The 57,671-nt window shown below is 46.2% G+C and carries 51 protein-coding genes and 1 pseudogene (2 of these 52 running past the window's edge); 29 read left to right on the top strand and 23 right to left on the bottom strand.

The genetic code is table 11. The features are described 5' to 3' along the window. The 3 genes in view from OO778_RS20340 to OO778_RS20350 are tightly spaced (each overlapping or abutting the next) and all read left to right on the top strand, a layout consistent with a single transcriptional unit that may run on beyond the window. A protein-coding gene (locus OO778_RS20340; RefSeq protein WP_258683864.1) for an MFS transporter crosses the window boundary here: on the top strand, positions 1 to 474 show its 3' portion. Its footprint begins 732 nt before the window's first position; the window shows 474 of its 1,206 coding nt (coding positions 733–1,206); the start codon falls outside the window, past its left edge; it ends in the stop codon at positions 472 to 474. Beyond that, positions 446 to 2,275, top strand: coding sequence for an IucA/IucC family protein (locus OO778_RS20345; RefSeq protein ID WP_264912732.1), 1,830 nt, complete (start codon positions 446 to 448; stop codon positions 2,273 to 2,275). The genes OO778_RS20340 and OO778_RS20345 overlap by 29 nt, the downstream gene beginning before the upstream one ends. After that, a complete protein-coding gene (locus OO778_RS20350) occupies positions 2,268 to 3,470 on the top strand; it encodes a type III PLP-dependent enzyme (RefSeq protein ID WP_264912734.1) in 1,203 nt (400 codons plus the stop codon). The genes OO778_RS20345 and OO778_RS20350 overlap by 8 nt, the downstream gene beginning before the upstream one ends. A 73-nt stretch (positions 3,471 to 3,543) precedes the next feature. On the opposite strand, the gene OO778_RS20355 is transcribed toward OO778_RS20350, so the two are convergent. Genes OO778_RS20355 through OO778_RS20365 form a run of 3 tightly spaced genes read right to left on the bottom strand, consistent with a single transcriptional unit; the run spans position 3,544 to position 6,918 of the window. Continuing rightward, positions 3,544 to 4,788 (bottom strand): ABC transporter substrate-binding protein, encoded by a 1,245-nt coding sequence (locus OO778_RS20355; RefSeq protein WP_264912735.1) that lies wholly within the window; start codon positions 4,786 to 4,788, stop codon positions 3,544 to 3,546. A gap of 2 nt (positions 4,789 to 4,790) precedes the next feature. Then, the gene (locus OO778_RS20360) at positions 4,791 to 6,221 is read right to left on the bottom strand and encodes an ATP-binding protein (protein WP_264912737.1); all 1,431 of its coding nucleotides are present in this window, start codon (positions 6,219 to 6,221) and stop codon (positions 4,791 to 4,793) included. Then, the gene (locus OO778_RS20365) at positions 6,211 to 6,918 is read right to left on the bottom strand and encodes a response regulator transcription factor (protein ID WP_264912738.1); all 708 of its coding nucleotides are present in this window, start codon (positions 6,916 to 6,918) and stop codon (positions 6,211 to 6,213) included. The genes OO778_RS20360 and OO778_RS20365 overlap by 11 nt, the downstream gene beginning before the upstream one ends. Before the next feature lie 240 nt (positions 6,919 to 7,158). On the opposite strand from OO778_RS20365, the gene ptsG reads away from it, so the two are divergent. Continuing rightward, positions 7,159 to 8,601 carry a glucose-specific PTS transporter subunit IIBC gene (ptsG, locus tag OO778_RS20370; RefSeq protein ID WP_264912740.1) on the top strand — a complete coding sequence of 481 codons (1,443 nt, stop codon included), beginning with the start codon at positions 7,159 to 7,161 and terminating at the stop codon, positions 8,599 to 8,601. A gap of 95 nt (positions 8,602 to 8,696) precedes the next feature. On the opposite strand, the gene OO778_RS20375 is transcribed toward ptsG, so the two are convergent. Continuing rightward, entirely contained in the window at positions 8,697 to 9,143 is a 447-nt protein-coding gene (locus tag OO778_RS20375) for a DUF302 domain-containing protein (RefSeq protein WP_264912741.1), read from the bottom strand. Between the two features lie 210 nt (positions 9,144 to 9,353). Here OO778_RS20375 and OO778_RS20380 point away from each other — a divergent pair, with 210 nt between their 5' ends. The 3 genes from OO778_RS20380 to OO778_RS20390 all read left to right on the top strand — a co-directional run bounded on the left by OO778_RS20380 (position 9,354) and on the right by OO778_RS20390 (position 13,016). Then, positions 9,354 to 11,345 carry a U32 family peptidase gene (locus tag OO778_RS20380; protein WP_264912743.1) on the top strand — a complete coding sequence of 664 codons (1,992 nt, stop codon included), beginning with the start codon at positions 9,354 to 9,356 and terminating at the stop codon, positions 11,343 to 11,345. A gap of 152 nt (positions 11,346 to 11,497) precedes the next feature. Next, a complete protein-coding gene (locus OO778_RS20385) occupies positions 11,498 to 12,142 on the top strand; it encodes a class I SAM-dependent methyltransferase (RefSeq protein WP_264912744.1) in 645 nt (214 codons plus the stop codon). Then, a complete protein-coding gene (locus tag OO778_RS20390) occupies positions 12,132 to 13,016 on the top strand; it encodes a hypothetical protein (protein ID WP_264912745.1) in 885 nt (294 codons plus the stop codon). Before OO778_RS20385 ends, OO778_RS20390 begins: the two co-directional genes overlap by 11 nt. Positions 13,017 to 13,036: 20 nt before the next feature. Here OO778_RS20390 and OO778_RS20395 read toward each other — a convergent pair whose 3' ends face one another. Further along, positions 13,037 to 14,038 carry a glycosyltransferase family 2 protein gene (locus OO778_RS20395; protein WP_005395558.1) on the bottom strand — a complete coding sequence of 334 codons (1,002 nt, stop codon included), beginning with the start codon at positions 14,036 to 14,038 and terminating at the stop codon, positions 13,037 to 13,039. A 39-nt stretch (positions 14,039 to 14,077) separates the two neighbouring features. Further along, positions 14,078 to 15,511: a glycosyltransferase family 39 protein gene (locus tag OO778_RS20400; RefSeq protein WP_264912747.1), complete on the bottom strand. Its 1,434-nt coding sequence runs from the start codon at positions 15,509 to 15,511 to the stop codon at positions 14,078 to 14,080. Between the two features lie 592 nt (positions 15,512 to 16,103). On the opposite strand from OO778_RS20400, the gene OO778_RS20405 reads away from it, so the two are divergent. The 5 genes from OO778_RS20405 (at position 16,104) to OO778_RS20425 (ending at position 22,009) form a co-directional block, all read left to right on the top strand. Then, complete coding sequence (locus tag OO778_RS20405; protein WP_005383498.1) at positions 16,104 to 16,349, top strand: DUF3297 family protein; 246 nt, start codon at positions 16,104 to 16,106, stop codon at positions 16,347 to 16,349. A gap of 226 nt (positions 16,350 to 16,575) precedes the next feature. Continuing rightward, positions 16,576 to 17,310 (top strand): ABC transporter ATP-binding protein, encoded by a 735-nt coding sequence (locus OO778_RS20410; protein ID WP_074190306.1) that lies wholly within the window; start codon positions 16,576 to 16,578, stop codon positions 17,308 to 17,310. Then, positions 17,297 to 19,822: an ABC transporter permease gene (locus tag OO778_RS20415; protein WP_264912749.1), complete on the top strand. Its 2,526-nt coding sequence runs from the start codon at positions 17,297 to 17,299 to the stop codon at positions 19,820 to 19,822. Before OO778_RS20410 ends, OO778_RS20415 begins: the two co-directional genes overlap by 14 nt. Continuing rightward, positions 19,822 to 20,931, top strand: coding sequence for a lipocalin-like domain-containing protein (locus OO778_RS20420; protein ID WP_264912751.1), 1,110 nt, complete (start codon positions 19,822 to 19,824; stop codon positions 20,929 to 20,931). Before OO778_RS20415 ends, OO778_RS20420 begins: the two co-directional genes overlap by 1 nt. 178 nt (positions 20,932 to 21,109) lie before the next feature. Further along, positions 21,110 to 22,009: an AraC family transcriptional regulator gene (locus OO778_RS20425; RefSeq protein WP_005395544.1), complete on the top strand. Its 900-nt coding sequence runs from the start codon at positions 21,110 to 21,112 to the stop codon at positions 22,007 to 22,009. A gap of 58 nt (positions 22,010 to 22,067) precedes the next feature. On the opposite strand, the gene OO778_RS20430 is transcribed toward OO778_RS20425, so the two are convergent. Continuing rightward, positions 22,068 to 22,490 carry an organic hydroperoxide resistance protein gene (locus OO778_RS20430; RefSeq protein ID WP_005374640.1) on the bottom strand — a complete coding sequence of 141 codons (423 nt, stop codon included), beginning with the start codon at positions 22,488 to 22,490 and terminating at the stop codon, positions 22,068 to 22,070. Between the two features lie 136 nt (positions 22,491 to 22,626). Between OO778_RS20430 and OO778_RS20435 the strand changes: the two genes are divergently transcribed. The 4 genes from OO778_RS20435 (at position 22,627) to OO778_RS20450 (ending at position 26,689) form a co-directional block, all read left to right on the top strand. Continuing rightward, positions 22,627 to 23,085 carry a MarR family transcriptional regulator gene (locus OO778_RS20435; RefSeq protein WP_005395543.1) on the top strand — a complete coding sequence of 153 codons (459 nt, stop codon included), beginning with the start codon at positions 22,627 to 22,629 and terminating at the stop codon, positions 23,083 to 23,085. Between the two features lie 303 nt (positions 23,086 to 23,388). Further along, on the top strand, positions 23,389 to 23,946 hold the full coding sequence (gene ahpC / locus OO778_RS20440) for an alkyl hydroperoxide reductase subunit C (protein ID WP_005395542.1): 558 nt from the start codon (positions 23,389 to 23,391) through the stop codon (positions 23,944 to 23,946). A gap of 157 nt (positions 23,947 to 24,103) precedes the next feature. After that, entirely contained in the window at positions 24,104 to 25,672 is a 1,569-nt protein-coding gene (gene ahpF, locus OO778_RS20445) for an alkyl hydroperoxide reductase subunit F (protein ID WP_264912766.1), read from the top strand. Positions 25,673 to 26,269: 597 nt separating this feature from the next. Further along, positions 26,270 to 26,689, top strand: coding sequence for a VOC family protein (locus OO778_RS20450; protein ID WP_074190299.1), 420 nt, complete (start codon positions 26,270 to 26,272; stop codon positions 26,687 to 26,689). A 77-nt stretch (positions 26,690 to 26,766) separates the two neighbouring features. Here the strand turns inward: OO778_RS20450 and OO778_RS20455 are convergent, their stop codons facing one another. After that, positions 26,767 to 27,306, bottom strand: coding sequence for a CAP domain-containing protein (locus tag OO778_RS20455; protein ID WP_264912769.1), 540 nt, complete (start codon positions 27,304 to 27,306; stop codon positions 26,767 to 26,769). Between the two features lie 127 nt (positions 27,307 to 27,433). Further along, entirely contained in the window at positions 27,434 to 28,390 is a 957-nt protein-coding gene (locus OO778_RS20460; RefSeq protein WP_074190297.1) for a LysR family transcriptional regulator, read from the bottom strand. A gap of 126 nt (positions 28,391 to 28,516) precedes the next feature. On the opposite strand from OO778_RS20460, the gene OO778_RS20465 reads away from it, so the two are divergent. The 3 genes from OO778_RS20465 to OO778_RS20475 all read left to right on the top strand — a co-directional run bounded on the left by OO778_RS20465 (position 28,517) and on the right by OO778_RS20475 (position 30,636). Next, entirely contained in the window at positions 28,517 to 29,203 is a 687-nt protein-coding gene (locus OO778_RS20465) for a DJ-1/PfpI family protein (protein ID WP_083612645.1), read from the top strand. A gap of 83 nt (positions 29,204 to 29,286) precedes the next feature. Then, complete coding sequence (locus OO778_RS20470; RefSeq protein WP_054866864.1) at positions 29,287 to 29,772, top strand: sigma-70 family RNA polymerase sigma factor; 486 nt, start codon at positions 29,287 to 29,289, stop codon at positions 29,770 to 29,772. A gap of 168 nt (positions 29,773 to 29,940) precedes the next feature. Then, positions 29,941 to 30,636, top strand: coding sequence for a VC0807 family protein (locus tag OO778_RS20475; protein WP_264912771.1), 696 nt, complete (start codon positions 29,941 to 29,943; stop codon positions 30,634 to 30,636). 73 nt (positions 30,637 to 30,709) lie between these two features. Here the strand turns inward: OO778_RS20475 and OO778_RS20480 are convergent, their stop codons facing one another. Both OO778_RS20480 and OO778_RS20485 read right to left on the bottom strand, forming a co-directional pair. Then, positions 30,710 to 31,702 (bottom strand): zinc-dependent alcohol dehydrogenase family protein, encoded by a 993-nt coding sequence (locus OO778_RS20480; RefSeq protein ID WP_074190295.1) that lies wholly within the window; start codon positions 31,700 to 31,702, stop codon positions 30,710 to 30,712. A gap of 88 nt (positions 31,703 to 31,790) precedes the next feature. Next, a complete protein-coding gene (locus OO778_RS20485) occupies positions 31,791 to 32,606 on the bottom strand; it encodes a helix-turn-helix transcriptional regulator (RefSeq protein ID WP_264912815.1) in 816 nt (271 codons plus the stop codon). A gap of 111 nt (positions 32,607 to 32,717) precedes the next feature. Here OO778_RS20485 and OO778_RS20490 point away from each other — a divergent pair, with 111 nt between their 5' ends. Continuing rightward, entirely contained in the window at positions 32,718 to 33,410 is a 693-nt protein-coding gene (locus OO778_RS20490; protein WP_264912773.1) for an MOSC domain-containing protein, read from the top strand. A gap of 51 nt (positions 33,411 to 33,461) precedes the next feature. On the opposite strand, the gene OO778_RS20495 is transcribed toward OO778_RS20490, so the two are convergent. The 3 genes and pseudogenes from OO778_RS20495 to OO778_RS20505 all read right to left on the bottom strand — a co-directional run bounded on the left by OO778_RS20495 (position 33,462) and on the right by OO778_RS20505 (position 35,173). Next, positions 33,462 to 33,959 carry a cupin domain-containing protein gene (locus OO778_RS20495; RefSeq protein ID WP_264912775.1) on the bottom strand — a complete coding sequence of 166 codons (498 nt, stop codon included), beginning with the start codon at positions 33,957 to 33,959 and terminating at the stop codon, positions 33,462 to 33,464. Between the two features lie 42 nt (positions 33,960 to 34,001). Next, a pseudogene (locus tag OO778_RS20500) lies at positions 34,002 to 34,571 on the bottom strand (carboxymuconolactone decarboxylase family protein); the annotation flags it as partial. A gap of 152 nt (positions 34,572 to 34,723) precedes the next feature. Next, complete coding sequence (locus OO778_RS20505) at positions 34,724 to 35,173, bottom strand: cupin domain-containing protein (protein WP_086015559.1); 450 nt, start codon at positions 35,171 to 35,173, stop codon at positions 34,724 to 34,726. Between the two features lie 436 nt (positions 35,174 to 35,609). Here OO778_RS20505 and OO778_RS20510 point away from each other — a divergent pair, with 436 nt between their 5' ends. Next, positions 35,610 to 36,533 carry an AraC family transcriptional regulator gene (locus tag OO778_RS20510; RefSeq protein WP_264912778.1) on the top strand — a complete coding sequence of 308 codons (924 nt, stop codon included), beginning with the start codon at positions 35,610 to 35,612 and terminating at the stop codon, positions 36,531 to 36,533. A gap of 129 nt (positions 36,534 to 36,662) precedes the next feature. Here OO778_RS20510 and OO778_RS20515 read toward each other — a convergent pair whose 3' ends face one another. Continuing rightward, positions 36,663 to 37,664 carry an arginine deiminase-related protein gene (locus OO778_RS20515; RefSeq protein WP_083612644.1) on the bottom strand — a complete coding sequence of 334 codons (1,002 nt, stop codon included), beginning with the start codon at positions 37,662 to 37,664 and terminating at the stop codon, positions 36,663 to 36,665. 402 nt (positions 37,665 to 38,066) lie between these two features. Here OO778_RS20515 and OO778_RS20520 point away from each other — a divergent pair, with 402 nt between their 5' ends. Further along, positions 38,067 to 39,917, top strand: a complete 1,851-nt coding sequence (locus OO778_RS20520; protein WP_074190292.1) for an ABC transporter ATP-binding protein — start codon at positions 38,067 to 38,069, stop codon at positions 39,915 to 39,917. A gap of 591 nt (positions 39,918 to 40,508) precedes the next feature. Beyond that, complete coding sequence (locus OO778_RS20525; RefSeq protein WP_074190291.1) at positions 40,509 to 41,216, top strand: DUF445 domain-containing protein; 708 nt, start codon at positions 40,509 to 40,511, stop codon at positions 41,214 to 41,216. 124 nt (positions 41,217 to 41,340) lie between these two features. On the opposite strand, the gene OO778_RS20530 is transcribed toward OO778_RS20525, so the two are convergent. Next, the gene (locus OO778_RS20530) at positions 41,341 to 41,817 is read right to left on the bottom strand and encodes an Lrp/AsnC ligand binding domain-containing protein (protein ID WP_006740877.1); all 477 of its coding nucleotides are present in this window, start codon (positions 41,815 to 41,817) and stop codon (positions 41,341 to 41,343) included. Positions 41,818 to 42,107: 290 nt separating this feature from the next. Then, positions 42,108 to 42,356 carry a hypothetical protein gene (locus OO778_RS20535; protein WP_012842405.1) on the bottom strand — a complete coding sequence of 83 codons (249 nt, stop codon included), beginning with the start codon at positions 42,354 to 42,356 and terminating at the stop codon, positions 42,108 to 42,110. A gap of 383 nt (positions 42,357 to 42,739) precedes the next feature. Here OO778_RS20535 and OO778_RS20540 point away from each other — a divergent pair, with 383 nt between their 5' ends. Beyond that, the gene (locus tag OO778_RS20540) at positions 42,740 to 43,294 is read left to right on the top strand and encodes a GNAT family N-acetyltransferase (protein ID WP_256954640.1); all 555 of its coding nucleotides are present in this window, start codon (positions 42,740 to 42,742) and stop codon (positions 43,292 to 43,294) included. Positions 43,295 to 43,352: 58 nt separating this feature from the next. On the opposite strand, the gene OO778_RS20545 is transcribed toward OO778_RS20540, so the two are convergent. After that, the gene (locus OO778_RS20545) at positions 43,353 to 43,592 is read right to left on the bottom strand and encodes an RNA-binding protein (RefSeq protein WP_005392166.1); all 240 of its coding nucleotides are present in this window, start codon (positions 43,590 to 43,592) and stop codon (positions 43,353 to 43,355) included. 182 nt (positions 43,593 to 43,774) lie between these two features. On the opposite strand from OO778_RS20545, the gene OO778_RS20550 reads away from it, so the two are divergent. After that, positions 43,775 to 44,308: a GNAT family N-acetyltransferase gene (locus tag OO778_RS20550; protein WP_085342450.1), complete on the top strand. Its 534-nt coding sequence runs from the start codon at positions 43,775 to 43,777 to the stop codon at positions 44,306 to 44,308. 124 nt (positions 44,309 to 44,432) lie between these two features. Here OO778_RS20550 and putP read toward each other — a convergent pair whose 3' ends face one another. The 4 genes from putP to OO778_RS20570 form a co-directional block, all read right to left on the bottom strand. Next, positions 44,433 to 45,926 carry a sodium/proline symporter PutP gene (gene putP, locus OO778_RS20555; RefSeq protein WP_005392162.1) on the bottom strand — a complete coding sequence of 498 codons (1,494 nt, stop codon included), beginning with the start codon at positions 45,924 to 45,926 and terminating at the stop codon, positions 44,433 to 44,435. Between the two features lie 136 nt (positions 45,927 to 46,062). After that, positions 46,063 to 46,770 carry a 1-pyrroline-5-carboxylate dehydrogenase gene (locus tag OO778_RS20560; protein WP_005383557.1) on the bottom strand — a complete coding sequence of 236 codons (708 nt, stop codon included), beginning with the start codon at positions 46,768 to 46,770 and terminating at the stop codon, positions 46,063 to 46,065. A gap of 11 nt (positions 46,771 to 46,781) precedes the next feature. Further along, the gene (gene putA / locus OO778_RS20565; protein ID WP_258614276.1) at positions 46,782 to 49,913 is read right to left on the bottom strand and encodes a bifunctional proline dehydrogenase/L-glutamate gamma-semialdehyde dehydrogenase PutA; all 3,132 of its coding nucleotides are present in this window, start codon (positions 49,911 to 49,913) and stop codon (positions 46,782 to 46,784) included. A 407-nt stretch (positions 49,914 to 50,320) separates the two neighbouring features. Further along, positions 50,321 to 51,133 (bottom strand): AraC family transcriptional regulator, encoded by an 813-nt coding sequence (locus OO778_RS20570; protein WP_006740882.1) that lies wholly within the window; start codon positions 51,131 to 51,133, stop codon positions 50,321 to 50,323. A 974-nt stretch (positions 51,134 to 52,107) separates the two neighbouring features. On the opposite strand from OO778_RS20570, the gene OO778_RS20575 reads away from it, so the two are divergent. Next, on the top strand, positions 52,108 to 52,827 hold the full coding sequence (locus OO778_RS20575) for a helix-turn-helix transcriptional regulator (protein ID WP_005392144.1): 720 nt from the start codon (positions 52,108 to 52,110) through the stop codon (positions 52,825 to 52,827). A 72-nt stretch (positions 52,828 to 52,899) separates the two neighbouring features. Here the strand turns inward: OO778_RS20575 and pdxH are convergent, their stop codons facing one another. Beyond that, positions 52,900 to 53,535 carry a pyridoxamine 5'-phosphate oxidase gene (pdxH, locus tag OO778_RS20580; RefSeq protein ID WP_005392142.1) on the bottom strand — a complete coding sequence of 212 codons (636 nt, stop codon included), beginning with the start codon at positions 53,533 to 53,535 and terminating at the stop codon, positions 52,900 to 52,902. 115 nt (positions 53,536 to 53,650) lie between these two features. Between pdxH and OO778_RS20585 the strand changes: the two genes are divergently transcribed. From OO778_RS20585 to OO778_RS20595, 3 genes are all read left to right on the top strand, one after another. Further along, positions 53,651 to 55,525: an ATP-binding protein gene (locus tag OO778_RS20585; RefSeq protein WP_264912817.1), complete on the top strand. Its 1,875-nt coding sequence runs from the start codon at positions 53,651 to 53,653 to the stop codon at positions 55,523 to 55,525. Further along, entirely contained in the window at positions 55,518 to 56,744 is a 1,227-nt protein-coding gene (locus OO778_RS20590; protein WP_047009700.1) for a response regulator, read from the top strand. The genes OO778_RS20585 and OO778_RS20590 overlap by 8 nt, the downstream gene beginning before the upstream one ends. A gap of 172 nt (positions 56,745 to 56,916) precedes the next feature. Beyond that, positions 56,917 to 57,671, top strand: the 5' portion of a protein-coding gene (locus OO778_RS20595) for an HlyD family type I secretion periplasmic adaptor subunit (RefSeq protein ID WP_005392136.1). Its footprint extends 637 nt past the window's final position; 755 of the gene's 1,392 nt are visible here — the first part of the coding sequence; it begins with the start codon at positions 56,917 to 56,919; the stop codon falls past the right edge of the window.

Below are 57,671 nucleotides of genomic sequence, written 5' to 3' on the forward strand. Positions count from 1 at the left end.
GCATGGATCGGTTTTTTGTACGCACTGCCGCATGGCGTCTATCTGTTGCTGGCAGGCAAAATCCACGTGTTGTCAGATGGGTTGAATCGCCATCAACCGCTGCGCACGTTGTGGCTCGGGTTTGCATTGCTTGCCGTGAGCTCTGCCTTGCATTTGATTGCGTCCGAAACCGCACTCATTGCTGCGAGAATTATCTTCGGCATCGCGATGGTGTGTTGCTATCACGGATTGCATCAGCATCTTGCGAGCAATCTGGATCGAAAACTCAGTGGCAAAGTATTTTCTCGCTTTGATGCCATGTCCAAATGGGGTGGCGTGGCAGCGGGATTTTGCGCTTCTTTCATTTCTAGCTTGGGGCTACTTGAGGTTCCTTTCCTACTTTCTGCGATAGTCAGCGTAATCACCTTGATCGCGCTGGTTCTCCATTCAAAATTTGGAAATCAACATGTTACAAACTCAATCCTCTCAGACTAGCGAGTTGCGCGCGCATGATGTGCAGCTCAATCGGGAGAAGGCCCAACTCAACACGATTATGGGTGTTCTTAATTGTTACTTACGTGAATTTGCGCTACCGAATCAACAAGTGGAATGGCACTACCAATCGACATCGCTACCCCAAACGTTAAAACGCAACTATTCCGCCAAGCAGCGGGTAGCCGTTCATCTTTCTCAACAAAATGGCGTGCTGGTTTTGCCGATTCACTACGCGAGCAAACTGGGCAAAATCAAATTGGCAGAACTGCCATGGGCGAAAATGCCGGGATCTGGTTGGGCGAAATTGGATGCCACGCAAACTCTTACGCTTTTGCTTAACTATCTCAAGCAGGTGTTGGCGATCCCGTTTAACCATGAGCTGATCGAACAACTGGAAAATAGCGTGCTGGTTACCGAGCAGTTTCTCAACGTCGCGCCCAAATCGCATCACAACGAATTTATCGCTTCGGAACAGTCTCTGATTTGGGGGCATACTTTCCATCCGACCCCGAAAAGTCGTTCGGGCGTCACCATGGATGATCTCTTGGCGTTTTCTCCAGAAGTCGGCGCGCAAGTCCCGCTGTACTGGTTTGAAGTGGATACGTCCTTACTTGATGTGCTGAGTTCCGACGGAGAAGCTAACCCTGCTCAGCGCATGCTACAACAGCTCGCGCCACAACACGCCACCAGCAATGGGAAGACACTCTACCCTTGCCATCCTTGGGAAAGCTACACCATTTTGAGTAATCCAACCGTGAAGCGTGCCATTGAACAAGGCAAGATCACGCCACTGGGTTTAGGTGGTGAAAAGATGCAGCCGACCTCTTCAGTTCGTACCCTCTACCACCCTGACATGGACTGGTTTGCGAAATTCTCCATCAACGTACGATTAACCAATTGCGTGCGCAAAAACGCGTGGTACGAACTCGACAGCGCCGTGCAGCTCACGTCGATTCTCAAACCAATTCGAGAAAACGAACAGCTGCACAACCCCGTATTTAAAGTGATGACAGAGCCTTACGCCACCACATTGAATCTAGAAAGTGTCGCTGATCGCAATTGGGATGACAACACCAAAGCACGCGAATCGTTTGGGATTTTGTATCGCGAAAATTTCTCGCTGAGCGAAGTCGATATCTTAAAACCAACCCTCGCCGGCGCTCTATTTGCTTACGACAAAAACGGCAACAGTTGCATTGCTCAACGCCTTAAAAACAAAGCGCGTACTACGAAAAATCGCTATTCCGACATCGCGACACTGTGGTTTGAACGCTATTTGCATTGCCTAATTCCGGGTGTGTTTAACTACTACTTCAAACACGGGGTGGCGTTTGAGCCGCATTTGCAAAACACCTTGATTGGCTTTGAGCAAGAGATGCCGTGTTGTGTTTGGATTCGTGATTTGGAAGGCACTAAATTACTGCCAGAGTTCTGGCCAGCAGAAACATTAACTGATTTGTCTGAACGCGCGCGACAATCGGTTTACTACAGTCGCGAACAAGGCTGGAATCGCATCGGATACTGCACCTTTATCAACAACATCAGCGAAGCGATTTTCTTCATCGCAGAAGGTGATGAGCCACTAGAGCAAACGCTGTGGAATGCGGTGCAAAGTGCCATTGTGCGTTGGCAATCAGTGAATGGAAAACAGCCGGAACTAGAAGCGTTGCTGAATGGCGGTCACTTCCCAAGCAAAAATAATTTCACCACGCGTTTGATGCAAAAAGCCGATAAGGAGTCGGGCTATACCCAAGTCGCCACGCCTTGGCAACAATACGAAAAAGGAGCGCAACATGTCTAATTCACTCTCCCTACCGACACGTATTAGCCAGCAAGTTCACACGCTCGCACAGCAGCAAAATCAACCCTTGTGCGCGTACTTGTATGACCTAAAAGCCTTAGAAGAACACATCAAACAACTGCGTCACGTTTTGCCGAAAAATGTCGAGCTATTTTACGCAGCCAAAGCCAATCCATCGGGCCCGATTCTCAAAACGCTCGCGCCGTATGTCGATGGTTTTGAAGCGGCATCTGGCGGGGAGTTGACACTCCTCCACCAGCAGCAACTCGATAAGCCATTGATCTTCGGTGGCCCAGGAAAAATGCCAAGTGAATTGCAACAAGCGATTGAGCTGGATGTTGATGCAATTCATGTCGAAAGCCTCACCGAGCTGCAACGCATTGGAGCACTAACCGAGCGCCTCAACCGCCCGACTTCGATCTTTTTGCGTATGAACATAGATATCGGCGACATCACGCTCAGCAAGCTGGCGATGGGAGGCAAGCCGACTCCATTTGGTTTTGACGAGTCAGAACTGAGCAATACTTTGATGTTGCTGCGCGATTTCCCGCAAGTGTCACTCAAAGGCTTCCATTTTCACTTGATGTCGCATCAGCTCGATGTTGAACGTCACTTAGCGTTAATGCAGCGCTATTTCCAAGTCGTGAAAGCGTGGCAACAAGAGTTTGAACTCGGTGAGCTGATGATCAACTTAGGCGGAGGCATGGGGATTAACTACCAAAACCCTGAGCAACACTTTCCGTGGATGGAGTTTTGCGACAAGTTGGAATTCCTCATCGCTAAAGAGCAAGTGCAAGATTGGACACTGCGTTTTGAATGCGGACGTTTCATCACGGCGGCATGCGGTTATTACGTAATGGAAGTGCTGGATATTAAGCAAAATCTTGGCGAAAACTTTGTCATCGCGCGCGGAGGAACCCACCATTTCCGCACGCCAGCAGCGCAGAGCCATAATCATCCATTCGTCATCCTGAAAAGCGAGCAACACCATGAGATTTCTCATCCAATTCAGCATGCACAAGCGACCTTTGTCGGCCAACTTTGTACGCCCAAAGATGTGCTGGCACGCAATCAACACGTCGCCCACGCCGATATTGGTGATTATGTTGTGTTTACCTTAGCGGGCGCCTATGCCTGGAACATCTCCCATCAAAACTTCTTGATGCATGAACCGCCGATCTTCCACTATTTCTAAACGGCATACTTCGCTTTACTCAAGCCCCAATCATTGGGGCTCTTTTATTCCACTCGGCACAAATTCATTGCCATTAACCGCTTTGCGAAATAGCAATTATGCGTTTTATCAGCTCGTCGGGTTCCATATTGGGATTGCGGTAAAAACGGAAGATTTCCGAGTTTATCGCTTGCTGAGCTACCGGATTGACCGCCATCGAATCAATCATACTCGGCACAGCGAGGTTGTGTTTAACGCCGTAGTGAAAGTCTTGATATGATTGGACCTGACACGGATTAAAATCGCTGATGTCGATATCGGTACGCACCGGAATCGAGCCTTTTACCTTATTGAACTTAGCTTGAAACTCGACGTCTGCCAGCGCGCTTGCGGTTTGCTGAGCCGCCTCGGCAGAAAACGACTTGCTCGACATAAACACCAAGCTGTCCATGTTGTAGAGGAATACACCATCGCTGTCAGGCGTTGGGTAACAACCGACCTCTTGCGGAACCGAGACTTGATTGGCGAGCAGCTCACCCAAAATCCAATCACCGCCGATTTGAAACAGCGCCTGACCGTCGGCTAGTGCTTGGGTCGCCGTATCCCACTTACTGTCGGGTAATTGGTTGTCTATCAACAAACTCAGGCGACGAAATTGCGTCAGTGCTTGGCGCAGTGTTTCGCTGTCGATGCTGTTGCGTTCAAGTTTAACCATTGCATTGGTGTAGAACTCAACGCCGCCAGTGGAGATCACTAAGTTCTCGAAAAGTTGGGCGACTTGCCAAGGCTGCTCACCGACCGCGATCGGCACGATGCCATTGTGCTTAGCAAGCTCCATGGCAGCGAACATCTCTTGCCAGTTTTTCGGCGCGGACAGATTCAGCTGTTTAAGCTGCTTGTGGTTGACCCACAACCAGTTCAAACGGTGCAGCGTAAGTGGCAGGGCGATATAGCCGTTTTGTGTTTTATTGATTTCGATAGACAGCGGGTAGAGCACCTCGTCCCAGCGCTGCTCATCGGCAACCGCGTTGACGTTGTGCAAAATACCGATGGCATCCCACGCTTTAATACTTGGCCCTTCGATTTGCGCGAAGCTCGGTGGATTGCCCGCAAGCGCTCGAGCTTGCAGTACCGTCATCGCGCTGTCGCCACCACCGCCTAACACCGGGCTTTGCAGCAGCTCTATATCGTGCCGTTTTAGCTGAGCTTTAAGTGTTTGCAGCGCTTGCTGCTCGCCGTCAGAAGTCCACCAATGTAAAAACTCTACCCCTTGTGGAGACTCAGCGTGAGCGACGCAAGGGGCGAGCAACAGTGGGAACAAGAATGCCAGTTTGTTCATAGTCAGTCTCTCGGGAAAGTCAGTGTGGCGCAGAGGCCGCCAAACTGAGAATGGCTCAGCGACAAACTGCCGCCGTGAGCCTTTGCAATGCTCTGTGAAATGGTTAACCCCAGCCCACTGCCTTCTTTATCGTTGCTAGCGCGGAAGTATGGCAGGCAGAGCTTTTCAAGTAATAAATCGTCAACACCATCACCGTGATCTTCAATTTCAATTTGGATCGACTCTGGGCTTTCACTCAGCGTAATGTCCGCTTGATGGCCGTATTTGAGCGCGTTATCGACCAGATTCTGAATGCAGCGCTTAATCGCTAACGGTTTACCAGCAAAGTGGGTGTGGATTTCACCGTGGATGCGAATTGTGTCCGGCGCATCGGCAATATTGGCGGAAATGTGCTGAATCAGTTGGGTGAAATTGATCGGCTCGATTTCCTCGTGGATATCGGTCTCTTTAATGCATTGCAATGCGCCTTTGACCATCAAATCTAGGTCGTTACTCAGGCGGATAAAGCGTTCTCGGTCGGCGTCGTCATCCAGCATTTCCGCCCGTAGTTTTAGGCAAGCAATCGGCGTTTTCAGATCGTGTGAAATGGCACTGAACAGCATCTCGCGGTCTTTAATGTGGCTGTCGATGCGTCGATTCATCTTGTTAAACGCTCGTACCGCCGCTTTCAGTTCGTTACTGCCTCGCTCAGAGACTTCGGGCACGTCTAATCGGCTCGACATCAGGGTTGCGGCTTTTGCCAGCTCTCGAATGGGTTGAATTTCTTTACGAACGATAAACCAGGTACACAACAGCAGCATTAGCGCGGACAGTAATAGCGTGAGCCATTGGCGCAGCTCAAAATAGTTAGTCTCTAGGTTGATGTAAGGCGCGGGTAGGACCGCCGCGAGATAAAACCATTCGTTCTGTGCGACTTCGACCTGCATCACCAGAATCGGCGGATTGAGGTCACCAAACGAAAGCGAATAATGCGCCCACAATAACGGCAGTTCATCGATAGGTAGCTCGTTGTTGAACACTTTGAGTTTGTCGCGCTGGGTGAACTCCACCTCGATATTAGGAATGCCGCTCAGCTCGCTTTCTAAAACCTCGCGCACTTGGTTGATGACCAACGTTTTGCGTTCGCTCTCTGGTAGTGGGTCGACGTCAATCTGGTGGTTGTTGAGTGAGACGAAAAAGCGCGTGCCGCCCATATTGCGTAGTTGATTGAGCACCAAGTGGCGATATTCAGAAGGGAGGGTTTGAAAGAAAGCGATGGTGGAAGAAGCGCTCAGCGCTAAGCTTTTGACCGTGGTGGTCAGGCCCTCTTTATCGCGTTCGCTGGCGTGTTGATACCAGATAATCCCCGACAATACCTGCGCCAGAACGATCACCAGCAACAGGAACACACTGGTACGAACGACCAGTGATCCCGTCCAGCGTTTAATTCTCATAATGCACGTCCGTGGTGAGCATATAGCCTTTGTTACGCACCGTCAGGATCAGCGAGCGATCTTTATCTTCAAGGTGATGACGCAAGCGACTGATCTGCACATCAATGCCGCGTTCAAACGGGTCGGCATCGCGTCCCCAGATCTCGCGGGCAATATCATCGCGCGACAATATCGATTGTGCGTGGTTGACGAATAAACCAAGCAGCGATAAGTCGGCACCACTGAGTTGTTTGACCTCGCGGCTAGCAAGGTGGGTCAGTTGGCGCGTCACGGTGTCTAACAACCAATCGTCAAAACGCACTTTACGCGTCAGTTTGCTATTGGTGGTGGATTGGCTACGCCTAAGAATCGTTTTGATGCGTGCGAGCAGTTCTCGAGGACTGAATGACTTGGTGATGTAGTCGTCGGCGCCCATTTCTAGCCCTGCGACTCGGTCGGCTTCTTCGGTGACGGCGGTCAGCATGATGATCGGGATGTCGGAGTTTTTGCGCAGTTTCTGGCACAGTGTAAAGCCGTCTTCACCGGGCATCATAATATCGAGGATGATCAAATCAGGATGGTGATCGTTGAGCAGTTGCCACATCACATCGCCGTTTTCTGCGCAGAGTACCTCAAACCCCGCTCGACCAAGGTAATCCGACAACGCTTCGCGAAGGTCGAGGTTGTCATCGACGACCAGTATCTGCTTGTTTTCCATCCTTCTCTCTCCCACCTCTCGTTGGCTAATATGATGCATTTTTAAGCGCTCACGTACAATCGAGCTGACTGCAATTCTCACGTCTTGGTACGAGAGATTTGTAAGTAGCCTCTTACAAACTGATTGCCTTTTGTAACCTTGAACGCCGCCTTGCTCGCTATGATCATCCTGACCTTACGTGAAACAACATGACCTGAAGGAATCAGGTCCTACAACACTGGCGTTCGTCAGGAGGAAACCATGTTTGCAAGTATATTTGGACAACTACAAAAAATAGGGCGCTCGTTGATGCTGCCTGTGGCGGTGTTACCTGTGGCTGGCTTAATGCTGGGTATTGGTAATGCCGGATTTGCGTTTATTCCGGAAGCGGTCAACAAAGTGATGCTTGCGGCGGGCGAGGGCGTGTTCGGCAACATGCAGTTGATGTTCGCGGTCGGTGTAGCGCTCGGGTTATCAAAAGGCAATGACGGTGCCGCTGCGCTCGCTGGCTTAGTTGGCCTAATCATTATGAACGCATCGCTCGGGATTGTGACTGGCTTGCGAGGCCTAGAAACCGACGCGACCATCATGGGGGTTGAGACGCTGCAAACCGGTGTGTTCGGCGGCATCTTTATCGGTGCGGTCGCGGCGTTTATGTATAACCGCTTCTACAACATCAAACTGCCGGAATACTTGGGCTTCTTCGCGGGTAAGCGATTCGTACCAATCGTCACCGGTTTATCGGCGATCGTCGTGGGTGCGATTCTCGCGTTTGCATGGCCACCTCTGGGACAACTTCTTGATGCATTCTCCCACTGGGCAGCGTACCAAAACCCAGTACTCGCTTGGGCGGTTTACGGTGCGGGTGAACGTTCTTTACTCCCGGTTGGTTTGCACCACATCTGGAATGCGCCATTCTTCTTTGAAGTCGGCAGCTATATTGACCCAGAAACAGGCAAAGAGTTTACCGGTGAGTTAACGCGCTTCTTCGCGGGCGATAAAACCGCAGGTTATCTGTCTGGTGGCTTTATGTACTCCATGTGGGCACTACCTGCGGCAGCACTGGCGATTTACCACTGCGCGTCTCCAGAGCGTAAGAAAATCGTTGGTGGTTTGATGCTGTCAGCGGCGTTTACCTCATGGTTAACGGGTATCACTGAGCCAATCGAATTTACCTTCCTGTTCGTCGCGCCTGTGTTGTACATCATCCATATTTTCCTAACCGGTATTGCGTTCGCGATCACCGCATTTTTGGAAATCAAACACAGTACCGACTTTGCGCACGGCGCGATCCAGTTCTTCCTCTACTACCCGATGTCGAGCAACGCATGGCTGTTCATCATCATTGGTCCAATCTGGGCAACCTTGTACTACGGCTTGTTCCGCTTCCTTATCGTGAAGTTGGATCTGAAAACGCCGGGTCGTGAAACCGACATTGCAGAAGTGCAGATTGCCGGACAACCTGATGAAATCGCTGTAGATGTGGTAGCCGCATTAGGCGGGAAAGCCAACATCAAGTCGGTCGATGCATGTATCACTCGTCTGCGCGTTTCGGTGAAAGACATTGCCAACGTTGATGTTGCTAAGCTGAAAGCACTTGGCGCGCGCGATGTGCTGGTGATTGGCGACAGTTTACAAGCGATTTTTGGTACGCAGTCAGACTCCATCAAGTCAGAAGTGCACAGCGTACTTGCTACCTCCTGATCTTACCTCCCCCAATCTAGGTAAGCTTTGCCAACCTCCCTGTGAGGTTGGCTTTTTCGTTTTCGGCATCAGAAAAACTTTGCCAATACCATGCCCTACTTCGCAGCCGCGCTGGTTAAGCTACCCAGCACACCACTGATTTTGCTCAGCACCTCATCGCAGCCTTCAATACGATGGCGCTGCTTTAAGTGCATCGGATCGTTGTAGGCTAACCACGTTTTACCTTCAGCATCTTCATACACCAACACCTTTTGGGGTAAATCGAGCGCCACTTCTTGCGTGCAGAGCATCAGCGGCGTACCCACTTTAGGATTCCCAAACACAATGACTTCGGTTGGTCGCAACGTCATATCGACTTTCGCGGCGTTCTCTTGATGGTTAATGCGCGCAAAGACGTTCAAGCCTTTTTCTTGCGCGATAGCGACAAATTTATCCGCAGTGTCTTTGGTTGAATGCGTGCTCGCAACGGTTACCACCCCCTCACCAGCCAACGCACTCAATGATGCCAACGCCACTACCAACCCGATGATTACTTTTTTCATTTGTCGTCCCTTTCTCTCTTAAGGCGAAAAGCCAAGTGTAAAAACTATAGAAGCCAAACCCAGCTCTCGCGAATCGCACTGTCTTCACTCAAGTGTCGACCGTGTAACACGGGTTAATTGATTCAGATTAATAAAGCGTTAACTAGTCGAGCATCAAAAGCGTGAAATCCGTAACATTTGCGACTTATTTTAGTGAGAAAGAGAAAAGTAGTGACACGCGATCAATTTGAGTTATTGGCACCCGGTGGCGATTTAGATTCTATCAAAGCCGCCATTGCCGCTGGCGCCGATGCAATTTACTGTGGGCTCGACCGCTTCAATGCTCGTAACCGAGCGACCAACCTCACCTTAGATAACTTAAATGGCGTGTTAACGTTGGCCCATCAGCACAGCTGTAAGATTTTCCTAACGTTGAATGTGCTGATTTTAGAAAGTGAAATTTCAGCGATTGTTCGCTTACTCAGCCAACTGAACACCACCAAAATCGATGGCGTGATCGTGCAAGATCTCGGTCTGGCCTACATTCTCAAACATCACTTCCCCGATTTGGATGTGCACGCTTCAACGCAACTGAACACGCATAACGAAGGCCAGATCCTCTTTCTCAACCAGCTCACCGCAAGCCGAGTAAACTTATCTCGCGAACTTAACATCGATGAAATAAAACATCTGGCGCAATTTGGTCGCGAGCACAACGTAATGATGGAAGTATTTGTCCACGGCTCATACTGCATCGGATTCTCCGGAATTTGCTATATCAGTTCCGCTCGCAATGGCGCATCAGGTAACCGTGGACGCTGCAGCCAACCTTGTCGCGAACAGTACGAAACGACCAAAACGGGCAACAACTACCCACTCAATATGAAAGACAACTCCGCCTTTGGGGACTTGGAAGCGCTTGCCGATGCTGGCGTGTATTCTTTAAAAGTAGAAGGGCGAATCAAGAAATCGCACTACGTCTATACCGTGGTCGACAATTGGCGTCAGCAAATCGATCGCTTGTGCGAGGGTTTGGAACTCTCTGAAGACACCACCGAGTTATACACGGTGTTCAACCGTGATTTCTCCAACGCATTTTTGCAAGGTGATTTCGGCAAGGCGATGTACATCGACAACCCGCGCGACCACGCTGTAAAACATTTTTCGAAGGTTTATCAATGCCAGTCTGCTGATGATGTGCAAGCGGTGAAAAAGAAGCTGTACGACGACAAAACCGCGATCATTGAGAAAGTGGCAGAGCAAACTAAGTCGTTCGATGTCGCTTCGACACAAGTATCCGGCAGCAGCTTGAAAGGGTCGATTGATGTGCCAACTCTGCCAGCGTTACCTCAACCAGAACCTCGCCAAGGTGCGCCAAAATTGTCGGTTCTGATCTCGTCAGCACAAGAAGCCATGCTGTGCGAATACCACAACATAGATGTTTACTATCAATTGCCAATGGGATTGTCTGGTGAACTGAGCGCGATGATTGAGTTGTTCCAAGCCAACCCAATGCTCAAACCTTGGTTTCCTGCCATTTTGATTGGCGAAGACTACCAAGCCGCACGCGTATTTTTGGAAACCATCCAACCTAAATTGTCGATCACCAACAACTCAGGCGTCGGCATGATCGCAAAAGAGCTCGGCTTAGGCTGGGTGGCAGGCCCACAAATGAACACGATGAACTCATACGCGTTTAAGTGCCTTCAAGACGAGTTCGCGGCAAGTGGCGCGTTTGTTTCTAACGAGCTGAATATGAAGCAGATGCGCCACATCAAGCGTCCGAAAAACATGCGCAGCTTCTACAGCATTTATCATCCAAATACCCTACTTACGAGCCGCCAATGTTTGTTCCAACAAACCGAAGGGTGCCGTAAGGTGAAGGTCAACAAAGGTTGTTTGAAACGCTGTGATAAACGCACGTCTATCATCAACTTAAAAGACAATCCTTACGTGGTGCAAAAACAGAAAGGCAGCCACAATTCGATCTACAGCGAACACAACGTCTTAAACCTGCGAGTGCTGCACGATCTGCCGCAATTGTTTACCGATGTGTTGATCGATCTGCGTGATATCCAGACCGAAACGAAAGTCTCAGCAAGCAAACCTGAGTTGATTGACGCGTTCTTAGCTCTACTTGAAGATCACAGCGAACAAACCGTCCAAACGCTGAATGCCATGATTCACCCAACAGCCAACGCGCAGTATTTGAAGGGGTTGTAGAATTTTTCTAACGAGGCAAACAAAACCATAAATTATCCTACACTCTACTAGAGGGAAGCGTAACGCTTTGTAAGTCAGATGGTTGGCTGAAGAACCTAGTTCATCAATAGAAGAACTTCCTAGCCATTTGAGATAATTTATTTGAGTACGCCATGAAAATATCTAAAGGTATCGAAGAGCAGGGAATCCCTGTCGGAAACTATTACGACAAATATAATACTCAGAACCCCATCGCCAGAAAAATGATGAGCAATTTCGATCATCATTTATCGCAACTGGTCGATATGGTCACACCAAAGTCGATACACGAGATCGGCTGCGGAGAAGGAGTCTGGGCACTTAAATGGCATCAACAAGGGATCCGTGTGAAAGGGAGTGACTTCTCCCAACAAGTGATTCAACTAGCAAGAGACAATGCCCAAGCACACAACTTGGAAGACATTTTGTTTGAACAAAAAAGTGTGTATGACGTTGCTAGAAAGACTGATTCTGCTGACCTTGTTGTTTGTTGTGAGGTCTTGGAGCACCTAGAGCACCCCGAGCAAGCACTAGCAACATTGCAAGACCTCGATACTGACTATTACATTTTTAGTGTGCCAAGAGAGCCGTTGTGGTGTACGTTAAACATGGCAAGAGGTAAATATTTAAACAGTTGGGGCAATACTCCCGGACATATCCAACACTGGTCCAAGAATGCCTTTCTGACTTTGCTCAAGCAACACTTTGAGATTCTCGAAGTACGCTCTCCCATTCCTTGGACCATGGTTTTATGCCAGCGTGTGAATCATGAAACATAATAAGAGTAAATTCATATTACGCTGGGTTGGGCGAATCATTACTATTTTTTCCATTGCCTTTGTATTAATCAAGCTCTCTACATACTCGCAGCAACTGAATATTCAGGATATTTCCTCTGACTCCTATCTGATATTTGTTTTTTGTATAGGTCTCTACGCTTTTGGCAATTATATTCTTTCTATGGCGTGGCGACTTTTAGTCGCGAACAGTGAATATACTCTGTCTGCATCAACTGCCATTTGGATGTTTGGCGGGTCTCAAATTGCTAAGTATTTACCTGGAAACATTTTCCAATTCGCTAGCCGACAAGTAATTGGTGTACAACACGGAATTAAAAATAATGTATTACTGAAATCGACCTTATGGGAAATAGGGTTGATGGGTATTGCGGCTGGTTCGTTTGGTGTCTTTCTGCTGAATGAGTACTTCCCTAATTTAATGGGGTACGAGATGACTTTATTCGCTGGACTTATCGTGAGCACCGGATCAATATTAAGCTTGATAGCCAGTCGCAATTACCTAAAAGCTTGTGGGCTTTATCTCTGCTTTTTTTTTGTATCGGGCGGCATTTTCTCACTCATATTTTTTACGCTAAACGACAATCTAACTCCAACTTTAGAGAGATTTTTACAAACATCTTGTTACTTCATCATCGCATGGTTAATAGGGTTTGCCACCCCAGGTTCTCCTGCAGGGTTGGGTGTCCGAGAGGCTGTGTTAATCACACTCCTAGATTCGCCGAGTATTGAAGATACACTCTTAGTTGCCGTCCTTGTTTCCAGAATCGTCACTGTTCTAGGAGATATGTTGTTCTTCGCTATCTCGAGTGTATTTAGGCCTAAGCAAGCCGTATCAAATAACTCACTTCTTTAAAGTATCGAGGTAACTCGCTATTACTCTCCAGATCGTTTTCGCTTGGTTTCAAACTGATAAGTGGGCAACTTTTCCTGATGCTCCAGCTTTTCTTCCAGTACCTCAATTCGGTGCAATACTTTTTCGGTCAGCTTTCGATTGAACCCTATTAGATCGGCCACCAACCCCATCAATAAAGTGATGAAACCCAAGATAAGTAGCGTTGACCCCAAGACCAATGACTGAATATGGCCATCTCCCGCTCCATTTAAAAAGAAATACAGGAATCGCATAATGGGAATCACACCGCAAATCATCGCCACAGAGCCAATAAACAAAAACACTTGCAGAGGTCGGTACATGGTATAAACCCTGACCAAAGTAGAGAGCGACATTTTTAGAAACTGCGGAATGCTCTTAAACAGACGGGACTCTCGCGTTTTTTCATTAGTTCGGATTGGCACCGAAACCACACCAATCCTTTTTGCACTTGCTTGAATCAACATTTCTATTGTGTAGCTAAAATCCGATACGATATTAAGTTGTTGTGCCGCACTTCTCGATATTGCGCGAAAACCACTCACAGCATCTTTAACATCCAATCCCGTCGCTTTGGCAATAATAAAGCTCCCCGACACTTGTAAACATCGTTTAAATACAGAGAAATGTGTATTGCTATACCCTCCTCGGTCACCAACAACAATTTCTGCTTTGTGCTCGATAATAGGCTTAACCAAGTGCGGAATATCGGCCCCATTATATTGATTATCGCCATCGGTGTTCACAATGATATCAGCATGAAGACGAAGGCACTCCTCAATCCCTCTTCGAAATGAGTAAGCAAGCCCCTTATTGCCCTGGTTAGTAATAATGTGCTCAACACCACACTTGCGTGCGACTTCTGAAGTACCATCCGTAGAACCATCATCGATGATTAGAATCTCTATCTTAGCGATACCATCAACGCGCTTTGGTATTGAGCGAATAACATCAGCAATATTGTCCGCTTCGTTAAAGCACGGAATTTGAACAATTAACTTCATGCATGCTCCTCATGTTCTGAATCAACATTACTGTGCGTATTAGAAGCCGGTAAATAACCTCTGCTTCTCTTCAAGATTGCGAGGTCGGTACAGGTTATCTCCCCAACGCAGAACGACTTTACCTGGCTCTTTCGACGCTAATTCATAGACACCCCGCGCCAAGTATCGAGCTTGACCAGCCAACCAAACCTTGCCATTAATCAGAAGACTATTGCTAGCTTCAAGCGTATATACGCCCTTGATGTTGACCTTAACTTCCCGACTAAGAGAGTTGGGCGTCAATTCAAACGTCTTTCCTGCAACATACAGGTGCGACCAATGATGAATGTAGTTCTGCCTTAACGCTTGAATATCTAGCCTTAATAGCCCTTTATCGGTTTTTTCAGGGCCAAACACATCTAAATAGTGCGAATTAACCAGTACAAAAGCCGGATTGTCTTGCTCTATAGCATTGCGAATAACGGGGATGTTTCTCGCAATATAATCTTCGTAACCCCACGTACTCATGAAAAAACCTTGTTTTGAAAAAGTAGGAACCATGGAGCATCGATCAATATAAGCAACAGGCTGAGGAAAGATTTTATGTACTTCATCAAGAAACTGACGCTGGTAGGCCAAGTTGTTTTTTATCGGTAAAACAAAACCATTCACCACAATGGATACCGCAAACAAGCAGGGAACAATAAAATTAAAAAATTGTGCAACTCTTGCGTTAGTGAAATTCTGGATACCAACCCAAGCCACAGCAAACAAAGCACTCACTGGAGCAAGCATAAAAGCGTAATAGTATGGGAAAGCGTTGCGATAAAAGAGCAAAGTGAAGAGTAATAAACTTAGGCACAAAAACTTAATCGATGACTCACGGCTTAATAGCTTTTGCGAAAAACACGCATAAACAGCAGTACCAATACCAATGAAAAGAGCTAACCAATACCATGAGTTCGTCGAAACTGAATGAACAAAGTAAAACAATCGAGGAAAAAGCTCGCGCTGGTTTAGTGTCTTATCCGCAGCACCGAACATCGTTCCTGCATCACCAACCGAACTCGCTCCATGTATAGAGAAGTAATGCCAACTGTATAGCATCGCAAAGGCAACCAGTATTGCGGCTCCATACATGAGAACTTGCCTAAAATAACGCTTACGATTTCGCGACCAATAAAGCGAGGTTAAAACTATGCCTATAAAAGTCGGGATATACAGAGCGGTCTTTAAAGTGACGAGCAAGGCGACAGCCGTAAGGACACCAGCAAGAATGGATACACGCCAAGAAAATGTTGTACTAAACACATAATACAGCGCCGCCATGATCATACATGTCACGATAGGATCAGTACGAAAACTGGCCCCCATACGAACATTATAAACAAAAGAAAAATAGGCAAGAACCGCAAAAAGTGCCGCCGATTTGCTGCAGTACAATCGACATAACTTGTATAGATAAAATCCCGTGAGTAATTGAAAGAACACCATAACGACTCTCGCCACAATGATCTGGTCAACATCGTTATCTGATACACCACTCAGCCAAGTAAAGAAGTGAATGTGAAAGGTTTGGAAACTATTAATCACCTCGCCGTTAATAAACCGATGCACAAAAGATAGGTAATAAAACTCGTCCCAATTTACTTCGTAATTAAACGCAACAAAAAACCGAGCGATTACAGCCACTACGATTAGAATACAAAGAAAAATAGAAGTGCTAGAGGTAGTATCTCTATCCGATAAATGACGTTTATCAACCTGTTCAACAGTCTCCATTCACCCTTCCTTGTTAATCGTTTCTCGACTAGTGGCATGCTCTGAGACATTAAGTTGTATGAATAAGGTTAGAACTGCCAGTAATGAGTATAGTCATGATTCAAAACCAAATAAGGGGTGGCAGGAGAAGTTTCGAGAGCAAAACACCGTTGAGCAACGAGGCCGTGTTTTTATTCCGCACTTTGAAAGCGGGAAACTTTGCATTATTTCAAAAGGCTTTAGTATTAAGTCTCTCAACATATCTTGAACACTCACTGTGCACTGACTACAATGGCGCACTTTTTACGGAATTTAGGTCACAAACATGACAGATACAGCTAAACCAGCTCTACCAGATCGCCTAGCAGGTAACCCACGTAGCCCATTCTTCATCAAAGAATGTTTCGATCACCAAATCGGTATCCGTTTTAACGGCAAAGAGCGCACAGACGTAGAAGAATACTGCGTGAGCGAAGGTTGGGTGAAAATTGCTTCTCCTAAAGCAAAAGACCGTTTTGGTAACCCAATGCTGATCAAACTTAAAGGCGAAGTTGAAGCGTACTACGTATAAGCTGACCAAGCTGAATTTCTTTGAAAGCTCGAGTTTGACTCGGGCTTTTTTAATGCCTGTTATATCCCTTTCTCGATTAATCTATTCCCTCCTCTATTCAGTACAAGTTATTAAGAAATCGATGTAAATCGCTGTTTTTATCTGATTGTTGGCTAAAGTTTCTATAGAACTTACTGTAATAACCATTGCCAAAAGAAACGACACCTTTTGATTGTAGGGAGAGGAAATGGAAAGCCCACTTGTCACACTCAAACACGCCAGCAAAAGCTTTGTCGATGGCAAAGAGAGCCATCGTGTGCTGGAAGGCGTCGACTTCACCCTGAATTCAGGAGCGAGTGTCGCACTGACGGGGGCTAGTGGCAGCGGCAAAAGTACCTTACTCAATATCATCGCTGGCTTTGAGCCGCTTTCCGAAGGTGAGTTGTGGTTAGATGGCGATAACACGGTGGCTTGGAAAGACCCACAATGGAGCCGCTTCCGCCATCAAAAACTCGGGGTTATTTTTCAGCAATTCAACCTCTTAACACCTCTTAACGTAAAGAAAAACATCGCCTTTCCTCTCAATTTGAATCAACAGAAATGGAATGACTGGTGCGATTATCTGGTCGAAACGTTAGGCATCAGCCAGCTTCTCGACAGGCATATTTCTGCTCTTTCAGGCGGTCAACAACAACGCGTCGCGATTGCACGAGCACTTGCCCACAAACCCAAACTTCTGCTTGCCGATGAACCCACAGGAAACCTTGACCAAAAAGCGGGCTTAGAAGTGATGAAACTACTCAGTGACATCACCACCCAAGGCAATACCGCTGTGCTCTTGGTGACCCACAGCCCTGAGTGTGCCGAGTTCATGCAAACCCAATTACGTTTAAAAGATGGGCGTTTGAAGGATGGTCGTTTGCAAAGCGGACTGACGCAAAATCAGAGCGATGTAAATGAGCAACATCATGAAGCAAGCTAAGCAACCAAACACCAGATTCACTCATACTCGACTCGCCCTGAATCTGTTTGCGGCGCACTATCGGCAGGCACCACTGCAAGCCGCCGCGATTCTGATAGGTATCGTGTTAGCTGTGACCTTATTTGTTGCGGTGCAAGCCATCAACCTTAATGCCAAGCGCAGTTATGCGGAGTCTACCGAGCAGCTTAGCGCACAAGCTCAGAACTTAATTATTCCACCAGCAGGGCAAAACTATCTGCCCGAGTCGCTCTACTTCACCCTTAGACAAAACGGACTTAGCGCAGCGCTACCTGTAATCGAAGGGCGAGTGAGAGATGAACAAGGTCGACGTTGGTCAGTACAAGGGAGCGAGTTGATTGCCGCCATCTCTTCGCGTTCTCGGTATTCTGAAAACGGAAAGTCATCAGAAAACCAACAGAACGTGTCTTTGTTCGACAGTGCTTTACCCTTGCCTGAACTTTTGTTCGGCAAGCCAATCGTGATGATGAGCCAATCTCAACATCAAAACTTAGGGGAGGTAGAAACCCTAACCCTGGACGACATCCCAACCCAAGTGGTGGTATTACCCGATGATTGGCAATTAGGTAGCAGAATGTTGCTGGACATTGGCTTTGCCCAGCAACTGCTCAATAAGCAAGGACAGCTCAGTTACATTGCGGTTTTCCATTCGGGTGATAAAGGGAGTGAAGACACGCAAGTAAAATGGCAGAAGCTGATTGGCGATCAAGGGCAATGGATTTCCAATAATCAAACTACAGACCTTGGCTCGCTGACCGACAGCTTTCACCTCAATCTCACGGCAATGAGCTTACTTGCCTTTTTAGTCGGGCTGTTCATTGCCTACAACGGCGTAAAGTACAGCTTGCTTAAACGCAATCGGCTGTTAGTACAGATTCAACAGGCGGGTGTTGCGCCGAGCATTGTGTTCTCTGCGCTGTTAGTTGAACTCACTATCCTCGTTACCATCGGCGCTTCCCTCGGTTTTGTGTTGGGCATGCAGCTTAGCCATTGGCTACATCCGACCGTAGCACTGACTTTAGAACAACTTTACGGCGCGACACTGCTGCCCGGCACTTGGCAGTGGCAATGGTGGGCGCAAGCCCTGCTGCTCACGCTAGCCGCAACCCTGTTGGCGTGTTGGCAGCACTTTAAACAGCGAGTGCGCCAGCCGCTCTCCTCTCATGGCGGCTTTTATCAAGCGCCTGAAGCCTCTAACGAAAACCAATTGTTCGTGATAGGTGCCGCGTTGACGACTCTCGCACTCGCAGGGTTATGGCTGAGTGAGCATCACCGCTTCACCATGGCATGGCTCGGCGTGCTTGTGGTGTCGATTCCTTTGTATCTACCCAAAACACTCAGCGTCTTAGCCAATTGGTGTGAAAAGCGCACCAGTTCTGGTTTGATGCAATATCTGTTTGCTGAGCTGCGCGAGCTGATTTCTCCGCTTTCTCTCGCCATGATGGCACTGCTACTCGCCGTTACTGCCAATATGGGGATGAACACCTTGGTGGGCAGTTTTGAATCCACCCTAAAGCAGTGGTTAGAACAAAGGCTGCACGCCGATATTTACGTCAGCCCTGCCCAAGGAGAAATCGCTAATGTAGAGCGCGCGTTAGGGCAGTTCGACAAGGTTGAGACCGTCTACAAGCAATACTACGTCGACGATAACCTGCAAGGGTTACCGATTTTGCTTGGCACAAAAGACAAAGACACCTTAGAACAAACCATGGTGTTCAAATCGCACTTGGAGAACTTCTGGCAACGCTTTTACCGAGGTGAACTGGTCGCCATCAGTGAACCTACTGCGGTCAAACTGGGTTTATCACTGGGTAGCGAACTCACACTTGATGCCATTCCAAATAAGAACCTGCTTGTGGGCGCGATATTCCATGATTACGGCTCACCCAATGGTGAAGTGTTATTGGCACTAAAATTATGGCAAGAAAGCGGATTTACCGACCTGCCGACAAGCCTTGGCATTAAAGTCTCGGGGGACCCACAAATCGTCTACGAGCAACTGCGCGAGCAATTGAATCTGCATCCAAGTCAGCTCTACGATCAGGCGCAAATCAAATCCATCGCGTTGGATATTTTCTCGCAGACCTTCGCCATTACGCGCGCGCTCAACGGCGTGACGTTGATGGTCGCGGTGATTGGCTTGTTCTGTGCTTGTTTTATGTTGCTCGACGCGCGCAAAGCTGCCATTGCAAGGCTATATGCACTTGGCGTCATCCGTCGTAAATTAATGACCATGGTGGTCGGACAGATCGTCGCTTTGGTCAGTTTTACTCTAGTTATTGCTCTGCCCCTCGGAGCCATGGTGGGTTATGTGCTAACCGACATCGTCACCTTGCGCGCTTTTGGTTGGAGCTTAAATTATCTGTGGAATTGGAGTGATGCCCTCAGCATTGCGGCGATCACCATCTTGGTGGCGGTGATTGCAACCTTGATTCCGCTGTGGCGATTGGTCAGTAAGCCTGTCGTGTCCAGTTTGCAAAGCGAGGTGTTGTGATGGTTCGATTGGCAAGCAAGCTTACTCTACTCATAAGCAGTTTGTTCCTGTTCGGCTGCGAAGAACCGCAACAACAAAATATGGGTACGTTGCTGGGAAGTCGAGAAACACAAAGCGAGAGCAACCCATTCACATCCGTGGAAAAAGGTGTCGAACTGACCTTCCCAGCAGACCATCAAGCACACCCGAATTTTCGTCATGAATGGTGGTACTTAACCGCTAACTTAATCGATGAAGACGGCAACCCACTTGGCGTCCAGTGGACACAATTTCGCTTTGCTGCTGCGCCGGCAACGGGCGAAGATGACGTGAAGAAAACCGAATGGCAAACGCAGCAAATCTACATGGCGCACAGCGCGGTCACGACAACGGACAAACACTACGCCGACGAAAAATGGTCGCGCGATCAAGCCTCTCTAGCCGGCGTCGACACTTCACCACTTAGGGTTTATCTCGATGATTGGCAGTGGACTTCTTCAACCAACGACCTCTTCCCTGCAACATTGAAGGCGAACTCCGAACAGTTTGGCTATTCGCTGACGCTTAACAGCAGTGCGCCTTATCAAAAGCAAGGCGAGCAAGGGTACAGCACCAAAAGTGCCGACGGTCAGGTGGCTTCGTATTACTACAGCCAACCTTTTATTGATGTCTCCGGTGAAGTCACCATCGACGGCGAAACCCATCAAGTGTCGGGCAAAGGTTGGATAGATCGAGAGTGGAGCTCGCAATTCTTACTCGACTCACAACAAGGCTGGGACTGGTTTGCCCTAAGATTGAGTGACGAGACCAGCTTGGTAGTGTTCCAATTGCGGGATTCCAAAACCGGAGCAGCCAGTTACTCCAACGCAAGACTGATGCAGCAAGATGGTTCTGGCATCGCTATCCCACAAAAAGACATTCAGTTAAAGGCGACCAAGCAAACAGAAATCCAAGGGCGAAAGTATCCAACCGAGTGGCAAGTGTCGATTCCTAATCAGCAAATCGAGCTTACTATTTCTGCAATCAACCCGAACGCGAAAATGCCCCTTTCTGTGCCTTATTGGGAAGGCCCAGTGCGTATTGAGGGCTCTCATTCTGGAACCGGTTATATGGAGCTGACGGGATATTAAGCGCTCTGAACGGATTTCAATTACCGTTGAGAAGCCATCTTAAGAACCATCTCCTACCCGCAACAGAATGCATCACAATCAGAAATAAATGACTACGACGCATTTATTCGATACTAGCCTTGAATCCTTGCTTCATTGCGGTACGCTTTGAGCAAATCAAACAAGGGTGGCCCCTCTCATGCGTGTCGATTATCACCAACGACTCGTTCCCGTTATTCGCTATCTGGAACAGCACTTTAACGCTCCTCTCAATTTGCTCGAAGTGGCAGCGCTAGCCAACCTCTCTCCCTATCACTTTCACCGTACCTTCAAGGCGGTACAAGGCGAAACATTAGCCGACTTCATTCGACGTTTACGGCTAGAGGCGGCAGCAGACGACCTTTTCAAATCAAAGCAACCAGTGCTGAACATCGCGTTAGAGTACGGTTTTTCTAGTTCGCAAAGCCTAGCTAAAGCGTTTAAGCAGCATTATGGCGTAACACCAACCGCCTTTCGCGACTGTAAAAACTACCAGCAATTTTCTGAACTCGCGCGAAACAGCAAGATTGGACACGCACTGCGCAAGAATGGAAACGAACGAACCCTAAGCGATTCATATACTGACTCTGAACTCACAACATGGAGCAACAATATGGAAACGCAAAACTTTGATAAAGCAAAATTGGCTTACATTCGCGTTAACGGCCCTTATGGCCAAGGTTATGAAGAACCATCAGGTCGCTTGTATCAATGGGCAGGAATGAAAGGTTTGGCGGGCAATACCTGTATCTTCATTTATCACGATAACCCAGAAATCACGCCAGACGAGAAGTGTCGTACTGACATCTGTCTAATGGTGCCAGAAGATACCGAAGTACCAAAAGGCATTGAGCTGCAAGACTTCCCCGGCGGTCAATATGCGGTGATGCGCCAGCAAATTACCGAATTCAGCCAATACCCTAAAGCATGGGATGATTTGATGAGCAAAGTGGTTGAATCTGGTATTGAAAACGACTGTCGACCTTGCTTCGAACTTTATCATAGCTACGATCCACAAACGCACCATGCAGACGTCAGCTTCTGCACTGCCATCAAATAATCGAAAAAAGCCTGCACGTTCGCAGGCTTTCCTTCTATTAGAAATAATGTCTAAATCGTTAGATCGCTTCGCCATTTACTGTAACAGCAACATCAATATTGCCACGAACGGCGTTTGAGTATGGGCAAACTTGGTGTGCAATGCGGGTTAGCTCTAATGCTTGTTCTTGTGGCATATCTAGCTCTACCGCTAAGCTCACTGTTAGTGCAAAGCCGCCGTTATCGTTCGGACCAATGCCCACTTCCGCTGTTACGGGTGCACTTTTCAGGTTTACTTTACCTTCACGTGCTACGTGCAGAATCGCGTTAGAAAAACATGCTGAATAGCCCGCTGCGAAAAGCTGCTCAGGGTTAGTTGCTGCACCTGTGCCGCCCATTTCCTTCGGGTATGACAGCTCTAGATCGAGAAGACCGTCATCTGTTTTTACTTGACCATTACGACCAGCCAAAGCAGTAGCTTGAGTTTTGTATAGAGTAGTCATGCGATTGTCCTCTTCATTTAAGTTGTGCACAATTTAATTGCTTGCAATCTTATATCGAAGTAAAGATCGTTTGCAACTATATTGTGCACAATTTATTTTGTTACTCTCTTTCTCTGTGAGCAGGTAGGCAACGCCAATGAGCCAGTGTTACACCGACAACACCATGACCAACGACGATAAACTCTTACTCGAAAACCAAGTTTGCTTCCCGCTCTATAGTGCAGCAAATGCGGTGATCCGAGCTTACCGCCCGTTGCTGGACGAGCTTGATCTGACTTATTCGCAATACTTAGTGATGATGGTGTTGTGGGAGAAAGACGGTGCCAGTGTTAAAGAACTGGGCTCGCAACTGCATTTGGATTCAGGCACGCTCACGCCGCTGCTTAAACGATTAGAAACAAAAGGCTATGTAGAACGTGGTCGCAGTGACACCGATGAGCGCGTACGCGTACTCAACCTTACAGAGCAAGGTCGTGATCTCAAAGAGCAAGCCAAGTCAGTGCCAAACGCCATGATGTGTAAAATCACGTTAGAGCTGGATGAAATGATCATGCTGAAGAAGTTGTGCGGCAAGGTGCTCGACAATCTGAACTAAAAAATAAAAGCATCAGCTTCTCCACTTCTTATTAGAAAGAGCCTGCCGAAATGCAGGTTCTTTCGATCTTAGCCAGACGATCTCTTAAAGGTCATCATCGGTATTCTCTATTACCACTCGGCCTTCATCTTCAATAAAGCCTATCAAAGCAAACTCACTTACATCGGTTTTCCCTATTAAGAAAGATAGGAAATGACTATCAATAGGATAGTTACAAGCGATTTTCCTTAAACACGTTCCAATGCGAATATACTTTCCGAAAGCAAGAACTGCTCACCCTAAAACATTCTGAGGAAAGTAAAAATGATTAATACAAAGATCAAACCATTTGCAGCTACAGCATACAAAAACGGCGAATTCGTTGAAGTAACAGAACAAGATGTTCTAGGCAAATGGGCTGTATTCTTCTTCTACCCAGCAGACTTCACATTCGTATGTCCGACAGAACTAGGTGACCTAGCAGACCACTACGAAGAGCTACAAAAACGCGGCGTTGAAGTGTACTCAGTATCAACAGACACACACTTCACTCACAAAGCTTGGCACGATAGCTCAGAAACAATCGGCAAGATCCAGTACTACATGCTTGGTGACCAAACAGGCAACATCACAAACAACTTCGGTGTGATGCGTGAAGGCCAAGGTCTTGCAGACCGTGCAACGTTCCTAATCGACCCAGAAGGTACTATCCAAGCAATGGAAATCACTGCTGAAGGTATCGGTCGTGACGCAGAAGACCTACTACGCAAAGTGAAAGCAGCTCAGTACGTAGCAGCACACCCAGGTGAAGTTTGCCCAGCGAAATGGAAAGAAGGCGAAGAGACGCTAGCTCCTTCTCTAGACCTAGTAGGCAAAATCTAAGCCACTGAATTTAAGCTCAATTTGACATGCTAATTGACGCTTAACTTAGAGAGCATTCCAGGTTAGATACCTTGACGACCTTCTGCCTGGTTTGCTCTCTCCCTACTGATTTTATCCAGAGTAACCACTCTTTTGTTTATTTAAGGTAACAACAACTATGTTAGACCAAGCGATCCAACAACAACTCAAACAATATCTGGCTAATGTAAAAGAAGACGTTCGTCTAGTGGTTAGTCTAGATGAAAGCAAAGCATCGAATGACATTCTGTCTCTAGCGAACCAAATCGCAGAGATGAGCGACTTTATCACCGTTGAACGTGACGACAACGCAAGCGTACGTAAACCAGTGATGACGGTGACCAACCCAGTAAAAGGCACAGCACTTCACTTTGCTGGCCTACCAATGGGTCACGAATTTACCTCTCTGGTATTGGCATTACTGCACTCTGGTGGTCATCCAATCAAACTAGATCCAGAAGTGATTGAACAAATCGCAGCGCTAGATAAAGAGTTGGAAGTTGAAGTGTTCATTTCACTGTCGTGCCAAAACTGTCCAGACGTTGTTCAAGCGTTCAACATGATGGCGGCGATCAACCCGAAAGTGAAAGCAACCATGATCGACGGTGCACTATTCCAAGATGAAGTGAAACAACGCGACATCATGGCAGTACCAAGCGTATTCGTAAACGGAGAGCTATTCGGTCAAGGCCGTATGTCTCTAACTGAAATCCTAAACAAAGTGGATGACGGCGCGAGCGAGAAAGCAGCCAAAGCACTGAGCGAAAAAGACCCATACGACGTGCTAGTTGTCGGCGGTGGCCCTGGTGGTAGTGCAGCAGCACTATACGCAGCGCGTAAAGGTATTCGCACTGGCGTTGTCGCTAAACGCTTCGGTGGTCAGGTGATGGACACCATGGCAATCGAGAACTTTATCTCGGTAAAACGTACGGAAGGTCCAAAACTGGCAACTGACCTAGCAGAACACCTAAAAGAATACGACGTAGACGTCGTGACTGAGCAACAAGCTGAGAAGCTAATGGGCGCAGCACACACAGAAGATGGCTTGATTCACATCCAACTTGAAAGCGGCGCAACGCTGAAAAGTAAGAGTGTCATCCTAAGCCCTGGTGCACGCTGGCGTGAAATGAACGTTCCGGGTGAGCAAGAGTACCGCAACAAAGGTGTCGCGTACTGCCCACACTGTGATGGTCCACTGTTCAAAGGCAAGAAAACCGCGGTTATCGGTGGTGGTAACTCAGGCATCGAAGCGGCTATCGACCTTGCAGGTATTGTTGAGCACGTAACCGTTCTTGAATTTGCAGACGTACTTCGCGCAGACCAAGTGCTTATCGACAAAGCGAACTCACTACCAAACATCGACATCATCACGATGGCGCAAACCACAGAAGTAGTGGGTGACGGTACTCGCGTAACAAGCTTGAAGTACAAAGACCGCAACACAGATGAAATTAAAGAGATTGAACTGTCAGGTATCTTTGTCCAAATCGGTCTAGTACCAAACACAGAATGGCTAAAAGATTCAGAAGTAGCGCTTTCTGAGCGCGGCGAAATTGAAGTTGGTAGCCGTGGTGAAACCAGCCTAGAAGGTGTCTTCGCAGCGGGTGACGCAACGACGGTTCCTTACAAACAGATCATCATTGCGATGGGTGAAGGTGCAAAAGCAAGCTTAGGCGCGTTTGACTACCTAATCCGTAAGCAAGGTTAATCTCCAATTTCTTGAGCACAAAGCGCACGGTGCGGTGTTTTCTTCCCCTGAAAACCAATCGGGGCACCGTGACAGCGATGAGTAACAAGAAATAAAAGCAAAAAACCTAGAAGCCCAAAGACTTTGCCAGCAGGTACTAACTGCTGGCTTTTTTGGTTTTTGGGGAGGGGTGTAAGTACATCCCCCAGCACTCCGAGCTCAAGGTGGCAAGTTCTACAATCGCGGATAATTCAATTCACACCACCAGCATCGAAACGCGCTGCAAATAGACTCTGAATACTCGCTTAGGCTCCTTCAGAATGACACTGTTCGTTTAGCGCTCTCTTCACGTCATTCCCGCGAACCTAGGTGAGACAGGGAATCTACTCACAACAAACTCGCTCGAAAATGAGTAGCACGAACAAACAAAAGATGAAAGAGGGCTGCAAGCACCTAACCCAACTCACAGATTCAAAGTACCACCCCACCGAATCTCTCCATGTATCAAGATCCAAAGATATCAACCCTAAAAAATTTTAAAAAAGCTCTTTACCTCAACTTAACTTGAGGTTTTAGCATATTCATCGTTGGCTAGGAAATGACAAAAAGGAGCACATCATGATCCAACTAGAACATATTAATTTAGTCGTGAAAAACACCCCTGAAATGCTGAAGTTTTATCAAACTGCATTTCCACATTGGTACGTGCGTGATGAGGGGAAAGGCGAATGGAGTGGTAAGCCAAGAAACTGGCTACATTTTGGCGACGAGTATCAATACATTGCCATGAGTGACCACGGTGAAGGAGAGAACCGCGAGTTGGGCGGCCACCAAGTAGGGCTAGCGCATTTTGCTTATGTGACCAACAACGTCGATGCCATCACAAAAAGACTGACCGATGCAGGTTATCCGATTGCCCAACCTGGGGCTGATGAGCCATATCGCAAGAATGTGTATTTTGTTGACCCTGCAGGTTTTGAGATCGAATTCGTTGAATACCTGACGGATGATCCAAAACTTCGTAACCTGACAAGCTAAAAGAGACGTAAATAATAAAACGCCAGCAGATGGTTACTGCTGGCGTTTTAGTTTATCTATCAGGTTTCTTGATCGCATTAGCGCTGTTTGGCAAAAACCTGAGTCCAGTAATACCCGTAGCTTGCCGAGTGATTTTCGACAAGCGACGCGCCCATCTGATCAAAATCCGCACTCATGATATTTAGGCAGTGACCTTCGCTCGATAACCAAGCATTAACGACGGCGTTAATGGAACTTTGCCCTACGGCGACATTCTCACCAATAGCGCTCCAAGCATAGCCCGTTGCGTTGATTCGATCTGACATATTGCTGCCGTCAGAGCCTGTATGACTCATGAAATCGCTGTTCGCCATGTCGCTTGAATGTCGATAAGCGGCGCTTTCCAAATCGTAGCTCCAAGTCAGGGCCCCAACAGGTGGCATGGTGGTTGCGCCACACTGTTGTGTAGTAGAGCGAGCGCTGTTGACCGCTTCGAGCATCTGCTCGGCAAATGTGCCTTGTGACGATGTGGAACCTGTGTTTTGAGAGCCGTTTTCTACAGGTGCTGACGACTCCCCATCGCCGCCACATGCGCTGAGAAGTAGGGCCAAAGCAGGCACTAAGATCTTAGTTGGCATTGTCTTTCCTTTATGAGTGACGAAGAGCAAACTGCGCTTGTCGATAATAACGTCCAATAACCTAACAAAAACCCATAAAAGCACCATATGGCTTGGAGTGTTTTAACCAAAGACTCACATGAAGTTTTCAATCGCCTTGGTTCGGTTGGTAAATCGGCAACGTTTCAGCCCACGTATGGAATGGCGTTTCATCCATCTCCTGTATTGCTTGAGTGATAAAATCGATGAACACCCTCACTCGGGCGGGCACATATTCCCGGTTGGCATAGAGAAGATACACGCCATTTCCTGCTTGGCGCATACTCGGAAATATCGGCACTAAACGCCCCGCTTTGAGCCAGTCTCTCGCGATAAAATGAGGAATCTGAGTTAACCCTAAACCTTCTGCGCAAAGCTCTGCCATGGATTCGCCGTCATTTACAATAAAATTTCTCTCGGGGTTATACTCACTTGCACCGTCTGATTCTGGCATCCGAATCGGCAACAGTTTCCCCGTTTGTTTAAAACGAAAACGAACCCAAGAATGGTCATTGAATACATCCGGGCCACTCGGAACACCATGGCGCGCTAAGTAATCCTGACTGCCACAAATAATAAAATCGATAGGACTAAGCTGGCGCACAATCAACTGGCTGTCCTGAACGACACCAGATCTAATCGACACATCAATCCCTTGCTCAATAATATCAACGTAGGCGTCATCGTAATGAATATCGATCGTGATGCTGGGGTAGCGGCGACAAAACTCTTTTAATAAAGGGCGAATGTAAAGGCGACCGTAAGAGACCGGCACATTAATCTTAAGCAGTCCTGAAAGCGCATCATTGTGGCTTTTCAATGAATCCTCACACGCTGTCAGTTCGTCCAGTACAAACCTAGCGGTATTTGCGTATCGACGACCGGCATCTGTCAGACGGATCTGTCTCGTAGAACGCTGGAAAAGCTGTATTCCCAAGTCGCTTTCAAGACGATGGATGGCCTTACTCACCGTAGAAGGGTCTGTGCCATACGCTTTGGCGGCCGCAGCAAAACTACCACCTTCTAAAGTGGCAATAAAAAATCGTAGGGACCGTATCTTATCCATAAAACTCGTGCATTCCATTCGTGAACTTTATTCACTTTAGTAAAGACAAAGTGGCTCTTCAATCACCAATCAGCCCAAATATAATGAATCTCAATAACTTGATGCTCTGTTAGCGAGGAAAAAACAATGGGTAAAAATGGATTAAAGAATGCACTACAACTATTAATAGCGACCTTAGTCCTATTATTTGGGATGCTTCAAACGGCACATGCGGCGGATAAACGCATTGGCATTCTGGTTTACGACGGCGTACTGACCTCTGATGTTACTGCGCCTTTAGAGGTCTTTGGCGTCGCAAGTCGGCTGACTTGGTTTAGCGATTATGAAGTAGTCACTATTTCCGTCTCTGATCAGAAAACCATCACCACTGAAGAGGGATTAAAAATTGGTGTGGATGCTTGGATTGGCGATCAGCCGGAACTCGACGTGCTGGTTTTAACATCCAGCTACGACATGGATGCGCTAATCGAAAACAAGGATCTCATTCACTTTATTCAAACCACATCAAAGGCGGCAGATTGGATGGCAAGTAATTGCTCTGGTGCGTATCTATTGGCCGAGGCTGGCCTGTTAAACGGTAAGAAAGCGACGACGTGGGCAGGAGGTGAAAACAGATTACAAAAAGACTATCCAGCAGTTGATATACAGGTCGACCAGAATTTTGTTGTTGATGATGGTGTCATCACCTCAAACGGCAGCCTAGTTAGCTATCAAGCCGCCCTTAAATTGCTGCATCTCATGACTTCAGAATCTAAAGCTCAAGAAGTCGCAGACGCCCTTCAATACTCACGTTTTTCTACCCAGCCATTTTAAGCGGGCAAGGACGAAACCGCAGGTAACCTTTGAAGCTTCAGAGGTTACCTTCTGCTCAGCTCTACACTTCTGATCTTAATGCTATGGAAAAACACAAACGATACGAAGCACTGACGAAGGAGCGATACCAAGATATCTATCGTCTCGCATATTGGCTATGCAAAGATCATCACCTTGCTGAAGATTTGGCGCAAGACACCTTCCTGAAAGCGTGGCGATTCTTTGATAACTTAAATGATCCCAATGCCGCGAAGCCTTGGCTCATCACCATTTTACGTCGTGAGAATGCTCGGCGCTTTGATAAAAAGCAGTACGATTTTGTCGATATTGATGAGTGTGTAATACAGGCAAAAACCTACCCTGGCAGTGACCACGACATGGCACAAGATTGGCTTCAAAAACAAATGATGATTCTCGAACCCAAATACCGAGAGCCATTGGTCTTAAAACTCGTAGTCGGGTTTAATCATAATGAAATTGCTCAAGTATTAGAGCTTAATCACAACACCGTGGCGACTCGATTATTCAGAGCACGCAATCAGATCATTGCGCAGAGGGAGAGCGATTAAGACACAAAAAAAGTAGTCAATCATGTCAACTAACTGGCTATGCTCCGGTCTATTTCATAAGTCGTTACACAACTCGGCGCTTTAACGCTTTACATCAAGCGCGACTAGATGAACACTTCTCGTCAAAGTACAATAACAGCCGACATAGAGTAGAGTCAGTAAAACATTATGAGTAACACAACGGCGAAAAAGCCGAATCCCCTATTCGAGATTCTTTTTAACGTATTCATCCCTTCCTTTATCTTGATGAAGTTTAGCGGCGATCAACACCTAGGAACAGCAATGGCGCTGGTTGTCGCTTTGCTATTTCCTATCATTTACGGCGGTATGGACCTTGTCCGTAACAAGAAATTTAACTTTATTTCTGCACTTGGCTTTATCAGTGTTTTATTAACTGGCGGCATTGGCTTGTTAGAGCTTGATACACGTTGGTTAGCCTTGAAAGAAGCCCTGATCCCTGGCCTGATCGGTTTAGCGGTTTTGGGCTCAACGTTTACCCGCTACCCACTGATGCAGAAGTTAGTACTGAATGACACGGTATTGAATTTATCGCTGATTAACGAACGCTTGAAAGAGAACGGTCAATCAGAGGCATTTGAACGTTGTCTAATGTCATCAAACTATCTGTTTGCGAGTACTTTTGCGTTCTCATCCGCGATGAACTACTTCCTTGCGACTTGGATCGTGACCAGTCCTTCGGGCACGACTGCCTTTAATGAAGAGTTGGGTAAGATGACGCTTTACAGCTACCCGATGATTGCAATTCCAAGCATGTTAATGATGTTCGGTATTTTTTATTATATTTGGCGTCAAGTACGTACGATGACATCGCTCGAGACAGAGCAAATTTTCCATCTAAAATAGTCCCATCATTACAAATAACCCATCAAAAAAGGGAGGATTTTATCCTCCCTTTTCTCAACAGACTCACTGCAATTCATAGCGTCAAAATGATTTTTCCTGACACCGCCGATGAGCGTTGCTCAACCATTTCAATCGCAGTTTGAAAATCCTCTAGCGGCAGCTCAGACTCTACACTTAACTTTATATCGTTGGCAATAAAGTGGTCTAACATTTCAGCGAATACCGCTTTTCTCCCGCCTTTACCTACCGACTCTTCCCAATATCGCAAAAAGAAGGTGCTAAAGTCGATGTTGTTGGTCTTCATCGATTCAAAAAACGCCGGCGTATAAGGCGCCAACGACAATGTTCCGTAGTTGATGTATTGACCGTTTTCTTTCAAGGTACGAATGAGATACGTGCCAGCCTCACCACCTATCGCATCCAAAGCGGCCGTTGGTTGTGGCAGTTTGCGTGTTTGCAGTTGCGCATGTAAGTCTTGCTTCGCGTCCAACACTGGAATCGCATCGTACGGATACTCGTCTGGCTTTGAAGTGACAACAATCAGTGTAAAACCCAGGGAATGGGCGAGCTGGGCAAATATCTTACCGATCGCTGACCCTGCCGCATTGATGATCACCACATCACTTTTGTTCAACTTAGCCACTTTAGTGGTGATCACCCACGCGGTTAACGCGTTGATGTACAACTGGCAGGCATAGCCGTTATCCAAACTCTCAGGTAGCGGAAAAAGATTCTCAGGCGAAGCATCTATGTAGTATTGCCAAGTACCACTCATCGCCACCAACACTTTTTGCCCAACTTGAAGGTCAGTGTGATCGACTGCACTGACTTCCACCACACGCCCAACCGCTTCAAATCCCGGCACGCGAGGTGGTACGTGAACGCGGCGGTATTGCCCAACACCATAAATGGAAAGCAAGTCACTTGGGTTAATGTTTGTAGCTTCGAGCCTCACCCGAACCTTGCTCTGAGCAAGCGGCTTGAGGGGCTCTTTTTCCAACGACAGCGACGTTTTTGGCTGACCAAAGCAGAATTGGTTCACTCGAGTATTTATCGTTGGTGCCATTGTTATTCATACCATGTAATTGAAATTCAAAAAGGAAGTTTCGCGACTTCTACTCAAAAGCATTAAGTGAAGTCGAAGCTCTGTATTTCTATCTGCGCGATGCGTCGTTCACTCTAAACTGTTGTGGCGTCATATCAAAATAGGCTTTAAATGCTTTGATGTAGGATGAGTCGTTTTGATAACCCACTAGGTCTGCAATGGCTTGGATTGGCAACGTTTCATCTAACAAAGAAAGCGAGTAAATCAGCCGAATTTGTTGCCGCCAAAGCAGAAATGAAGTGTTGAATTCCTTGGCAAACAACCGTGATAAAGTGCGCTCAGACGCCCCAATTTTCTCCCCCCATTCTTTTAGCGAACAGCTCAACGCGGGCTCGTCAGTCAGTTGCTCGAAAATCAGTTTTAGTCGGCGATCTTGTGGCAGTAATAACTGAAATGTCTGCACGTTGCTTTTCAAAATTTGATCATGCAACACCGCCAGCAAATGCAGTACTTCTTCGTGGCTTGTCTCATTTTCACACTGTCTGCGGATCTCTTGTAAAAGCTCATTTAAAAACGGCGTTAGAGCAATGGTTCTCACTTGTGGCTCGTACATTGCGCCAAACGCAGGGTTAAGGTAAATGCCAACAAAGATCGTATTACTCAGAGCAATCGACTCGTGTTGAACACCCGCAGGAACAAATAACGCAGAAGTGTGCGGAACCAAATGCTGATAATGCTCCGTTTGTGTTTGCAATAACCCTTTGATAGGAAAGATGATTTGATGCCAAGTGTGTTGGTGCAGCGCATCAATGTAACCTTTTGGCATGTCGATGGTTTTCACCAAAACAGGAGAATGGGGATTCGCGGCCATCATCTCATTGGAGGTCATGACGCCTGACTTCGAATCAATTTGGCGAGTTAGCATTGTTGATTGTCTTTTCATCCCTATTCCGACACAAGTTCACTAGGCTATCATGCTCCGCATCGCGAATGAAGGTAAACACTTTATCTCTCATTCAAATAATAAGGAGGTTACATGAAGAAAATCGGCGTCGTAAAAGCTGTGCTAGCAGGGAAAACTGTCCCTTATGCTCATGGAGCGCAAAGCGCAATCAACAAACAAGTGTTGCCCGAGCGCCAGCACGCAACAGAGCTTGGTTTTATCAGTGATGAGCAAGGCGATCCACGCTTTCATGGTGGAATTCAAAAAGCGCTTCATATTTACCCAAGCGAGCACTACCCAATCTGGCAACAAGAATTAGGCGAAAGAACTATTTTCCAATCCGCTGGCGGCTTTGGCGAAAACATCAGCTCCGAGGGCGTCACCGAATCCACGATTTGCTTGAAAGATAAAATCCGTATCGGCTCAACATTACTGGAAGTGTCGCAAGGTCGCATGCCTTGTTGGAAACTTAACGTACGCTTTGACCAACACGACATGGCGAGAAGACTGCAAGATACGCTTCGAACAGGCTGGTATTTCCGAGTATTGGAAGAAGGCGATATCGGTGCAGGTGACGAGATTATTCTGTGTGAAAGACCTTATCCAGAATGGCCATTGGCTCGCATCATGGGCGCGGTTTTCACTGGATGTTTAGATAGAGAAGAACTCACTAAGCTGTCTGAACTGCCGTTAGTCGAGTCTTGGGGCAAGTTGGTCGAGCGCCGCCTAAAAACTGGCGAAGTCGAGGATTGGGAAATGCGCTTGGTTGGCCCAACAAGACAATAAAAAACGCAGAGTAAAAGCTCTGCGCTCACTATAAAAAAGTGGCCTTGGTTATTACTGTCCTGCTGCATACTGACCATCGGTGACTTGCTCTTTCCAGATAACGTTTTCACCGTCTTTTGACGCCGTAACCACTAGGTGAGTCATTGGCGCATTTGGTGTTGCACCGTGCCAATGGTCGATACCAGGCGGACACCAGACACTATCACCAGCAGCAAATCGAATTACATGCCCATCACGCGTTCCTGTAAGTGCGGTACCAGAAGTGACGATCATGTGTTGTCCTGCAGGGTGAGTATGCCAAGCGGTTCGAGCTCCTGCATCAAAAGTGACATAGGCGGCGCTGTAGTTTGCAACTTCGCTTTCAGGAAACAACATCTCGACGTTAACTTTCCCGGTAAATAGGTTTTCAGGTCCTTGAAACGATTTCTGATCAGCAGAGCGATAAACTTGCTGCGAAGATGAGTTACCATCGGCTGCTTGAGCGATTGGAAGCATAAATCCCGTCGACAACAGCACAGACCAAATAAACAATGATGATTTATTTTTCATAAACGAATTCCTTTCTAATTGATATGATTGGCCAAATAATATTTATTTTTCCAAAACTGTTTTTAGGACCGATTGAGCATTGTTAGACACACTTTCACCACAGCACTCACTTAATACAACAATAAATTCCTCTAACTCTTGAATAGAAACATTGTTATTCATACTGATATTATAGTGAGCTGCTAATTGGCTATTAACACCGTTCATATTTGCTAATGCTGCAATCGTAGCAATTTCACGCTCTTTCCAAGTGAGCACATCGCGTTCAAAAATATCACCAAACAAATGTGCTTTTAGGTATTCATCAATTTGCGGAGAAAAATCGAATAGCGCGCCTTTTACTTCTGCACCAACAAGTTGTGTTTGGTTTTCAGCGCCAAATTCTAAGCTGGTTTTATCGTTAGGTAACGCGCTTGATTCTCGCCCTAAGGTATCAGTAATACCTTGGCTTTTACGTTCCTCCAACACCGTCATAAATGTTGCTAGTCCATTCAAACTGCGCGGAAATCCAGCATACGCGTACAACTGAGCCAGCACTTCTTTTATCTCGTTGACCGTTAGGCCTGCGTCTAACCCATCATTAAGGCTTTGTGTTAGTTTTTCTATTTCACCATATTTTCCTCCAATCCAGCGCTATTAACTTCTGCGTTTACAATGCAGGGGAACATCCAGGCACTACTCACCAAAACGCATCTCACCCACTGATTGAAACGGTATGCTTGTCTCATCGAGATTCCCTTTTCTCACTGAAAACTTAGCTCGGGCTACTTTAGTTGCATGTACTCTTGATCAGAAACTGGTTCGCACCATTCATTACTTGCGCCTTCAGCCGGTATTTCTATTGCTACATGTGAGAACCAACTGTCTTTAGCTGCGCCATGCCAATGCTTAGTACCTGGCGCGATATGCACGACATCGCCAACATTCAACTCTTGTGCTGGTTGGCCAAATTCTTGATACCAACCTCGCCCTCCTGTCGCTAACAGAATCTGCCCACCTTCATGATGAATATGCCAAAAATTGCGACACCCTGGTTCAAACGTTACGTTCGCCACGATAAGACCAGGCTGATTGAGCAACGCCAGATAACTCGTGCCGGTAAAGTAATCCGCATACGCTTCATTCTTTTCACCAAACTCGAAAATGCCTCGACCTTGAAATACACCGGCTTGCAGTACGTCAGGGATTTGAGTATTGCTTTTGTTATTCATCATGACTCCAAATAGTGTTCTTGAGTGCTTACAACTCACCAAACCATGGGTTCACTGTATTGCGCTTTGATAGATGACCGTTAGCCTATTCATTGCTAATACTTGCCCAATATTCCAAACCAATACAAAAGACAACCATACTTGAGACCGGTTAGAAAAAACGGAATAAAAACTCATCTATACATAAGTAGTTGACTATTAAATAATAAAATTCATGACAGACAATTAACCCGCTCAAAAACCAACCAGAAAGATCACTCTCTGATCGCTTAACCTCGAAATAGACACTTGCTCAATATTCTTTACTTAAAGAAATGAACTGTTATAACTATGCTTAATGAAGTCGCTTAATTGACTCCGAAGAGGCGTTAACTACAAAGGCAGAAATCGCATGCCGTTAACCCCGAACCTGAGGCCAACCAGAGGAGAGCACTGACTTATGCAAGAGGTACCGTCAAACACTTCGTCAACCCTGGCCAGTGCAATAGAAAAGCTTGCCAAGCACATTGAGAAATGGGCAAATGGCGCGAACCAATATGACACAGAAATTCCAGGATTAAGGTTCAGTCGCTGGGCAACCCCAACACCACCGACAAGCTACACCCACAACCCAAGTATTTGCTTAATTGCTCAAGGGAGAAAGCGCGTGTTGTTGGGTGAAGATAGCTTTGTTTACGATGCGAACCACTTTTTGATCTCCTCTGTCGACTTGCCAATTATCGCCAATATCATTGAAGCCAGTGAAGATAAACCTTATTTAGGGGTGATTATGGAACTGGATCTGACTGAAATATCTCAACTTATTGTCGATAGTGAACTGACGTTTAATCAAAGCAAAGAAGCACAAAAAGGCATAGCGGTTGGAGAGTTGTCGGAGCCATTACTTGACGCCTTTCTGCGTTTAATAGAGCTGCTGGATGAAGGACAAAGCATCAAAATTTTAGCGCCGATTATTAAACGAGAGATTTTTTATCGACTGTTAATCACCGAACAGGGCGCTCGTCTTAATCAAATCGTAACTGCAGGAAGTCACAGCCATCAAATCGCGAAGGCCATTGGTTGGTTGAAGAATAATTTCGTAAAACCGTTAAGTGTCAGTGAATTAGCCGCCTACAGTGGCATGAGTAAATCGGCGTTTTATACCCACTTTCGTTCTATGACATCTATGACGCCACTGCAATTTCAAAAGAAATTAAGACTCAGCGAAGCTCGGCGTTTAATGCTTACAGAAAACCTCGATGCCATGGCGACTACGTTTAAAGTGGGTTACGAAAGCCCTTCTCAATTTAGCCGTGAATACAGCCGTTTATTTGGTGCGCCACCATCCAAAGACATCAAGTCTTTGCGCGAGAGTATGGGTTAAGCTCGGAATATCCTAGGAAGAAGCTAGAAAGTGAAACCGTCAGCCTCGTACTGCCTCGAGGCTAACGGTTTTATTATTTGGGAGAGAATGAACGTCACCTGCATGTGCAAGCAAAACTGCACAATATGTTTATAACACCGCTTGTCGACTAGGCAAAAATACCTCACCCAACATACAACGAACCGAACCACCACCAATAGATTCTATGGTAGAAACGTCGAATGGCAGCAATTTACCGTGCGTTGCCAATTGCTTTCTTTGTGCTGGTGAGAATGCATCGTACGCCGATTGCGACATCGCAATCACCTTGTCGCCGTTGATCGTTTCCAGTTGCAGAATGTTACCGCAGAACTGGTTCATCTGCTCCAGCGAAATTGAGATGACTTGCTTGTCTTTGGCGAGTGACTTCATTACAAAACGACGCTCAAATTCTGGGATCACTTCGTCACAAATCACGCAGAACTGCTCACCCACGGCCATCATCACGTTGGTATGGTAAATAGGCGCACCAGATGGCAAACGAGTTTGGAAAGAGATCACTCGTTCATAGCCAATACGATCGGCGTAATCTTCTAAAACCAGACGATCACAACGTTGTGAGAGTGCGGAATAGACCGTTTTATTTAGGTGGTCAAACACCATCACACCCGTGCTTTCTAAATACGCTTGCTCGTCAAGATATTCAGTTAGACTGCTGCGTCGATGAACTTCTCGCCCTGCTTGCGCTAGTGCTGCCACAAGCGCATCGGGACGTACTTCTTTTTGACGGTTTTCACAGGCCATTGGAAAGGTGTACAACGTACCATCTGGCGTAGTGCTAAACCAATTGTTTGGAAATACCGCGTCTGGCGTCGCAACATCTGAAGTTGGATAATCAAACTCAACAACTTGAACGCCCTCTTGACGCAACGTTGCAACCATACTCGCGAACTCGGCCATTACTCGACGTGAGACTTCTTCTTGGCTGAGTGACACTTTATGTTGGAACTCATTATCTTGTGCGGTTTCTTCATTAAAACGAAACTCTTTCGGTGGCACCATCACTACGCAGTTTGCGGTTTGGCGCTGAGCACTTTGCGTACTTTCTTCTTTCCCATTAGCAAATTGGGTCACTGATTCGTGTAATAGCATCCAATACATTCCTTATCACTAGAATGAGGAGATTGTAAATTTATTGTTAACTTCAGTTTTGCTGTTTTGACAATTAATTTAATTGCCCAAAAGTAATTTTTGCTGCATTAAATTCATTTTTCCCTAAATTTTATTGTCACTTTGCAGGTTTAAGGTTTTATGGCATCGCGATAAACATGCGAAGAATTCATCATAAGAATCAGAACCATAGACAACCACACCCATAACCAACTAGTTACATTTAAAACACAATCGGTTAGACTATTTTTTCGCCCCTCTCGTCAATCCGTCTGCTTTCTCGAGAGCAGTCAAAAACTCTTATACACGCGGCTTCGTCCAAAGCAACGTGAATCGATGGATTTAGCCACCCCAAATGGCACTGTTTTAACTTTAGGATGAGTTATGTTTAAACGATTTGAAGGCTTTACAGAGCCGTTCCCCAAATCCACACCAGATCAGCCTCCTTCAGGGATGCTCGCTTTTTTACGTTATTACACCCGCGGCTACGAAAAGCCTTTGATCATCATGTCTTTGATGGCCACGATTGTTGCTGTCGTTGAAGTTATGTTGTTTGGCGCGATGGGACAATTGGTTGATTGGTTGTCCACCAGCAATCCAGAAACGTTCTTGCAAGACAATAAAGCAGATTTAATTTTCTACGGAACCTTATTGTTGGTTGTCATGCCCATTTTGGTGATCGTGTATTCGTTGCTCGTTCACCAAACATTATTGGGCAACTATCCAATGTCTATCCGCTGGCTTGCACACCGGTATTTGCTCAATCAAAGCTTAAACTTCTATCAAGATGATTTTGCAGGCCGAGTTGCAACTAAAGTCATGCAAACCTCATTAGCTGTGCGCGAAACCGTCATGAAAGCTATGGATGTGTTTGTTTATGTTACGGTTTACTTCACCAGCATGATCATTATGTTAGCAACGGCAGACTGGCGCTTGATGATCCCAATGATCGTCTGGCTGCTCGCTTACATCGCTATCCAAATCTATTTCGTTCCTAAGCTTAAAGACGTCGCTTCAGCGCAGGCCGATGCACGTTCGACAATGACAGGACGCATCGTCGACAGCTATACCAATATTCAAACCGTCAAACTGTTTTCTCATAGCCAGCGCGAAACCCAATATGCCGAGCAAGGCATGAAGGGATTTTTGAACACGGTCTATCGTCAAATGCGCCTAGTGACCGGCTTCGACGTTGCTGTAGAGATCTCAAACTATATTTTGGTCTTTTCCGTTGCTGCTTTATCGATTTACCTGTGGTTGGATAGCGCAATCAGCGTTGGCGCGATTGCGATTGCTGTTAGCCTTGCATTACGCGTAAATGGTATGTCGATGTGGATCATGTGGGAAGTTGGCGCCCTCTTTGAAAATATGGGAACCGTAGTCGATGGAATGAAAACGCTCTCTAAGCCTATTGATATTAAAGATAAACCAGGCGCAAAAGACTTAGTAGTCACTGAAGGTGGCATTCACTTTGATAACGTCAGCTTCCATTACGGTGAGAACAAAGGCGTGATTAGCCATCTCGATCTCAACATCAAACCAGGAGAGAAAGTCGGCTTGGTTGGGCGCTCCGGCGCCGGAAAATCGACTTTGGTGAACTTGTTACTTCGTTTCCACGATGTCGAAGACGGCAGCATTAAGATCGATGGACAGAACATCTCAGAAGTCACACAAGACTCTTTGCGTTCAAAGATCGGTATGGTGACCCAAGATACTTCTCTGCTGCACCGCTCGATTCGCGACAATATTTTGTATGGTAACCCAGATGCGACAGAAGAAGATTTGTTGAAAGCCACCAAGCAAGCGCATGCCCATGAGTTTATCGAAACACTGACCGACCCATTTGGCAACGTCGGATACGATGCGCAAGTTGGTGAACGTGGTGTGAAACTGTCTGGCGGCCAACGTCAGCGTATCGCAATATCTCGTGTGCTACTCAAAGACGCACCATTGCTGGTACTGGATGAAGCAACATCGGCTCTGGATTCAGAAGTCGAAGTAGCCATCCAGGAAAGCTTGAATGAGTTAATGCAAGGAAAAACCGTTATTGCGATTGCGCACCGATTGTCGACCATCGCACAAATGGATCGCCTCATCGTACTTGATCAAGGCAGTATTGTTGAACAAGGTTCTCACCAAGAGCTCATCGCGAACAACGGTATTTATGCCCAGCTTTGGGCCCATCAAACTGGCGGATTTATCGCTGAAGAACTAGACAATCAACACGCTTCTTAACGAGTGATAAGCTCAATAAAAACGGCGCTTAAAGCGCCGTTTTTTATTTTAATCCATGGCTAGACGCTCATATAGCCATTGTGGTTTCTCATATATGAAACACTCTCCATGATAAAGCTCACACTTTTTCTGCTAATATACCGCCTCGTTGCGTATCCATTGCAATGAACACAATACAGAGTATTGAGCCGTCTTCATTTGTCATTTCACTTTTTGAGAAACAGCTATACTCAATAGATGGCTTAGTTATTATATTAACAATAAGGTAATTAGCTTATGTGTAAATGTGGTTCAATGCAGATCGTACAACTCAAACCAAGTTGGGCTGACAAGCTATTTGGCTACTCAGAAAGATGGAAATGCCAACTTTGTTGTAAGATCTACCGCATCTAAAATTAAAAATAGAATCTTAGTTTTTCTAAGAAAAAGCAGTGGCCCGACAGTAATTGTCGGGTTTTGTTTTTCTGCACATCCATTTTTATCCCTTCGCAACACGGTTACTCATCACGGCAAAACCTAGCATCTCAATGTGACTTAGGTATAGAATCAGGCCCACTTATTTATTCCGATATTCACATATAACTGGTCACTATGAACAAAAGTTTGCTAACGAATGTCCTTGCTATCGCTTTGATGGCTGGAGGTCATCAATTACAAAACGACTACCTTTGGTATGCGGGGCTGTTTGCGTTCTCAGGCGCCATCACTAACTGGCTTGCCATCCACATGCTGTTTGAAAAAGTGCCTGGATTATACGGTTCTGGCGTGATCCCCGCGCGATTTGAAGAGTTTAAACTGGCTATCAAAAACTTGATGATGGAGCAGTTCTTTACCGAAGCGAACATCGATCGATTCTTGAACAAAGAAATGGCGGGCGGTGTAAACATCGATCTTCAACCTGTGATTGAGAAAGTGGACTTAAACCCAGCATTTGACTCTTTGGTAGAAGTGATCGAAGGCTCTCAATTTGGCGGCATGCTAGCAATGTTTGGCGGCGCGGAGGCATTACAACCTATGCGGCAGCCTTTCGTCGAAAAGATGCAAGAATCCATTATTGGGTTGAGCAAGAGCGATAACATCAAAGAAGCACTGAAAGAGCAGTTCGAGTCTCCTGCTATGATGGATGAGATAAAGCAGAACATTGAAGGCATCATTGATCAGCGCTTGAGCGAATTAACACCCGCACTGGTCAAAGAAATGGTGCAAAAAATGATTAAAGAACACCTTGGCTGGCTAGTCGTTTGGGGCGGTGTTTTTGGCGGTTTAATTGGCCTTATCAGCACCTTTATCGGCGCATAGTCGCTCACCGATTTATCAAAAAGGAGCTTCGGCTCCTTTTTTGATCTTGAAAAAGTAATACGCCAGGTCACGTTAAATAATATGCTCAACGCATAAGCGCTGCAGTCATAGACATCAGCCTCGCCTAACCAAGGAGCTCCGGGTTCACGCCAAATCCTGTTTTATGTTCTTCAATTACCACTTCACTACGAGTCTGGATCACCCCCGGAAGCGTGCCTAACTTACTCGACATAAACTCCTGATACGCTTTCATGCTCTTAACACGAACCTTTATCATGGTATCGAAGTCCCCAGAGAGCGAATAACACTCTTCAATTTCCGGCATCAATTCGACGGCTTTCGCAAACTTTTCAAAAATGGAAAAACTGGTTTGGTCTAAGCGAATATGGATGAATACTTGCACATCCAAGCCTAATTTTTCCGCATTCAGCTCCGCATGGTAGCCATTGATATACCCCTCTTTTTCTAGCCGCTTCACGCGGTCAGAACACGGCGAGGTCGTTAAGTTGATCTGCTTTGCGAGTTCAACAACTGGAATTCTGCCTCTTGAATGAAGCACTCTCAAAATGTGTAAATCAATCCGGTCCAATTGGTAACTCATTAACCACATCCTTGTAACCACTCAGGAAGCATCACATTAATCGTTGCTTAAACAATTGCAAACCATCAAATGCACAGCATGTGAAATTCAGCAGAGAATAATTAGAAAATAACTAAGGAAGGAAAGGGCTGCGATTACTGCCGCTCTCTCCATAACCGAGTATGAAGAACAAAAGTAATCTAGCGGCTCCCGTAGAGTCGCAAATTTGAAAGCGTGTGATACGCCTTTATAGATCTGGCGTGCGGGGCAAGCCGCCCTGTTTAGCTATTAATCATAGCTATCGCTCTGAATTAGAGAGCTGCCGACGTATGCCTGGTAGGATGAGGAATCACTTCTCCAATTGCACGATGATTACAGCATCGGCAGTAGTATTGTGGTTCCATCTCGTAGTAGTGTTCACCTGATACAAATTTCGCCATCAGCTGTGTAAAACTCACCACTTTACCTGTCAACGAATCAACGGGCTGTGGCTCGCAACGCTTCATGATCACTTTATGTTGCGTTGATTTTCTACAAGCTGCGCAATATATATCCGGCATTTCTCTTCTCCCTTTTTTCAGTACTACTGACAATTGACATATTTTGTTCAAAATAATTCCACAATAAAAAATCCCCTTTAATTTTTTGTGTCCTATCTTCAAAAAATTGGACGAAAGTATCAAAAAATTGAGACATTGGTCAGACCTCAACTTTTGTACCATTATTATGAACGAACGCGCTTATGTGTGTAATAATACGACACATCACACATAAGCAATTGTTGCTACTCGCTATTTCAATCTGCAATGATCAATTTTATGGCGCTTTAAATATGGCTTTCACTCACATTTTCGATTCAGGCATTACTTGGTTGTTTAAACAAGCCTGATTTACAGTGTGAATCTGCAATTTCCACAATACTGACTCATCTCAAGGACGCACGATGACGCTTCAACCAACGCTCACTACAGAAAGGCTTATTCTTCGCCCATTTCATCCGACAGACAGCACAACAGTCGCACGACTCGCAGGAGACAAGAGCATTGCAGATATGACGGCAAATATTCCTCATCCCTATGAAGAGCCGATGGCACAAGTTTGGATTAAGAGCCATGTTGGCGTATATCACCAACGTAGTGGGGTCATATATGCCATTACTCAACGTCAAGACGAAGCGTTAATTGGTGCTGTTAGTCTGCTAAACATCTCGGAGGGAGTCGGCACATTAGGGTATTGGCTTGGCGTCGATTATTGGGGGAATGGGTTTGCTCAAGAAGCGTCAATGGCTTTAATTCAGTTTGCCAGACTACATTTTGAGTTATCGGGCCTAAAAGCGATGCACTTGGTCGAAAACAGACAATCCCAATCAGTCATTCAAAAGTTGGGCATGACGTATATCGACAATCACATCATCAAAATGCAAGGAAAAGAACGAGAAGTCTGCGTATACCAGCAAATATTTTCGCCTCAAGTAACCGTAGCAACCTCTCAAAATTAAGGCACTAAAAAACCAGCCTCTCAGCTGGTTTTATCTTTCACCTTGAAAGGCAAAAATACTAGTCTTGTGCGACTTTCACACGAATCTTGCTCTTGTGTACTGAAGACAGGTTTAGTGCCTCCAACGCCGCAACGGCTTCGGCTTCATCTGGCATGATCACAAAACCAAACCCTTTTGATAAACCCGTCTCTTGATCAAGCACGACGGTGCAAAGCTCAACTTTGCCGTAGTTTGAGAACAGAGTACGGATGTCTTGCTCTGTCGTCTCACGAGCTAAGTTTCTTACTAGAAGTTTCATATTAAACCATTTTATGTTTATAACGCCTCAATTCTCTCAGCTTCTCCCTTACAAACCAAGTGAATAATGTTCTTGCGAAGGCTAGATGTCTCTAAGTGTTTCTGTTTAAATGATTTTTAGTGATAACGCTCTGAATCCTGCATTACGAGACGATTGGAGTATAAAAGCCTAGGAGATTCGACATGGAAACCAAACGTTTAAAGCTCATCCCAGCTTGCTTGGAACGTGCAGAAGAAGCACATCAGGCCGTTGTTCGTAGCCAAAGAACGCTTGAAGTTTACCTGCCATGGGTACCTCACGTGCTCACTTTAGAAGCGATGATTGCAGGGACAGAGAAAGCTATCGCAAACTTTGAAAACTTCGAAGAAGAGTTGCGCTACTACCTAATCGACAAGGAAAGCGATCGTTTACTCGGCGCCATTGGGTTAATGATCCATGATCAAGAGATACCGGCATTTGAGATTGGCTATTGGCTTGATGATCGCGCGGTAGGCTACGGTTATATCTCTGAGGCGGTAGCGGCGATTGAAAACTATGCATTCGAAGCGTTGGACGCGAAAAGAATCGCGATTTTAGCCGATGCGAATAACCGCAAAAGTCGTGCGGTTGCTGAGCGCTGTGGGTATGAGTTTGAAGGTGAGCTACGCAATGCTCGGCGTGCGCCTTCTGGCGAGCTGAGTAACACCGTCATTTACGCCAAAGTTCGTCGTGACTGACACACTCACAAAGAATAAAGCGACGTGACAGTCTGGCCTCAAGCAATCACCATTAACGTTTATTAAGTTCAGATAAAACAAAGCCCGCTGTATAAGCGGGCTTTGTGTTCGTAAAAGGAAGTAATTAGTCTAGTTCAACTAGTTTCTTCTCGTACGATTGATGTTGGTCTAATACGTCTTGCGCTGCACCGCCTGTCGCTTTGCTGATAACAACGATAGCAAGCGTAGAGAAGATGATGCCCGGTACGATTTCGTACACATCAAACCAACCGCCAGTTAGCTGCTTCCAAACTACGATAGTGATACCACCAACAAGGATACCTGCTAGTGCGCCGTTACGGTTCATACCGCTCCAGTAAAGGCTAAGTACAACCGCAGGACCAAATGCAGCACCGAAGCCAGCCCAAGCGTAAGAAACAAGACCAAGTACTGAACTATCTGGTGTCATTGCTAGGAATAGCGCAACAAGCGAAATCACGATAACGCCGATACGGCCAATCATTACGATTTCTTCAGAAGAGGCTTCTGGCTTGAATACTTGCTTGTAGAAATCTTCTGCAAGCGCTGAAGATGAAACAAGAAGCTGTGAGTCTGCTGTACTCATTACCGCCGCTAGGATTGCTGCTAACAACATACCCGCAACGACAGGGTGGAATACTGCGTTAACCAATAGCATGAAGATCTTCTCGCCATCTTCTAGTTGAGTGCCCGGATGACCCGTAACCCAAACCAGACCGACAAGACCAACAAGCATTGCACCAACCATAGATAGTGCTGTCCAGATCACAGCGATACGACGTGCAGTCGTTAGATCTTTGTTTGAACGAGACGCTTTAAAACGCGCTAGGATGTGTGGCTGACCAAAGTAACCAAGACCCCATGCCGCTAAAGAGATGATAGCAATCGCAGACAGTGGTTCGCCTTTGGCGTCATTCCATAGCGTTGCAAGTTCTGGGTTGATGTCATGCAGATCAGAAGTTAGCTGACCTAGACCACCGTCCATTACTGCAACAGGAACAATCATTAGCGCAGCCGCCATTAGCAAGCCTTGCACTAAGTCAGTCCAAGATACCGCAAGGAAACCACCGAATAGTGTGTAAGAAACCACACACACCGTACCGATGATAACAGCGTAGGTGTAATCTAGACCGAATACCGTCTCAAACAGTTTGCCCCCTGCGACCAAACCTGAGCTGGTGTAGAAAAGGAAAAATAGAAGAATGAAAAACGCAGAGATTGTCTGGATCAGTTTCGACTTATCGTTGAAGCGACGTGACAGGAACTCTGGCAACGTTAACGCGTCAGTTTGGATACTGTAGGTACGTAGGCGTTTTGCACTGATGAGCCAGTTTGCCCATGTACCAAGAAGTAGACCGCCGGCTAACCAGAAGGCCTCGATACCCGCAGCGTACGCATAGCCAGGCAAGCCTAGCAGCAACCAGCCACTCATATCTGAAGCACCTGCAGATAATGCAGCAGGCCACGGACCTAGGCTACGGCCACCTAGGAAGTAATCAGATGAATTGGAAGTCCTCTTATACGCGTAAACGCCAATAGCAACCATAATCAGTAAATACGCCACAAAAGTGGACGTGATAGCAAAGCTATTTTCTATCATTAGATAGTCCTCGTTATAATTATTTCCTTCCTTGCCTGCCCTGATATTTTACCGTCTCAGCAATACATCAGAGTATAAGAAACCAATCTGGACCGGCTCTCAGTCCAGTTACTCCAGATTGGTATCACAAGTCAGGTTAGTGAGTTTCGTTCCCCAACTCGAGTAGAGTCGCGTTACCACCCACCGCAGTAATATTTATCGTTCGAGTGCGCTCGGTAATGAAGCGCAACGAGAGATGAGGATCATGAGCCAATTTCGGTGACTCTAAATCCGTTTCAGAAACTAAGCCGACGATTGCACCGTCACGCTTAGCTAGTTGAAGATTGAGCGCATGCTCAACCTGTGAACGCCCAACATAACCCACACTACGTACATCGCTCTCAAGCAACGGAGCAGACGCATCGTACGCAACAACCTGGACTAAGTTAGATGGGAAGTTTGCCAACGCTACAGCTTGCTTAACCAGTTGGTTTAGCTCTGCATTGTCACTGCAAACGACCACACTGTTGCCTGCAATTAAGGCACAGGTGATCATCGCAAAAGCACTGTATAACGCATTATCAGCAGGCTCGATGTTGTTTTCACAAATCACCAAAGCCACACCGCGTCCTGCGGCATACAGTTCGTTAGTTTCCCCTGTAGGGCCAACTAACTGGTGAGTTTCTGCAAGAAGAGCTGATGCTTGTTGCAAGTGGTAAGAAACCACTTTGGCAACGGTAGACTGCTGCCCTTCTAATGCAGATTTAAATGCCAGAACATGCTCGCATTTGTAATCAAAATCAGTCAGATTCCACTGCTCCCACGCAGAGAATGCATCTTTAAAATAGGTGATCTGATGAACCATAATGCGACTCCTTATGCGTTTTCTGCTTGAGCAAGAAGATGTTGAGTAAAGCGGAATAGGTAGTGTGGACCACCAGCTTTCGGGCCAGTACCCGACAAGCCTTGACCACCAAACGGCTGTACGCCAACCACAGCACCAACTTGGTCTCGGTTGATGTAGCAGTTACCTACTCGAGCGTGTTTCTCAATCCAACGGTACGTGGTTTCGTTACGGCTATGGATACCCATCGTCAAGCCAAAACCCGTTTTGTTGATCTGCGCAACCACGTTCGGTAATTCAGACGCTTTAAAGCGAACAATGTGCAAGATTGGACCAAATTGTTCTTCTTTCAGCACATCGATGCCCGAGATTTCAAACGCACTTGGTGAGACAAAGTCACCATGCTGGCACGATTCATCCAGCTGTAGCTGAGCGACTTTAGTCTGTGTTTTGCTCATTTGCTCAAGGTGAGCAAGGAGCTTTTGTTTTGCATTGCTGTCGATAACCGGACCAACGTCCGTTTTGTGTAGGTAAGGTAAACCAACATGCAGCTCATTCATCGCACCTTGAATCAGGTTGATCATACGGTCTGCTACATCTTCTTGTACAAATAGAACACGAAGGGCAGAACAACGCTGACCGGCAGATGCAAACGCCGAACGAATCACATCACGCACCACCTGCTCTGGCAATGCAGTACTGTCCACGATCATCGCGTTTTGACCACCTGTTTCCGCAATAAACGGAACCGGTTTCGCAGTACGCTCCGCGAGCGTGACGTTAATGCGTTGCGCAGTTGCCGTTGAACCAGTGAATGCCACACCAGCAATGGCATCATGAGAAGTCAGTGCATGACCGATCTCAGCGCCGCGACCAGTAAGTAACTGAATCACACCAGCAGGGAAACCCGCATCAAGCATTAGTTCAATAGCGCGAGCGGCGATTAAGCTTGTTTGCTCAGCAGGTTTGGCAACCACAGTGTTACCTGCAATCAGTGCTGCCGTTACCTGACCAAGGAAGATAGCCAGCGGGAAGTTCCAAGGGCTGATACACACAAACACACCAAGACCTTCACGGCTAGAAATGCGTTTCACACCATCGAAACCCTCTAGCTCAAATGGCTGTAGGTTTTGCGCTTGTTTCGCGTAATAACGACAGAAATCCACTGCTTCACGAACTTCATCAATACTATCGTGAATCGTCTTGCCCGCTTCTTTGTGACAAATCGCTACCAGCTCAGCCAGATTTTCTTCCATTAAGTCAGCAAGCTTTTCTAAACAAGCCGCTTTTTGCTCAACAGGAACACCTTTCCAATCAGAGAAAGCAGTTTGCGCCGCATCAATTGCAGCGGAAACATGATCAAGAGTTGCAAATGCCACCTTGCCGACTTCAATTCGGCGATCGTACGGTGCGGTGATGATCTCAGCCGCATTTTCCTTGATCATGCTTTCGGCAAAACGCTCACCATTGATCATCGGGCCTGCAACCCAATGATTGTCCATGAAGCTTTCTACTTGCGCTTCAAATGGCTTCGCCTCACTGTCGATATCAATGTTGACGCCGTATGAGTTCTTACGCTCAGGGAAGATGTCGGCAGGTAATGGGATCTTGTCGTTGTGTAGCGTGTCAAAACCCGTCAACACATCAACAGGGTGATGAGTCAACTCGTAAATCGGACAACGCGCATCAACCAATCGATGTACAAAAGAGCTGTTCGCGCCATTTTCAAGCAGACGACGAACCAAGTACGGAAGAAGATCAGCATGGCTACCGACAGGAGCGTAAATACGTACTGGCTGACCATACATTTCCATAACATGGTTATACAGTGAATCACCCATACCATGTAGACGCTGGAACTCGTACTCTTTGTGCTCAGCCATAACGGCGATTGCCGTCACCGTGTGAGCATTGTGGCTTGCAAATTGCGGATAGATATTACCGCGAACACCTTCGCTAAGTAGGAAACGAGCACAAGCTAGGTACGCAACGTCCGTCGCTTCTTTGCGAGTGTATACCGGGTAATTAGCGTAACCCGCTTGTTGAGACCACTTGATTTCGCTGTCCCAGTACGCGCCTTTAACCAAACGCAGCGGAATAAGGTCACCCTGCTCTTTTGCGAGTGCGTTTAGCCACACCAAGACTGGTAGAGCACGTTTTGAGTAGGCTTGAATAACCAAACCAAACTTGCCCCAACCTTTCACAAGATCGCTACGGTACACTTTCTCAAATAGCTTCAGAGAAAGCTCAAGACGATCCGCTTCTTCTGCATCGATTGTGATTGCAACGTCGACTTCAATTGCACGTTTTAATAGCTGCATTAGTGAGTCATACAACTCTGTCATTACACGTTCTTCATTTGCGACTTCGTAGCGCGGGTGTAATGCAGAAAGCTTGATGGAAATCGAAGGCGCAGGACTGGTGTCATTGCCGTAAGTCTCTCGACCTACCGCTTCGATCGCCATTAGGTAATCTTTGAAGTACTTGTTCGCGTCCGCTGTAGTTAACGCCGCCTCACCTAACATATCAAATGAGTAGGTGAAACCTTTGTCGCGCATTGGGCGACCGTTCTTTTGCGCTTCTTCGATCGTACGACCACGAACAAACTGGTGACCCATGATCTTCATTGCCTGATACATGGCTTTACGAATCACAGGCTCAGAGAATTTATTTACCAGACGGTTTACAGCCTGACCTGGGCTCTGGGTGCCTTGCTCACCAAGACCAACCACTTTACCTGTTAGCATGAGGCCCCATGTTGATGCGTTAACAAACACAGAGTCAGAGTTTTTCAGGTGAGATTTCCAGTCTGCGACGCTCAACTTATCTTTAATCAAAGAATCTGCTGTCGCGGCATCTGGGATGCGCATTAATGCTTCTGCAAGACACATCAGCAAGATACCTTCTTGAGTATCTAAGCTGTATTCCAACAATAGAGCATCAATCATCTGGATTGACTTCTTATCGGCACGAATGGCTTCGATAAGTTGGGTCGTTTGGGTAGTGATCGCCGATTTTTCATCCTCTGTCGGCGTCGCTAGTGGCAATAGTTGCTCTAGCCATTGAGACTCGTCCACCATATACAATGGCGAGATCAGTGACCACAACTTATCAAGCGGCTGCCCGATAAATTCCGGTGTCAACACGTTCGTAGCTGTAAACATGTGTGTTCCTCAATCTCACTCCTCGAAAACCGCTTCGAGGATTATCAATGGCTGGCAGTGTATTTTGAGGCCGATAAGAATACTTGTCAAAAACTACGACATTTTTGCCAAAAACTCGCTTTTATAACAAAACATCCACATAGTCACATTCAAATAGGTAATATTTTGTGTTGTAAATTTTAATTTTTTCATTGCAATCACAACAAAATGTCAAGAATATCAATAAGATTTTTGTGAAGCGTTCGTTCTAAGAGAAAATGTAGGATCAAGTGGCATATCAGTCACACCAAAGGACAGAGAATTTAACAAAACGAGAGATAGGTCACGTGAATAAAACACAAAAAAACCATGCACATTGCATGGCTTTTTTTCTGATTGCTGCTAATTTGACCTAAAAATACGCGTTGTTATCCAACTTGTTTTTTATAACGGGATGGCGATATTCCCTGTAAGCGAGTAAAAGTATGAGTAAACGTACTCTGGCTTGAGAAACCAGTGAATTCGGCAATTTGCCCTAAAGAAAGGTGGCCTTGCTCGATTAATTCACGAGCCATGTCGATACGCTTTCCGAGAACATATTGATGAGGTGTAATCCCCATCTGCTCCTTAAACAAGCAATGGAACTGACTTTCCCCTAGAAACACTCGTCCCGCTAACTGAGCCACACTGATTTTATGGCTAAGGTGCTGCTCGATGTAGCGATCAATCGCCTCCAAATCAAAGCGTGACTCTTTTCGGCTAGTCTCAAATGCCGAGATATGGCGCTGCATTAATGCAATCACGGTGTCGTTGCACGCGCGACTTAACAGCAGGTCGTCCGGATGGTTTCGCATTTCCTGAACCAACATCTGTATCAGCTTCTGAATTTGACCGTCTAACTGAAAGTAGACATGGTCTCTTTCTAGATTATTGATTTTCTGCAGCATTTCAGGATCATCATTTGTCGGTTTTGGCATATTCAGCACCAAAATATCCGATTGATTAATGACGCCACCGAAAGCATGATCAGAGCATGCGGTTACCACACAACCTTGGCCAGGACCGACAAGATTACCTCGTCCACGCACTTCAAATTCGGCTTGTCCTTTTAAACCAATCACGATCTGTGTGTAAGAATGATCATGGCAGTCCATATAAGACGGAAGTGTGATCAGTTCTGCTGGCTTAGGCAGCATAATCTCTTGATATGGCGGGGCTTTGGGGTTATCTGAATCACTCATTTTAAACAGTCGTCTTTACACGGTCAGCTTACGTCTTGGCATCATATACCTTCCTTGTTGGGTTGCAACTTTTCCCCAACTCAATCGCACAAGATCAAAACAGCATGATCAAGTTGGTTTACATGATCATAGTTCCGGAACGATGATCATGCGAGGTTAACTTACGGTCAATGAGCAACCAATTTTATTAACAAAAACGGATAGATAGAAGCACCTTACGTATACATAACCAATAGATATAAAGATCCTTGTTACCGAACAATCCGTTATTTGGTAGAACACTGCGGTTCAAAATAGATAAATCGCCTCATAAACAGATCAAAGCCACCTCTTGAAATCAACATAGAGGGATTTCCCCCCTTACTAATATGCTTCTGATTCAATACATTAGTCCTCGAGCTTTAAGATGCATACGATCTAAAGCTCTCGGTATCTCATTGATACCTCTAACTTACTTAGCAGACCCTCGCTAGGTAATTTAGAACCTCTTCTACACGTCGACAAGATTATATCTTGTGTTGCCAGCCCGTCTTCAGGCTGGCTTTTTTTTCGCTTCTCAACAATGAAAACAATGGCATAAGCTGATATTATAGCTTTCGTCTCACTGTCCCTCTCATATGACTTAGGCGCCGTTCTCCCTCTCGATGAGTGATATGAACGCCAACTAAATTACAACTGAGTTGTAGGAAGCATGATCAAGGACGATACGAGTTGTAAGCCGAACATCAGGCGGACATCCGTGAGCGCACATATCTGTAATGAAACAGACCATTTTCCCAATTAAATTCTTCGTTCAATTTCGTTGTTGTTTATCACTGTGTGACGAAAATATCGAACACCATGAACTTAATTGGATTGAGCGCCAATCAACGAACGTGTTCTAGCAACGTGACTGCCTACTTGGCAATGTCAATATTAACAACGCAACACGGACGTCTCTGTATTGGTAAAAGCAGTATGTAGTGAGTCCTTTTGTGAATATTTCAGTCGATACCATAGAACAATCCCTCCTTAAACAGCTACCAGGTTGTTGGGGATGCAAAGATAAAGATTCGGTATTCCGCTACGTAAACCAGGAATACGCAGAACTGTTGGGACACACGTCGCCCGAGGAGTGCGTCGGTAAAACTGATTTTGAGATGGCGAGCCCAACCACTGAATGTGCACAAGAATTTCAACGCCAAGATAAACACGTCATCGAAACTGGTGAGTCACTCAAAATTCTTGATATCCACCCTTATCCAGATGGCCGCTGGCGAGCCCATATCTTTACTAAAACACCGTGGCGAGATGACAATGGTAACATCGTAGGGACCATTTTCTACGGAAGAGAACTCACCGACACCGCCGTGATTGAAGTCGGGTATTGGGTTTGTCGTGCAATCAGCACCAACCCTAATCAGCAATCCATCTTTCGTTTCTCTGACTTACAGCCAAAACCAGAGAAGCTCACATGTCGCGAGCAAGAAACGCTTTTCCTCTTGCTCTACGGCAAGAAGCCACAATTCATCTCTCAGGTCATGGGTATATCAACAAAAACCGTTGAAGGTCACGTCGCACGCTTACGTAATAAGTTTGCAGCAAACAGCAAGAACGAACTAATAGATAAAGCCATGGAAGCAGGCTACGGCTCTGTTGTACCCAAAACGCTGCTTAAGCATCAATTATCGGTAGTGTTGAATGGAGAGCGATAATTCGCGCCACTTTCTTCCTACAAAAACACCGCCCAAGTGGGCGGTGTTTGTTTATTCATGAGGCACGAGAGTTTATGGCGCTAGACGGTCAATGTCCCAACTTCCGTCATGTTGGGAGAAAAGAAAGCGGTCATGAAGACGATGTTCACCGCCCTGCCAAAACTCGATGCTCTGTGGTTTTACGCGAAAGCCCCCCCAGAAGGTTGGAACCGGTATTTCACCCTTCGCAAATTTCTGTTTTAGCTCTAAAAACTTACCTTCTAATACGCCTCGAGCAGAAATACGGCTACTTTGCTTGCTCGCGATTGCGGCTAATTGGCTCTCTTTTGGACGAGAAGTAAAGTATTTCATATTTTCTACGGCGGTGAGCTTTTCCGCCACACCTGTAATATGAACCTGGCGCTCTAACGGATGCCAAGGGAAGTGCAAACTAATATTGCTGTTATGCTCAAGCTGCTGGGCCTTGCGACTGCCTAGGTTGGTGTAAAATACAAAGCCATTTTTGTCGACGTTTTTCAATAGAACAATGCGTTGAAACGGCATGCCATTTTCATCAACCGTTGCAACTGTCATCGCAGTCGGATCCGTTAAACCCGCTTCAACTGCTTGCTCTAGCCACAGATTAAATTGATCAATAGGATCAGCTTTCAAATCTTTACGACGTAGCCCACCTTTGGTGTACTCACGACGAATATCAGCAAGTTCCATCTTTACTCCTTCACTCGTTTTTGTCGATTGTGCTCCCGATACTGAGGAAATACAAGGACATCATTGTGCTTGTTATCGTTGCCGCTCACAGCATCACAGTGTGTCATTTGATACCATGACACAAAAAACCAGTGAGCTGATCGTGAACTTACTCAACCCTAAAGCCCTACGCCATTTTCTATTGCTACTGTGTGCCGTTGGCATTTCAGGGCTTGCGCTTACTCATCATTACGCAACTCAATACCAACATGATCAGTGGCAACAAAAGCTAGAGAGACAAGCAGCGCAAGTGTCGCAAGAAGTCGACTACGAGCTGGCAAAGTTTGAACAGATACCAAACCTATTAAGTCACGATCCGAGATTACTCAAAGCAGTAGAACGCGGAGCGCCCTCTCACGAGCTCAACCTATTGTTAGCAGATTGGTTGAAACAAAGTTTGGCCGATACGATTTACGTTCATGACCGCACAGGGTTAGTCATTGCCTCAAGTAACTTTCAGCAAGAAGATACGTTTGTTGGTTCCAGCTTTAGCTATCGTCCCTATTTTAAAAATGCGCGACACGGTGAACCAGCTCAATATGTCGGGTTAGGCGTTCGTTCAAATAAACGTGGGTACTTCTTCTCATCTCCGCTTTGGGTAAATGATGAGGTCGTTGGCGTGATCACGGTAAAAGTGAACTTGGAGCAGTTAGAACAGCGTCTTTCGCAAACCACGACGGACGTACTCATCACGGATAAACACAATGTCGTGTTTATGAGCAATTTGCCTAACTGGCGCTATCGTGCACTTTTCCCGCTGTCACCGAGTGCGATAAACGAGCTTACCGAAACGCGTCAGTATGGCGATACCTTACCAGAGTATTTTGGTGAGCTTACCGCGCAAAGTGGCGTCACCGAGTTTGCTGATAATCAATTGCTCCTCTCACCCAATTACCTCGCATACGCGACACATTTATTGGATAAAGGATTTCGCGTCGTTGCCTTGATAAACCACAACAGCGTCCTTGCCGCCGTTTTACAGGCTGATATCGTCTTCCTGATTCTATATGCGCTCATTGCGCTGATTGCGTTGGCGTGGTTCCAAACACTCGTGAACAAGGCACGCCTAGCCGACCTTAATGTGAGCCTAGAAGAAAAAGTGGTGCAACGGACACTAGTGCTGAGTGAAGCCAACCAAAAGCTACAACAGACCATCCGCCAATATGAGCAAAGCCAGCAAGAACTCAAACAAACTCAACAAGAGTTGACCCAAGCCGCGAAATTGGCACTGTTGGGCGAGCTGTCTGCCAGTATTAATCATGAGATAAATCAGCCACTTTCCGCACTAAGAACCTATACCGAAAACTCGCAGCGTTTGTTGGCAATGGAAAAATACCCAATGGTCGCCGACAACTTGGGCAAAATGCTGACACTCAATGACACCATTTCGGAAGTGATCGCACGCTTAAAAGTCTTCACTCGGAAAGCCACGCACGATTCACACAATGAAATCGCGGTACTGCACGACGCAGTACATACTGCCACCAGCATTTTGAGCAACAAACTCATTAAACAAGGGGTGACATTAAAAGTCCCAGCCATCGATTATAATGTGAAGCTAGCAATTCACAGCGTTGAGTTAGAGCAAGTTCTAATCAATCTCTTCCACAACGCTGCACAAGCGATGGAAAACTACTGCATTGATCCGCAAATATCTATTGCCGTTCAGTGTCATGATGACAGCTGTGACATTCTTGTTTCCGACAACGGGCCCGGCATGTCGGACGAAGCCTTAGCAAAAGTCTTTGACCCATTTTTTACGACTAAGCCAGAGGGCTTAGGATTAGGTTTGACCATCTCCAAACGCATTTTAGAAAGCTATCACGGTTCACTCAGTGCTTATAAACATCAGAACACGGAACAACAAGCAGGAGGCATGACCTTTATCGTGACGCTGCCAATCGCTATCCAAAACCAACGCAACCCAGAAGTGGAAAACAACCATGAATAATCCCGTTTTCTTTGTTGATGATGAACCACATATTCGTGATGCCGTCGCTCAAGCACTGCTTATTGAAGGGATAGACGTCACCTGCTTACCAAACGCCGTGGAAGCCTTACGCGTTATCGACCCAAATACGCCAGCGATCATCATCACCGATATCCATATGCCCGTGATGGATGGATTGGAGTTCATGCGAACGTTGCGAAGTAAAAACGATCACTTTCAATTTATCGTACTTACCGGACATGGAGATGTGAAAACCGCGGTAGATGCGATGAAAAGCGGCGCGTACGACTTTCTCGAAAAGCCTTTTTCAACGGAACAACTTATGAAGTCGCTCAATAATGCTGGCGATAAGTTGAATCTATTGCAGGAAAACATCTGGCTTAAGAAAGAGCTCGACATGCAAACTCATGTTGGTCCGAAAATGATTGGTCACAGTAAAGCCATGGTGAGCATTCGTCGCGCTTTGATCAGCGCACCAACGAACCAGCCGATCATTTTTGTTGGTCAAGATGGCACAGGTCGCCGGCTCGCCGCACAATTTGCCCACGACATACATGCAACGCCAGACAGCGAGTTAATCGCCGCTTCTGGTGAGGATCTCTATGAGCTTTCATTAGAAGCCCTCGATAAAGCCATACATCGCTTGATTGAAGGAAAAAGCCATTGCAGCTTGTACTTACATAGTGCTGAGCATGTCTCATATGAACAATGGCAATGCTTGTTTAACCACCCGAAACTTGAGCGTGTTTTTGGTGCGACAACCCAAGTTGATCCGTCTATAAAAGCCCTAGCTACTCTAATTCACTTGCCGACACTCGATGAAAGAAAGGAAGATATAGGGCCTTTATATAAGCACTTTGTACGCCACGCAGCGAGCCGTTATCAGCTTCAACCGCCACACATTAGCTTAGAAGAAGTCAAACATCTGACCGATTTAGAATGGCCAGAAAATATTAAGCAGCTGCGCCAATTTGCAGAACTTCGCGCGCTCAAGCCAGATACCTTCCGAATGGAAGATTGGAACAGTGAAAAAAGTATCGAAATTCAGAGTATGACTCAGCGCACAGAATACTTTGAATATTGCTTATTATTCGATGCACTACAAAGACACCGAGGCAGACTCAAAGAGGTTCAACTAGAATTACAGGTATCACGCAAAACCTTGTACGACAAACTAAAAAAACATCAGTTGGATAAAACCAAGTTCAAGGCGCAATAGCCATACTCTGACGATATCTTCACTTTTCTTTTGCTAGAGAAGCATTGAAAACGCTCATTCGGAGAGAGAATGGTCTTCGTCTCATATTTTTATTCGCCGAGCATACTGACATGATCGGTTAATAATAATAAGATCAAAAAGATAATCAGCATTTATATAAGCAGGGACTGTGATGAGCCGAGATAACTACAACAAACTCAACAATGAAGAGTTGGATTTTGTTGACGACAAAACTGCAGCATTGCTCCTCAACACCCCCAATAGCGCACGTTTGATGCTCTGGGTGATGGTGTTGTTTTTTATTGCTGCAATAGGCTGGGCATCTTGGGCTGAAATCGACCAGGTCACTGTTGGTCAGGGAAAAGTCATTCCCTCTTCACAGATTCAAGTTGTCCAAAACTTAGAAGGTGGCTTAGTCAAAGAAATTTTAGTCAAAGAAGGTCAGTTGGTTGAAAAAGGTCAGCAGTTACTTCTTATCGATGACACTCGCTTTCGCTCTGATTTTCGTGAGCGTGAACAACAAGTTGCCAACCTAACTGCGTCTGTGCTGCAACTCTCAGCTTCAATCAACAGTGTTGCCGTGAATCGTGATTTTGAAACGGAAAACTGGCGTCAAAGCGTAGTACTCGATTATGGCAAACTGACCTTTCCACCAACTTTAGAAGAAACTCAACCGAAACTCACTCAGCGCCAGAAAGCTGAATACCGCGAAGATTTAGACAATTTACGCAACCAACTTTCGGTGATTGACCAACAAGTTCAGCAAAAGCAGCAGGACTTAGTAGAGATTGAAGCGCGAGTAAGGAACTTACGTCAAAGCTATCAATATGCGAAGAAAGAATTAGACATCACCAAACCGTTGGCTGATGAAGGTGTTGTGCCTCGTATTGAATTACTCAAGTTACAACGCCAAGTCAACGACACCCG

It is taken from the genome of Vibrio sp. STUT-A16, assembly GCF_026000495.1.
Taxonomy (GTDB): Bacteria; Pseudomonadota; Gammaproteobacteria; order Enterobacterales; family Vibrionaceae; genus Vibrio; species Vibrio diabolicus.

What these genes read in the sequence shown, in the direction of transcription:
- OO778_RS20470 (WP_054866864.1), top strand. Translation starts at nt 29,287, where the DNA reads ATGGAAAAACACAAACGATACGAAGCACTGACGAAGGAGCGATACCAA.
- OO778_RS20385 (WP_264912744.1), top strand. Translation starts at nt 11,498, where the DNA reads ATGAAAATATCTAAAGGTATCGAAGAGCAGGGAATCCCTGTCGGAAAC.
- OO778_RS20510 (WP_264912778.1), top strand. Translation starts at nt 35,610, where the DNA reads ATGCAAGAGGTACCGTCAAACACTTCGTCAACCCTGGCCAGTGCAATA.
- OO778_RS20360 (WP_264912737.1), bottom strand. Translation starts at nt 6,221, where the DNA reads ATGAGAATTAAACGCTGGACGGGATCACTGGTCGTTCGTACCAGTGTG.
- OO778_RS20550 (WP_085342450.1), top strand. Translation starts at nt 43,775, where the DNA reads ATGGAAACCAAACGTTTAAAGCTCATCCCAGCTTGCTTGGAACGTGCA.
- OO778_RS20420 (WP_264912751.1), top strand. Translation starts at nt 19,822, where the DNA reads ATGGTTCGATTGGCAAGCAAGCTTACTCTACTCATAAGCAGTTTGTTC.
- ahpC (WP_005395542.1), top strand. Translation starts at nt 23,389, where the DNA reads ATGATTAATACAAAGATCAAACCATTTGCAGCTACAGCATACAAAAAC.
- OO778_RS20540 (WP_256954640.1), top strand. Translation starts at nt 42,740, where the DNA reads ATGACGCTTCAACCAACGCTCACTACAGAAAGGCTTATTCTTCGCCCA.
- OO778_RS20530 (WP_006740877.1), bottom strand. Translation starts at nt 41,817, where the DNA reads ATGAGTTACCAATTGGACCGGATTGATTTACACATTTTGAGAGTGCTT.
- OO778_RS20345 (WP_264912732.1), top strand. Translation starts at nt 446, where the DNA reads ATGTTACAAACTCAATCCTCTCAGACTAGCGAGTTGCGCGCGCATGAT.
- OO778_RS20560 (WP_005383557.1), bottom strand. Translation starts at nt 46,770, where the DNA reads ATGGTTCATCAGATCACCTATTTTAAAGATGCATTCTCTGCGTGGGAG.
- OO778_RS20585 (WP_264912817.1), top strand. Translation starts at nt 53,651, where the DNA reads ATGACACAAAAAACCAGTGAGCTGATCGTGAACTTACTCAACCCTAAA.
- OO778_RS20410 (WP_074190306.1), top strand. Translation starts at nt 16,576, where the DNA reads ATGGAAAGCCCACTTGTCACACTCAAACACGCCAGCAAAAGCTTTGTC.
- OO778_RS20350 (WP_264912734.1), top strand. Translation starts at nt 2,268, where the DNA reads ATGTCTAATTCACTCTCCCTACCGACACGTATTAGCCAGCAAGTTCAC.
- putA (WP_258614276.1), bottom strand. Translation starts at nt 49,913, where the DNA reads ATGTTTACAGCTACGAACGTGTTGACACCGGAATTTATCGGGCAGCCG.
- OO778_RS20430 (WP_005374640.1), bottom strand. Translation starts at nt 22,490, where the DNA reads ATGACTACTCTATACAAAACTCAAGCTACTGCTTTGGCTGGTCGTAAT.
- OO778_RS20450 (WP_074190299.1), top strand. Translation starts at nt 26,270, where the DNA reads ATGATCCAACTAGAACATATTAATTTAGTCGTGAAAAACACCCCTGAA.
- OO778_RS20405 (WP_005383498.1), top strand. Translation starts at nt 16,104, where the DNA reads ATGACAGATACAGCTAAACCAGCTCTACCAGATCGCCTAGCAGGTAAC.
- OO778_RS20535 (WP_012842405.1), bottom strand. Translation starts at nt 42,356, where the DNA reads ATGCCGGATATATATTGCGCAGCTTGTAGAAAATCAACGCAACATAAA.
- OO778_RS20425 (WP_005395544.1), top strand. Translation starts at nt 21,110, where the DNA reads ATGCGTGTCGATTATCACCAACGACTCGTTCCCGTTATTCGCTATCTG.
- OO778_RS20365 (WP_264912738.1), bottom strand. Translation starts at nt 6,918, where the DNA reads ATGGAAAACAAGCAGATACTGGTCGTCGATGACAACCTCGACCTTCGC.
- OO778_RS20395 (WP_005395558.1), bottom strand. Translation starts at nt 14,038, where the DNA reads ATGAAGTTAATTGTTCAAATTCCGTGCTTTAACGAAGCGGACAATATT.
- OO778_RS20570 (WP_006740882.1), bottom strand. Translation starts at nt 51,133, where the DNA reads ATGAGTGATTCAGATAACCCCAAAGCCCCGCCATATCAAGAGATTATG.
- OO778_RS20475 (WP_264912771.1), top strand. Translation starts at nt 29,941, where the DNA reads ATGAGTAACACAACGGCGAAAAAGCCGAATCCCCTATTCGAGATTCTT.
- OO778_RS20480 (WP_074190295.1), bottom strand. Translation starts at nt 31,702, where the DNA reads ATGGCACCAACGATAAATACTCGAGTGAACCAATTCTGCTTTGGTCAG.
- OO778_RS20465 (WP_083612645.1), top strand. Translation starts at nt 28,517, where the DNA reads ATGGGTAAAAATGGATTAAAGAATGCACTACAACTATTAATAGCGACC.
- OO778_RS20435 (WP_005395543.1), top strand. Translation starts at nt 22,627, where the DNA reads ATGAGCCAGTGTTACACCGACAACACCATGACCAACGACGATAAACTC.
- OO778_RS20375 (WP_264912741.1), bottom strand. Translation starts at nt 9,143, where the DNA reads ATGAAAAAAGTAATCATCGGGTTGGTAGTGGCGTTGGCATCATTGAGT.
- OO778_RS20590 (WP_047009700.1), top strand. Translation starts at nt 55,518, where the DNA reads ATGAATAATCCCGTTTTCTTTGTTGATGATGAACCACATATTCGTGAT.
- OO778_RS20485 (WP_264912815.1), bottom strand. Translation starts at nt 32,606, where the DNA reads ATGCTAACTCGCCAAATTGATTCGAAGTCAGGCGTCATGACCTCCAAT.
- ptsG (WP_264912740.1), top strand. Translation starts at nt 7,159, where the DNA reads ATGTTTGCAAGTATATTTGGACAACTACAAAAAATAGGGCGCTCGTTG.
- OO778_RS20505 (WP_086015559.1), bottom strand. Translation starts at nt 35,173, where the DNA reads ATGATGAATAACAAAAGCAATACTCAAATCCCTGACGTACTGCAAGCC.
- OO778_RS20415 (WP_264912749.1), top strand. Translation starts at nt 17,297, where the DNA reads ATGAAGCAAGCTAAGCAACCAAACACCAGATTCACTCATACTCGACTC.
- OO778_RS20525 (WP_074190291.1), top strand. Translation starts at nt 40,509, where the DNA reads ATGAACAAAAGTTTGCTAACGAATGTCCTTGCTATCGCTTTGATGGCT.
- OO778_RS20460 (WP_074190297.1), bottom strand. Translation starts at nt 28,390, where the DNA reads ATGGATAAGATACGGTCCCTACGATTTTTTATTGCCACTTTAGAAGGT.
- OO778_RS20545 (WP_005392166.1), bottom strand. Translation starts at nt 43,592, where the DNA reads ATGAAACTTCTAGTAAGAAACTTAGCTCGTGAGACGACAGAGCAAGAC.
- OO778_RS20355 (WP_264912735.1), bottom strand. Translation starts at nt 4,788, where the DNA reads ATGAACAAACTGGCATTCTTGTTCCCACTGTTGCTCGCCCCTTGCGTC.
- OO778_RS20515 (WP_083612644.1), bottom strand. Translation starts at nt 37,664, where the DNA reads ATGCTATTACACGAATCAGTGACCCAATTTGCTAATGGGAAAGAAGAA.
- OO778_RS20495 (WP_264912775.1), bottom strand. Translation starts at nt 33,959, where the DNA reads ATGAAAAATAAATCATCATTGTTTATTTGGTCTGTGCTGTTGTCGACG.
- OO778_RS20455 (WP_264912769.1), bottom strand. Translation starts at nt 27,306, where the DNA reads ATGCCAACTAAGATCTTAGTGCCTGCTTTGGCCCTACTTCTCAGCGCA.
- putP (WP_005392162.1), bottom strand. Translation starts at nt 45,926, where the DNA reads ATGATAGAAAATAGCTTTGCTATCACGTCCACTTTTGTGGCGTATTTA.
- pdxH (WP_005392142.1), bottom strand. Translation starts at nt 53,535, where the DNA reads ATGGAACTTGCTGATATTCGTCGTGAGTACACCAAAGGTGGGCTACGT.
- ahpF (WP_264912766.1), top strand. Translation starts at nt 24,104, where the DNA reads ATGTTAGACCAAGCGATCCAACAACAACTCAAACAATATCTGGCTAAT.
- OO778_RS20490 (WP_264912773.1), top strand. Translation starts at nt 32,718, where the DNA reads ATGAAGAAAATCGGCGTCGTAAAAGCTGTGCTAGCAGGGAAAACTGTC.
- OO778_RS20400 (WP_264912747.1), bottom strand. Translation starts at nt 15,511, where the DNA reads ATGGTGTTCTTTCAATTACTCACGGGATTTTATCTATACAAGTTATGT.
- OO778_RS20520 (WP_074190292.1), top strand. Translation starts at nt 38,067, where the DNA reads ATGTTTAAACGATTTGAAGGCTTTACAGAGCCGTTCCCCAAATCCACA.
- OO778_RS20390 (WP_264912745.1), top strand. Translation starts at nt 12,132, where the DNA reads ATGAAACATAATAAGAGTAAATTCATATTACGCTGGGTTGGGCGAATC.